We start from the raw sequence: 57,481 nt of genomic DNA on the forward strand, positions 1-57,481 counted from the left end.
ACCGCGGCGACGGAGGGCACCCGTCCACCCGTCAACGCCTGGGTTGCGGCGCGCTTCACCCTGCCGGGAATCGTGGCGCACCAGTCAGCTCTGAAGGGAGGGGAGCGGCTGCCGGTGCGTGACTTCGGAGATGCTCCCGCGGTCGGTGCGAAGAGCGACGGCGAGCGGGAGAGCGTGGCCGCTCGGGACTGAGGTTGCGTTGTCCGGGTGCCGTTGGCACCCGGACAACGTACTTATCCGATGTGGAAGCCATCCTCGGCGAGCCCGGTCATCCCAAGCGGGCGCTGCGTGGTGTGCCGGAGGATCTGCCGGTAGCTGTCGATCCAGATCGGGGTGTCCGGGTGGACGGACTCCATGAACTCGATGAGATCAGCCTTGGTGACGTGCTGGTATCCAGCAGGCAGCTTGTGATTCAACGGCCAGAAGTATTCGACCATGGTTGGGTCCTTTCGGTACAACTCCCGCCCGGCGGGCAGGGTTGGTTCGAAAGCCAGGTCATGCAGCGAGCATAGCGAACGGCAGGCCCTTCCTCATCTAATGTTCAGACGGGGCAGCCAGGCCTCGAGCAGGCGGAACTTAACGGACTGGGCCTCAGGCGCCGATGGCCCCGTCGGGCCTGTACATGTTCTGAAGCGCATTGATCCACCAGAGAACGGTGCCGATCGACACGGCGATGATGAGGTACCCAGTGATCAGTCCGATACGTGCAGCGCCTCCGCCGACGCCGAGTCGCCTTGCTTTCCGCGTACCCATGTGACCGAAAATGATGGCGAGCAAAGCGGGCAGGAACGCCACGGGGATCATGATCGACCCCTGTGGCGAGAGTGGAATCCACATCCCCAGGATCACCGTGATGATGCCGAGCACGAGGACGGTCACCGCCGGCGTGTTCACTGGTTGAATCGCATCGGGCTGGTCGACGACCTGCTGCTCCGTAGAGGGGTCAGGGTTCGAAATACTCACCCGCCTCAGCCTGTCAGCCAGGCCGGAAGAGCGACAGCACCAGTATCGGGCGGGAGGTCGCCCGGTTCTCGTCAGGACGATGGATTCTCCACCAGAGTGTGCTGGGACACAAACTCCCGAATGTCCTCCTCGACCAGGTCCGTCGCCTCGGGCGCCGCGAAGTGCCCTCCAGTCGGCGTCTTGGTGAACCGGCGCAAGTCCAAGCACCGTTCTGGAGGTGATGGGCGTGCGCGACATGGCATGAGCGCGTCGAAGGCGTTCGATCTGAGGACGATCCACCGGCCTTATGCCGAGATGACGCGCGCGGCGCTGACGATGCTCGTGGAGAGGATCCAGGTGCTGCACGATGAGACGGAGCGCGCTGTGGTGCAGGTGGTGCTGGTACAGCGTGGGACGTCGGCATGGCAGGCCGCCGGCGTAGCCCCGGCTCGGAACCTGCGCCGGGCCTCGGACCAGCGGGAACTAAAGCCCATTTTCCGTCGCGACAGGGTGGCGAGGAGAGAGCCAAAGACCGAGCCTCAGAGCATTCATCCCTGAAAGATCAAGCTGCGATCAGTCGCGACCTCTTGTGGGCCTTGCGGACAGCTAACGTCACATCGGTGTGCGAACTCCGGGCGCATTCAAGCCACGCGAACCTTGCGCTGCGACGCGCGCACTGCGATTGACAACTGGTTCTCAGCGATTAAGGCATGGTGGCGCGACAGGAGCGCCACCACCCGCTCCATGTGAGACGGCGTTTTCAGGCCATACACACCGTCGACAAGCCGATCGATTTCGGTGTGCGCGTCGCGAATACTCTTGGGCATCGCGAGTGCGTCGTAGAGAGTGCCGAGGGTTTCGCCCGGGAATTCCGCCCGTGCGTTGGTGAGACGGGTAGCAGCTCTCTCGAAAGCAGCAAGACTTTTTCCACTTGGTTCAACAAAAGGAAAGACGTTGTACGTCATGTCGGGTGATATACGGAAGCGGCTCTCGAGCGCGCCCGAGAATGTTCGGACCCACGCCGTGAATGCAGCCGATTGCAAGTACACGAACACCCAAGCGGGGCAGTTCTCGATGTAATTCAGCGCGTCGCCGGCCACGACTTCCGACCCGAATAACTTCATCGGGATGCAGATGCGATTCTCAGAACTGTGACGTGGAATTCCCAGCCACTCGCTGGTCGGCTGACGACGCTGCGTGAAGAGCCACGGCGTATCCGCGTCACGCTTCACAGAAGGGGTCGGGGACAGGAGCCTCCTGTCCCTTACGGCTTGCAGACGTGCACGTAGCACCGGCGAATTCTTGCGATCGGACGGAGTCGAGTCCACCATCCAGAGGCACCATCGCTTCTCGTCATCCAGCACCGCCCCGGATTGCGCAAATGGCTTTACGTACTTCGCGGCTATCGGGTCCGCCATAACGACCGCGAGGTCCGCCGGTTCAATAATCAACCTCCTGCCGTCAGTCGGCTGGCTGCCCTTTTCCATCGCGGGCAGACTGGGGATCAGGGGCTTCGTTCGTTTGGCCGGGCCGCTCAACTCTGTGTCGAGCAGATAGAAGTTGATACTTTTGGCCACTCGCTCGCTCGGTAGCCCTCGAACGTCCTCGTACTCGAACAGGCGCCTATGCTTGATCGTTCCCGCTCCGGTAAAGCCGACGATCACGCAGTATACGGCCGCTTTTCCGGCCGCTTCGCTATTCCATTTGAAGGTGCTGTGCGCGAAAAAAATCTCGAAGTTCGCGCCCCGAAGGATCGGGTCTAGGGCGCGAGCGCTGTCGCCCTGCACAAGTGAGTTTGTCGAAACGTACGCGACGCGAGCGCGAGATCCTCGCGCATACTCGATCGCCTTCGCATACCAGGAGGCGACATAGTCGAGACGACCGGTCCGCTGACCTTTACTTTCTGGAATCAAGTCAAACGCGTATGTTCGGTCTGCCTGCTGACCAGAAGTCATTTTATGCATCGCCACAAATGGCGGGTTCCCGAAAATGATCGTGTACTCATCAGGATCAGGGAGGTACTCGTTCCAATCCATTCGAAGAGAATTCCCAATGACAAAGGTTGCCGCGACAGTGATCGGAAGGCGGTCAGGAGCGCGACCGAATTCCTGACTGAGTCGCATGTTCGCCTGATGGTCCACCAAGAAGAAAGCCACCTCTGCGAGGCGCGCGGGGTACTCCTCGAGTTCGAAGCCGAAGAACTGTTCTGGCGAAACTGCCAACGTGTCCGCCACATCGAAGTCGGTCAGCATCTGTAGTCCGTGACGGGCTTCCCGTTCGCGGATGTGGATTTCCAGTTCCAGCTGGCGAAGTTCGCGATAGCTCACTACAAGGAAGTTGCCGCAGCCACACGTTGGGTCGAGGAACCGGTACTGGCTGAGGCGCTTTCTTAGCACCTGCAACTTGACTAAGTCGGTGCCAGCTTTCTCGAACTGAGAACGCAATTCGTCAAGGAATAGAGGGCGAATCGTGGCTAAGATTCGTTCTTCGCTTGTGTAATGCTCGCCATGCTCACGTCGATCAAGCTTGTTCTTCACGATTTGGAACATGGAGCCGAAGATTGCCGGGCTGATCGATCCCCAGTCGAAATCACAGCAAGCAATTAACTTCTCCCGCATGGCACTATCAAACGCCGGAATCTCGATCTTTTCTTCGAAGAGGTGCCCGTTGACATGTGGGAATTGTGAAACGAATTCGTTGAGTTTCGAGGATCTCGAAGTTTTTGGGCGGTCCAGATTGTAGAAGAGCGACCCGAGAATACCGGTGAGCGCCTCACCATCCTCGCCGGTGCTTTCGACCACGTCCGAGAACAGCCCTCGCTGCCATAGTCCAGTGTCGTCGCCGAACAACAGGAAAAGCAGACGTGTTATGAACAGTGAGGCATCGTGTTCCGCGTAATTATCTCGCAGTACTTCTTTATACAGGTCTCCGATTAGAGAGACGGCGAGTGCGTTAACCTCTTGCTCCTGTTTGCGGGTGTAATCGCGCTGCACGTACCCAGCAAGGAAGGCGAAGCGATCAATCTCTTTTGCTAGATCGGCGGTTCGGATGATCTGAGTCTCGCCAGCGTTCTTTCCTTCGAACAGCGTCAACTGAATGTTCGCGAAGTCCGACACCACGACCGCTTTAGGAAACTCGGCGTCCGTGAGCGAGTCGAGGTAATCAAATGCTTGCTCCGTGGCCGCGCCGAGATCCTTTCCTGCGGACTTCTGCTCGACAAGTAGCATTCCCCGCCACAACATGTCGATGAAGCCGTGGTTTCCCGTAGACAGTCTCTTCGCGCGTGCTTCGAAAGACGCTACGCGCTTTCGTTCGATACCGAAGATATGGAGAAACTCGCCCCAGAAAGTCTGGCTCTCGCCGCGTTCGTAGGTCTCATGAGCCCATGCAGCCGCAAACGCGGCGGCACGAGTTCGGATTTCAAGCATTGAAAGGGTAGCCACAGGTCGGAGCCTATCGAGGAAATCGTGATGGTCATGTGACGGCTTGCCGATTGGTACCTCTGAAGACTGTTCATAGTCAGCGCCATACATGGTGGCCCGTCACTCTGTCGCGGAGGGGGAGCGATGGGTATCCTCCCGTCATGGGAAGCGATTTGGATACACCCAACTGCCCAAGGTGCCTCATTCGGATGGAAGCCGTAAGCGCCGGGCGAACAGCCGTCTGGAAGTGCCCGCAATGCGGGCTCGTTCAGCTTTGAACTCTCCCGACTCACCAGTCCCGGCAGTTGGCGCCCGCGTATGTCGAACAGCAGCCGTCAGTCGTCCGTTGTTCACGGGTATCAGGGTGTCTTAATGTGTCGGAGGCAACTGGGTTTGGACGGTCCTTCATCGGGCCAGGGCCACAGTGGTTCGGGGAGCAAATTTCGGCGACTGCGTGGTGTAGTCGCCCGTCACCCCAGCCGGAAAGGCCCAACCCCCAATTGGAGGTTCAGCTACTTCATTTCAGGGTCCCAAGGGGCGCGGTATGGAAGGGTGAGTCCTATTGTTCTGGCGGGCGTGAACTCAAGGGGGAATCAATGCAGGACGCTGAACTGCTCATAGGCCTGAATCGCCATCTTGCCGCTTACGCAGTTGTGCCGGCCACTTCGGCGCTAGGGCAGCTGCAATTCGCGGGCAAGTTGTACGAGTTGGCCTTCAGGCTTCGAGGCTCTGGAGTCTCGAAGATAGGCCGGGTGCAGGCCATCGCTGTGGACGCAGGGATGAGCGCCTATGAACTAAAGAATGTCCTGCTACCCATCATGGAAACTCTTGGTTGGGTTTCGTTGACCCGCAGCCCAGCCGGGGACGTGGATGCCGTTGAGGATGTTGTCCCACCCGTGCCTCAACTATTAGCGACCACCTCGAAGGTCCTAGAAATCGTCAATACCACGAACGTCGAACATGCTGCCCTTGATATCCTCAAGGCCACATCTCTGCATCCGCACGAGCGAGACGCCGCGTTGGAAGCAGGGGGTGACTTTGGCCAAGAGGCCGCCGAAGATGCACTTAGGCACCTAGCGAGCATCAACTTGGTGCGCGAACTCGAGGCAGAGGACGGGCGGAGCGCCGTCTTTAACCCGAATATCTGGCTAAATGGCGAAGAGGCGACTACGGCCGCGCTGCGAGTTGAGGACGCACGGATTCGGAAGGAGGTCGGAGCGCTGCTCGAAGAGGTGACGGCGTCGCCCGGCCTACCGCAAGATGCGGTCAAGAGTACCGAGCGAAAGTGGGTCGATTTCGCGGTCAGCCAAGGTCTTGTGCAGAGGTCTGTCGTAACGACAAGCGCCGGAAACCAGAGGGAGTTCCTTTTCTCCCCGCATTTGCAGCGCGACACGTTTGGCGGAACGGGGGTCGATGCGTCTGGTCATGTTCGCCAGTTGGTTGGCTCCATGGTGTACGCGGCAACCTACCCACGGTTCAAGCTCACGGATCCTACCGTCTTCGTCCGGCGGCTGATCCAGAATGGACAAGCAGGTAATGCCTCACCAATCGGAACCGACTATCCCATGCTTGAAACAGCGGGCATTGTGAAGGTTATCCCCGCTGGGCGCAAGAACTTCTATAGCTTGGAACTGCGGCAAGCAGATGTAGCTGAAGAGGCATTAAAAATACTCTCATCTCGGCCCAGTGCACAGGGCACCGCGAAGACGTCTGAAAGTGGGCTTTTTGCTCAGAAGGCGTATCGGCATGTTGAGCGCGAACGGGCTCAACTTGCAATTGCACCGGAGACCCACGATAAGGATATGAAGCGCCTTGTCGCGTCGCTCCGCCAGTCATCGAGAGGCGCAAATGGTTGAGAAGAACGAGCGCAACAAAGACGCTGAGCAGCCCCCACTTATCCAGCTGGACGAGGAATCTAAAGAGCGGCTCGTGCAGCCAACAGTAAAGGCAAATCGCCGAACGTCGCGTGGTGGTCGCAAGGCTGCACCTCGAAGTGCGGAAATCGAGGACGCAGGAGAGGCGCTCGAACGTCGGGTTGGGCGCTTGGAATTCGCCGAAGGTGCGCTCGTACGGCTGCGGACGCCTGTAAGAGCTGCGGGAGGCGGCCCCGGGCGGGACGTGCTCACGGACCTTGACGTTCTGACGTTGGACATTGATTCTCGACTCCGCGTATCGCGCTCGATAATCGAGTGCAAATCCGGCCAGGGGCAGTCAAAAGAGCCCGACCGGCTCTTCTGGCTCGCGGGGCTCAAGGACTATGTGCGAAGCCCGCGAGCGGTTCTGGTACGGCAGACGGTGACCGCTAGAGGCCGAGCGATGGCAAGGCGACTAGCCATAGAAGTCCTCGATGTCCCACAGATCGAGTCATTAGAAAAGACCGCCGCGTGGATCCCGGACAAGTTCGCGCATATTGGGGATCCAAGAACGCAGGCTGCAGAAAAACTCACGGATCAGCAATTGCGGGGAATCGCTCTGCCAAGCGACCTGGTCGCCTATCTACGAGGGGATTCGCTGTTTGCCAGTTCACCCCAGATTTTGGCCGTTCTATCGGATCTCGGTACCGCGTTGGAAGATGTGCCGTCACTCCCTCGGCCTGCGGACGTCGTACTTGCAGGTCACTCACTGATCTCGCTGTTGTGTGCCGCAATTGCGGACGCGCGCACCCTTGACTCCTCGTCGCGCGCCGAGCTCGAAACTCGCCTGGAGCGAACGTCCACCATTGGCAGTGCTACCGACGGTCGGCTTCTCGAGGTTCTGGGTTACGCGGACGCGGTTATGGGGCACGCGCTCGAGAAACTACATGACACGTATGAGTCGACTGGTGTGGCCAGGCAGAAGTTTGAACTCCCCAAACTGAGGGATTTAGTTAGCGAACCGCCGTCATGGATACCTCGGTACGTTGACTTCGTCGAAGCGCTTCGCGCCAATCGCACGGTTGCCAGGGAGCTCCTTCAGACGGCTGAGCTTCTTAGTTTCGACGCGTTACTTGACGGCGACGCTCACGCTTACGCCGCGTTTGATCACCTCTTCACGGTGGAGCACCGGCAACTTATGAGGCTCGGTATCCTTACGCTGATCGAAATTGTCGGCGAGCCGTTGCGTTCCGGGTTCGAACGATTCGACGCCATACCCTTCGATAGGGTCCGCCCGCATTTGCCAGACCGGCATGGTGCGCCGACAAAAACAGGCAGACTGTCCAGTGCGCCGCCTGATGCGACTACTTAGCTAGCCGTTGGTCTCTGGCGCGGTTGAACGACGCGCGGGGCCTTGGGGATGGCGTCGACACATAGGCGGCATGCTCACTCGTCGCGCCCGCAATGAGCCTCGCTGTGCGGCGGATGTACTCACCGAATGAGCGACTGGCGGTAGCTGCAGTTGACAGAACGGGGCGTGCAAGTCGCGCCCTTCGGCCTCGGATCTCCGAGCCCAAAGGGCATATCGGGGACTTGGCCACCCTCGCCGGGTGGCTATTAGGGTTCCTTCACGTGAGCGGTCAGCCTAGGCATGCATGGAACAGTAACATAACATCGCCTCAATGGAATGCTTCTGTTACTATGGTCCAATGGAATAAGAGTGTTCCATTTGCGTCAGGGAATGATATTGTTCCACTGCAGGGAGGACCACGATGCGCGCAACATGGCCGGAGGACGTCGGCAGAATCGCACGCGAGCGACGGCAGGAGTTGGACGTTTCCCAACAAGAACTTGCCGAGCGGGCAGGGGTCACTCGGCAGTGGCTATCGAGATTTGAGCAAGCCAAAGCGGATGTTTCGCTTTCGAAGGCGATGGCTGTGCTGCGCGAATTGGGGCTGATCGTCGACGTCCGCGATCGGGTGGCAAATGGTGCGATCAACTTTTCGTTTCCGGCGATCAAGGTGCCCAACCTAACGGTGCCGCCAATGCCGGCGGTCAAGACGCCTATCCTGAATCCAGCCGTGCTCGCGTCGTTGAGAGAGACGATGAAGCGAGCTGCCGAAACGCGCGCTGATTGGCAAGCTTCGCTAAATTCGAACCTGCGCGACGGGGCATCTGACTCTGACCCCCAGGGGGAGTAATGGAGCGGTTAGACGTCATTCTTTACGGATACCCGGTCGCCACACTGGATCGACGGGGCCCGTCCGACTATCTGCTCACTTACGAACGTGCGTGGCGAGAGATCGAGGGCGCGCCACCTGTCTCGCTGTCATTGCCAATAAGCCAACGAGTTCACGGTGGCCGTGTGGTGTATGACTTCGTGGATAACTTGCTCCCGGACAGCACCGCTCAGAGGGAGGAATGGGCGAGAAAGTCCCTATTGTCAGATGCGGAAGTATTTGGGCTACTCGCCATACACGGACGAGATGTCGCAGGAGCCTTGGAGTTTTACCCCGCCGGCGAGCCTCGCAATAGCGGAGGAAGCCTCGAGCCAGCGAGTGCAGCGAGCATCGCTGACCGCATTCGTGCTGTCCGAGAGAACAGGCCGCTGCCGACGGAGGATGTGGGTCTGGGCCAATTTTCACTCGGCGGGGCGCAAGGGAAGTTTGCACTTGCCCTGCGAGACGCTCAATGGTGGGAGCCGTCGGGAGCAGAACCTTCAACGCACATATTCAAACCGCAGGTGATGAATCACCCGGATGCGGAGATCGTGGAGCACGTAGTCATGAGCGCCGCTGCCTTGCTAGGCATCCCGGTCGCGGCGACACAAATGGTGACGTTCGAGAACGAACATACTCTGCAGGTTCAAAGGTTCGACCGAAATGCTACTGCGGAAGAAGTGGTTCGCATCCACCAAGAGGATGTATCGCAGGCTTTAGGCGTTCCGCGCCTTCGCAAGTACGAGAAGGATGGTGGTCCTGGTTACCGCGATGTTATCAAACTGCTCAAGCGTATTGACGACCTGGAGGCGTCTCGTGATTCGCTCGAAGGATTTGTGAAAGGGCTGATCTACTCCTGGTTGGTGTTGAATACAGATGCACATTCAAAGAACTTCTCGCTGTGGCTCCTGCCTGAGGGCGCCCGCTTGACGCCCCTGTATGACGTCTCTTCTTTTCTTCCCTATTTGAATCCGCACGAGCCCGGGGGCGCAGGGCTCCTGAACGCAATTGGCGAAACGCAATTGGCGATGAAGGTATCTGGTTCGTACTCGGTCGCTTCGATGGGCCGATTTGAATGGGAGGCGGTAACTCGAGACGCAGGTCTGGACGCGACTCGGATGTGGCAGTGGGCAGTGGACCTTTGTGATCTGGCGCCCCGGGCTTTCCGTGATGTCGTGAAGCAGCTCAACGTGGAATTTCAAACCGACATTATTAGTCTGCTTATCGAACGAATGGACCTCCGAAGCGCCCAAGCGAAGAAGGTGCTTCTTCAGGAAGTTCACGTGTGAATATGCAGACGTGGTGGAGCTTCGCGTCGGACTCCGAAAATGTGGTCGGTAGAGCAAAGTTCTATCGGCAGGACGAAAACCCCAGGTTTGTTTGTTCTCGTGGCATCCTGCCAAATGGCGTCCGCTTCACGCCATGAACCCGGTGAATGGGAGAGCTCACAACCGGCAGAACTCACCCCTGTCCCTGCCCCTGCCCCTTTCCGGAGCGCGGTTTGAGCTCACCAGCGGCCCATGCGCCGCGACCATCGCCAGCGTTTTCACCACCCTGGCGCCGTGGTCGAACCGCGTCGTCGACGGCACCTACGGGTTCAAGGGCACCGACTGCCTCCTCGCGGTCAGCGAACCGGAGCGTCACCACGCCCGGCGCCGACTTGGTCGCGCCCGGCACGGACCTGGTCGCATGGCACGACTCCTACGACCGCGTCATGCTCGCCACCAACATCGAAGCGCAGACCGGCTACCCGTTCCGCATTCAGGTGCGCGTCGAATTTATGCTCGACGAGGATGGCCTCCACACCACCGTCGACGACCGCAATACCGGCACCGCACCCGCCCCGTTCGGCACCGACCCGCACCCGTACCTCGTCGCCGGCGAGGCGTCGTCGACGACTGGACCCTGCTCCTCCCGGCCGAACAGGTGCTCACAGCTACAGAAGACCGACTCATCCGGTTTGCGAAAGGTGTTGCCACCGAGTCAGACGGAACTCGCGACTCGTTCGAGGCCGATCATGCCAGGAGCGGGGCCAAGCGGCGCGCGCAGACGTCCAGTTGCGGGAGTATGTCGCCGGGTGCTGCAATGCGTTGAGTTGTAGCCGACAGGCAGAGGGCGCCCACTAGCCGCCCGTCGGCCGCCCGGATCGGCAGCGCGAGGCATCCGTAGCCCGCCGTCAGCTCGCCGGTCTGCGATGCGTAGCCCGACGGCGACGCTCTGCCAGACCGTTCCGCGAGCAACAGCCGGCCCATCGCCGACGCCGACAGGTCGCGCGAGATTCGCGACTCGTCGCTCAGCGGGAAGTCCGGGTCCGCATCCACGATGAGGATCCGGTCGCCCTCGTAGCGGACGAGATGGATACCGCCCCGGATCCGGGAGCGCAGGTCCGCGATCACGTCCCGCACCGCCTGGGGAGGGGGCGCCGGTGCGACCAGGTGCGCGAGCTCGACCACCTTGCGGCCGAGCGCAAAACCGGTGAGGTCCGGCATCCGCACCAGGTACTCGTCCTGCACCAACAGGTTGATCAAGCGGTAGGTGGTCGCGCGCGGCAGGCCCAGGCTCTGTGAGATCTCCTGCGCTGTGACCCCGGCACCGAGCCGGGCGACCTCCTCGAGCACGGTCAGCGCACTGTGGATCGCCTTCGGCTGCCGCGCCCGCACCTCTCCGACCGGAGCCGGTGCAGCCGACGCTGCCGGAGGTCGCCGCACCGCCCGCGGCTCAGTCACGGCGGACATCCGACACGGCCCCTCCAAGCACATCACCGGCACTGGGCTCATCCCACGCGCCGATGGTTTCGCGCAGCCACGGCCGCCGCCGCACCCGCAGCCGGTATGCCGTCACCCCGACGAGCATCACGACTCCGAACATCCACACCCCTGCCGTCCGCGACGACAGCGCCTCGGCGACGAGATACACAACGAGAACACCGGTCAGAAGCACCGAGGTTGCAACGCCGCGCACCCCGGCCCACAGGGTGAACTCCCCGATCCGCTTCAGGAACACCGGCGCCGCCGCACAGACCAGGATGTACGACGTGATGTAGCCGGCCGCCGCCACCACGAGCAGCACCTGCATCGCCGGCCACAGACCGTCACCGACGAGCACCGCAACCATCGGCACAACGGCGATCACCGGCACGGCCGCCATCACGGCGGTGAATGGCGTGCGATACCGGGCGTGCGCCCGCCCGAACGCCTCGGGCAGCAGGCCCTCCCGCCCCATGGTGAACAGCACCCGCGCCAGCGCCGTCGTCGACGCGATCGCACAGGCCAGGAACGACGCCGCAATGCTCACATCGAGCAGCACACCCATCTCCTCCAGCCCGAACGCCGCCGACAGGTCGTTCACCGGCGACTCACTCGCCCGGATGTCCTGCCCCAACGACGCAAACCCGACGAGCTGGCTGAACGACGCCAGCAGGTACAGCCCGCCCGACACCATCACCGTCCAGACAATCGCGCGCGGAATCGCCGCGTACGGCTTGCGGGCCTCCACCCCCAAGGTGGCCGAACTCTCGAAGCCCACAAACGCCGTCAACGCGACAACCGCCCCAACCGACAGCGTCGTCGGTGTTCCCCCGGCCAGCGACAACGCCGACCAGTCGATCGTCGGCCCGACCTGCGCGAGCAGGGTACCGACGAGAATCAAAATGATGGCCACCGAGACCAGCTCCACCAGCAGCGTCACCCGTGTCGACAAACGGATGCCCCGCGCCAGCACCAGCAACACCCCAGCTGCCAGAATGCCCACGATTAATGCGGCCACCGCCGAACTCGAGGCCAGGTAGGGGGAGACCCGGCCGAGCAGGATGACGAGGTAGTAGCTCGCGCCGGCGAGCGCGAACATGGCGATGAAGCCGTAGCCGATCAGCATCCCGACCCCGGTGACCACACCGGCCCCGGCACCGAAGGTCTTCGCGACGAAGGTGTAGAGGGAGCCGGTCGCGGCGATCCGCTTCGCGAATGAGTTGATCGTCGTCGCGATCAGCAGCGCCAAACCCATGGCGAGCGCGAGCGACCCGAATGACGCGCCACCGGCAACGACCGCAATGAGCAACGGCATGGTCGTCGCTGCGGCCGACGGTGCGACCGCCGACACCGACTGGGCGAGCACCGCGGCGAATCCGACACTGCGCCGGTCGAGACCGTGCATGGGGGAGCGACTCCCCAGCCCCTCGACAGGGTCAGGGTGTGAAATCGCCCGATCGAGGGCGGTCATTCGGCAATCTCCGACATGACATCACGTTAGGTGGCCCTCGTTGCGGGGTCGCGACGCGCGTGTTTCCGGTTCGTGACGTCTAAATGAGACGGCCTTGCGGCTCTCGTCTCATTCAGCGTGCTCGGTGTTTTACGCGGGAGGAATCTCAGCGCAACAGCGGCGGGCGAAGCTTGCCGGTATCCGCTCCTCCTCACCTGCATCGTTCGCTCAGCTTGGAGAACTCTCATGACCGTCACCACCAAACCGGCCGCAGACGCCGGTGCCGCGCCGACCGGACGAGCGCTCTCCGGCTCGCTGGGCGTGACGGCGATCGTCTTCATGGTTGTCGCCGCTGCGGCACCACTCACCGTGATCGGCGGTGCGGCACCGCTCGGTATTCTCCTCGGCAACGGGGTCGGCTTCCCGAGCATGTATGCCATCTCGGCGGTCGTGCTGCTGCTGTTCTCGGTCGGCCTCGCCGCGATGACCAAGCACGTGCCGAAGCCCGGCGCGTTCTTCACCTTCGTCGGATACGGGCTTGGCAAGAAGGCGGGGCTTGCGAGCGCGTTCCTCGCGCTGCTGACCTATACGACCATCCAGGTGTCGGTCTACGGCTATATCGGCTACCTGCTCAACGTGACGGTGACGGGCCTCGGCGGGCCCGACATTGCCTGGCCGCTGTATTCGCTGGCGTCGATCGCGCTGGTCGGCATCCTCGGTTACCGGCACATCGACCTCTCGTCGAAGGTGCTCGGCGTGCTGCTGATCGGTGAGGTCGGTATCGTCCTTGCCCTGGTCGCCGCGGTCGTGTTCGCGGGCGGCGCCGACGGCCTCTCACTCGCCCCGTTCGAACCGTCTCACGTCATGAGCGGGTCGCCCGGCATCGGCCTGATGTTCGCCATCGCCGCCTTCATCGGCTTCGAAGCCACGGCAATTTTCCGTGACGAGGCCAAAGACCCGAACCGCACCATCCCGCGCGCCACCTACGTCGCTGTCATCGGCATCGGACTGTTCTACACGCTCGCGTCGTGGGGACTGGTCATGGCCTGGGGCCCCGACAACGTGCTCGGTGTCGCCGCCGAAGATCCCGGTGCGATGATCCTCGTCACGACAGCGCAGTATCTCGGTGTCGTCGGTGAGGTCATCATCAACGTGCTGCTGATCACGAGCATGTTCGCCTGCGTGTTGTCGTTCCACAACGTCATCACCCGCTACCAGCACTCGATGTCAAACGCCGGCGTGCTGCCGGCCCGCATCGGCTCGGTGCACGCGACGCACGTCTCGCCGCACCTGTCGTCCCTCACCCAGAGCATCACCGCTGCTGTGTGCGTCGTGATCTTCGCGGTGCTCGGGCTTGACCCGGTGCTGCAAGTGTTCACCTGGTTCGCCGGCGTCGCCACCCTCGCGATCGCGATTCTGATGGCAATCACGAGCGCCGCGATCATTGTCTACTTCGCCCGTACCAAGAAGGACGGACGGCTCTGGAACACGGTGATCGCACCCGGTCTCGGCTTCGTCGGACTGGTCGGCGCTGCCGTCGTGATCATCGCCAACTTCCCGATGCTCGTCGGCGATGTCGACGCCACCGGGACACCGAGCTTCGGCGCGGTGAGCGCCGTGCTCCTCGGACTGATCGTGCTGTTCCCGCTCATCGGCTGGGTGCAGGCGCTCGTGATCAAGAAGACCCACCCCGCCGTCTACGAGACCCTCACCGACGCCATCAGCGGCTGATCCTCTCTATTCCTCTTAATACCCACCCCGCACCACCAGCAAGGAGACCACCCTCATGACCCTCGTTGACACCCCCACCACAACCTCGGGCGAGAACGAAGCGGGCACGCAGCATCCGCTCGCCAACCTCACCTCCACAGAATTCGTGACCATCCGCGACATCGTCACTTCGTCGGACGAATTCACCGAGACCACCCGGTTCGCCTACGTCGGGCTCGATGAACCGCACAAGCGCGAGGTGCTCGCCTGGCAGGCGGGGCAGGGCGCGCTGCCCGAACGGCGTGCGCGGGTGATGCTGCTCGATATGGCGACCGGCCGCTCGACCGACAATGTCGTGTCAATCGATGCCGGTGCTGTGGTCTCTACCTCGGTGCTCGACGGGTCTGCTGGGCAGTTGCCGATCCTCGTCGAGGAATTCGACGCGGTGGCCGACATCGTCGCCGAGGATCCGCGCTGGGTTGAGGCGCTGACCCGCCGCGGCACCACCGTTGAGGACGTCAAGGTTGTGCCGCTGTCTGCCGGGTACTACGACTTCCCCGAGGAGGAGGGACGACGGATGCTGCGTGTGCTCGCGTTCCGGCAGGACTACCCCGGCGACCACGTCTGGGCGCACCCGGTTGACGGTCTCAGCGCCTACGTCGACACGGCATCCCGCACCATCACGCGGCTGATCGACTCGGCTGACCTGGCGATTCCCGCCGAGAGCGGCAACTTCGACGACCCGGCGGTGCAGGGTTCGCCGTTGACGACGCTCAAGCCGATCGTGATCACCCAGCCTGAGGGACCGAGCTTCACGGTGGACGGCGATGTCGTCAGCTGGGCGAACTGGAAGTTCCAGGTCGGTTTCGACGTGCGCGAGGGTCTCGTTCTGCGTCGGCTGTCATTTACGGATGCCGGCGAGGAGCGCCCGGTCATCTACCGGGCCTCGATCAATGAAATGCTGGTCCCATACGGGGACCCGTCCCCGGTGCGGTTTTGGCAGAACTACTTCGACACCGGCGAGTACCTCTTCGGTCGGTTCACCAACTCGCTCGCGCTCGGCTGCGACTGTGTCGGCGAGATCAAGTACTTCGACGCGGTGATGGCCGACGAGACCGGCAACCCGTTCACCATTTCGAACGGCATCTGCATGCACGAGGAGGACTTCGGCACGCTGTGGAAGCACTCCGACCTCTACACCGGCTCGAACGAGGTGCGCCGCTCGCGCCGGCTCGTCATCTCGTTCTTCACCACGGTCGGCAACTACGACTACGGCTTCTACTGGTACCTCTACCTCGACGGCACCATCGAGTGTGAGGCGAAGCTGACCGGCATCCTGTTCACGTCCGCGTATCCGGGGCTCTCTGAAGATGGTGCGGATTACCCGTATGCGTCGGAGGTCGCGCCCGGACTCGGTGGCCCCTACCATCAGCACCTGTTCTCGGCGCGGCTCGACATGATGGTCGACGGGCTCTCCAACGCCGTCGACGAGGTCGAGGTCGGCCGGGTGCCGGTCGGACCGGGCAACGAGCACGGTAACGCGTTCACCAAGAAGACGACCCGCATCTCAACGGAAGCGGTCTCGGGTCGCGTCGCCGACGCATCCGTTGCCCGCTCCTGGAACGTCGTGAACACCGAGAAGACCAACCGGATGGGGCGGCCGACCGGCTACACGCTCTACCCGCAGGATGCCCCGACATTGTTGGCGGATGCCTCCTCCTCGATCGCTGCGCGCGCGGAGTTCGCGACGAAGCACCTCTTCGTCACTCAGTACGACCCCGCCGAGAAGTATGCGGCTGGCGACTTCGTGCACCAGAACCCGGGTGGTGACGGCGTCTCGAAGTACATTGCCGACGACGCGTCGGTCGACGGTGAGGACATCGTGCTGTGGCACACGTTTGGGCCGACGCACTTTCCGCGGCCGGAGGACTGGCCGGTGATGCCCGTCGACTACGCGAAGTTCACGCTCAAGCCGTATGGGTTCTTCGGCAAGAACCCGGCGCTGAATGTGCCGGCGGCGGTGGCGCACTGTTCGTCGGGGATCGCGTCGCCTGATGCGGCGGCCTCGGACGAGCTCGGTGTCGCTGACGGCGATGGGGTGGCGTCGGCGGATCTGGGGTTGTCGGCCTCCTCGGCTGGTGCTCCTGCTCCTGCTTCTGCTGGTGCCGCGGCGTCGTCGGGCGGGTGCGGCGACAACTGCACCTGTGGGCACTAGCTCCTCGCCATGACGGAGTTGCTCCACCTCTCGGCTCTCCTGCCAGCCGCCTTCGGTGCGTGTTGCACCGTCGGTGGTCGGCGGGGGAGCCGGGTGCTGTCCGGGTTCGAGGGCTTCGCCGCCGTTGCGATGTTGGTGGCGATGGCGGATGTCGCGCTCGGCCTCGGTCTCGTCGCCCCGATTCTGTGGGTGGCTGGCCTGGTCGCGCTCGCGCTGGTGGGGCTGCCGCTGGGGCGAGTGTCGATCGCGGGCAACGCAGGAGCGGCGACTCCCGCTCTCGCGCGGGTGCCGAGGGCAGGCGGGACCGCAGTAACGTCGCTATTCGACCGTGCCACCCCGGTGGCCGCCACTGCCCCGCTGCCTGACAGACCTGCTCGATCTTCCGCCAATGCGGCACTTCGGGATTCACCCACCGGGCCAGCCGCCCACGCCCCGCTCCTGGACCGACCTGCCGGGCCTGCCGCCCACGCTCTACTGCTGGACAGACCTCCCGGGTCAGCCGCCCACACTCCGCTGCTGCACTCGAGTCTCGGGCTCATCGTGATGGCCGGGCTCCTGGCGCTGATGGCCGCTGGCCACACGGCATCCGTCGCATCGCACCACTCCGCCGCCGGTCTGCTCCCCACCCTCGTGCTCGGCGGATCAGCGGTCTATGTCGGCTACTCGGCCTGGCGTGCGGCAGCGCTGTACCGTCTGCCGAGGCGCGACGTTCTCGGATGCCTCGAGGCCGCGAGCATGGCGGCATCCGTAGCGCTGATGGCGGGTGCCCTCGCAGTCTGACGCCCTGCCCGCGTCTTTTGCCCGTCTACGTCGCCGACCGCTGTACTTCCTGTGTCGCGCTACAGATGCTTCTGCAGCGCGACGGTGGGATCTGCAGCGCTCGAAGGAATAGCGGGCTCGTTGGCGGACCGTGACGCTCGCTAGCCCGACCAACTCTTCATATCTCGAAGGGAGCAACGAGCATCCGGTCATCGACGTCACGGATGATTCTGGTTCCGGCGCAGTGCGGGCACGTCCGTTCGCCATTGAAGGCGGATGATTCCGCGCTGGACGACGGGAATGCGATGCCACAGAACGGGCAGGTGAGGTCGAGCAAATCATCGAGGAGCCTCGGGCGAATGGGGCAGCCAACACGGCGGGTTCGGTCGCAGTCTCGTCCAATTAGTAAAGAAAGCTTGCAAACAAGACGGAGGGTTCGCTTCACTAGGTGTACCCGCGAGCCGAACCAGAGACGGTTTCGAGCTATCCCCGCGCGCCGACAACGTCGGCCGAAAGGAAACCATGATTACTCTCGTCCCACGCCCGCAGCACGTCGAAATCGGCTTCGGCGTTTTCGAGCTCACCTCCGACACACGAATCATCGCGGACGATGATCTTCGTGGCGCCGCGTCGTTCCTCCGGGACGTCCTCGCGACCTCAACCGGATATCCGTTTGCATCGGGCGTGCCCGGCGATGCGGAGTCTGGTGCCATCCATTTCGAGATCGACTCCGAGCTCGACGACGAGGCATACCGGCTGGCGGTGGACACGTCAGGCGTCGTGATCACAGCGGCCACTGACCGGGGCGGATACTGGGGCGTGCAGTCATTCCTGCAGTTGCTTCCTGAGGCCGTCTATCGACGTGCCGCCGTCGCGAATGTCTCTTGGACGGCTCCGGCCGTGCTGGTTGTTGACGCGCCAGCGTTTGGCTGGCGCGGAGTCATGCTTGACGTCGCCCGGCATTTCTTGCCAACGCACGAGGTCCTGCGGTTCATCGACTTGTTGGCCATGCACCGCCTTAACATCCTGCATTTTCATCTCACTGACGATCAAGGATGGCGGCTCGAGATCCGTCGCTACCCGCTACTCACCGAAGTGGGCGGGTGGCGCCCGGAATCTCAGGTGGGTGCCGGTCCCACTGCGGTGATGGATGGACGGCCCCACGGTGGTTTTTACACGCAGGACGACATCAGGGAGATCGTGTCCTACGCGGCAGCGCGCGGCGTCACGGTGGTCCCCGAGATCGAGTTGCCCGGCCATGCGCAGGCCGCGATTTCCGCCTACCCGGAGCTCGGAGTGACCGGTGCACAATTGCAGCCGTGGACTCAGTGGGGCATTAACACGAACGTCTTCAACGTCGAGGAGAGCACGATTGAGTTCTTCCGGAACGTCTTCGATGAGGTCGTCGAACTATTCCCCTCCCCTTTCATCCACGTGGGTGGTGACGAGTGCCCCAAGGATCAGTGGCGCGCTGATCCACGAACCCAGGAGCGCATGCGCGAACTCGGAGTCGAAGACGAGCACGCCCTGCAGAGTTGGTTTATCGGACAGATCGACGAACACTTGAGCTCGCACGGACGCCGCCTTCTCGGTTGGGACGAGATCCTCGAGGGTGGCCTCGCCGCCGGTGCGACAGTATTATCCTGGAGGGGTCGTGCCGGTGCGATCGCGGCAGCCCGGGCTGGCCATGATGTGATCATGTGCCCGGAGGACACCGTGTATCTCGACTACCGCCAGTCTGACCACCCGGACGAACCGATTCCCGTCGCCACCGTGACGACAGTAGCCGACGTCTATGCCTTCGACCCCGTGCCCGCGGAGCTCACCCGGGAACAGTCACGGCATGTTCTCGGTGGTCAGGGAAACCTGTGGAGCGAGCATGCCGACTCGCCCCGAACGCTCGACTATCTGGCCTTCCCCCGGCTGTGTGCTCTCGCCGAGGCTCTGTGGTCGGCCGGAACCCGGGATTACGCTGAATTTGAGCCGCGGCTAACGGCGCACCTTGGGCGCCTCGACGCTCGTGGCGTCGAGTACCGACGCCACGACGGCCCGCGCCCGTGGCAGCTGCGCCCGGGTGTCCCTGGTCGGCCGTCGGAGCGAGCGGAAGTTGCGGCTTACGTAGCGGCGATCACCGCGAATATCGCGTAATCATCCCTGCTGTAGGGGCCCGCCACACCGTTCGCGTCTCTTCCGTGCCCGGGCTCTCCTCCGTTTCGTCGACCGCGGCACTTCCATGCTTGCGCTACAGATACTTCTGCAGCGCGGGCATGGATCTGTAGCGCTCGCTGGCGAACCGCTCCTGCGTGACCTGATCGGATGCCTCTTGGCAGCGAGCCTGGCGGCATCCGTTGCGCTGATGGCGGGCGCGCTCGCCGTCTGAGGCTTCCGTGCCCGCTCGTTACATCCACCGCGGCACTTCCATGCTCGCGCTACAGATACTTCTGCAGCGCGAGCATGGATCTGCAGCGCTCGACGAACCACAAGCGCACGGCGCGGCACGGAGCAACCCCAACACCCGGCAGAATTGACCCATGACCCTTCCTCTTTCCGGAACGCAGTTCGAGCTCACCAGCGGCCCATACACCGCGACCATCGCCAGCGTCGGCGCCTCGCTGCGCGAGCTGAAGCACAACGGCCGCGACCTCGTCGTCCCCTATGACGCCGACCAGGTGCGCCCGGCCTACCGGGGCGCCACCCTCGCGCCGTGGCCGAACCGCGTCGTCGACGGCACCTACAGCTTCGAAGGCACCGAGTACCTCCTCGCGCTCAGCGAACCGGAGCGTCACCACGCCCTGCACGGACTGGTCGCCTGGCACGACTTCATCGCCCTCGACGAGGCCGACGACCGCGTCATGCTCGCCACCACCATCGAGGCGCAGACCGGCTACCCGTTCCGCATCCAGGTCCGCGTCGAGTTCATGCTCGACGCCGACGGCCTCCACACCACCGTCGCCGCGCGCAACACCGGCAACGCCCCAGCCCCGTTCGGCACCGGCCCGCACCCGTACCTCGTCGCCGGCGAGGGTACCGTCGACGACTGGACCCTGCTCCTCCCCGCCGAGCAGGTCCTCACCGTCACCGATGACCGCCTCATCCCGATCGGCAAAGCGGATGTCGCCACCGAGTCAGGCGGAATCTTCGATTTCCGCGAACCCCGCGTCATCGGCGACACCTTCATCGACCACGCGTTCACGTCCATCGTTCGCGACGAGAACCGCACGGCCGAAGTTCGCGTCATGGCGCCGTCGGGCACCGGCGTGAAGATGCGCTGGGACTCGTCGTGCAAGTGGGTCCAGGTGCACACCGCCGACCGGCCCGCACCGGAACCCAGCCGCATCGGCCTCGCGGTCGAGCCGATGACCTGCCCGCCCGACGCGTTCAACTCCGGCGAGGACCTGCTCGTGCTCCAGCCCGGCGGCGTCACCTTCGCGTCGTGGAGCATCGCCGCAATCTAGTCTTGCGATTTTGCGGATGCCGGCCAGCGGCATCCGTGTATCGCGCCCTGCCCACGCCCCATCCCTAAGGAACTCTCTTGGAAACGACTCTGACCCGCAGACTGGGCGTGCCCGGCATCGTCTTCATGGTGATCGCGGCGGCCGCGCCGATCACCGTGGTGGCGGCGAACTTCCCGCTCGTGCTCACCGTGTCGGGGTCGATCGGCGCGCCGCTGATGGTGCTCGCCGCGACGGTCATCCTGCTGCTGTTCTCGGTCGGATACGCCTGGATGACCCCGCGGGTGCCGGATGCCGGCGCGTTTTACTCTTATGTGGATCGCGGCCTGGGGCGGCGGGCCGGGCTCGGAACCGCGGCGATCGCTCTCCTGTCGTACGTTCTGCTGACGGTGTCGATGACCGCGTACCTCGGCGTGCAGGCCGGCAACCTGCTCGAACTCTGGACGGGACTGCAGCTGCCGTGGTGGCTCATCTCGGCGGTGATGCTCGTGATCGTCGGGCTGCTCGGCTACCGCAGCATCGACCTCTCGGCGAAGGTGCTGGGCATCGTGCTCGTGCTCGAAGTCGTTGCGGTGATCGCGATCGACCTCGGCGTGCTGTTCTCGGGGCGGGAGCTGACCACCACCGCGTTCAGCCCGGCCGAAGCGCTCTCGGGCGCACCCGGCCTCGGGCTGCTCTTCGTGTTCCTCGGGTTCTTCGGCTTCGAGGCCACCGCCGTGTTCCGCAACGAAGCCCGCGACCCCGAACGGACCGTGCCGCGGGCAACCTACATCGCGGTGGCCGCCGTTGGCGTGCTCTACTTCGTCTCCTCGTGGCTGGTGATCTCCGGGCTCGGCGGGACGGATGCCATTGCCGCCTCCGAGGCGAACCCCGACAGCGTCATCGTCGGCCTGGCCGGCGAAGTCGTCGCGCCGGTCTTCGCCGACCTCGTCCAGGTGCTTGTCGTGACGAGCATGTTCGCGTGCATGCTGGCCTTCCACAACATCGTCACGCGCTACCTCTTCACCCTCGGACAGCGCGGTGTGCTTCCCCGCACGCTCGCCGCGGTGCACACGAAGCACCGCGCACCGTCGCGGGCGTCCCTCTGGGTCAGTGCGATCACATCCGTCGTCATTGTGGTGTCGGCTCTCGCCCAGCTCGACCCGGTGGTGCAGATCTACACCTGGTACTCGGGAGCGGGCGCGGTCGGCGTGATCTGGATGATGGCGCTCACGAGCTTCGCCGTGCTCGCCTTCGGGGCGAAGCGGCGCCGCACACCCGGTGAGGCGCCGTCGACGTGGGTGGTCACCGCGTCGGTTCTCGGTGGCATTGGCCTGCTGGGAGTGCTCGCCATCTCGCTGTGGAATTTCCCGTTCCTCGTCGGCGGCACTGTCGCGGCCATCGTCTGGGGACTGGTTCTCGCTGGTGTCTTTGTCGGCGGGTTGTTCGTGCCGCACCGGGGGAGTGCCCCTGCCTCGACGCCGCCGGTGCTTGAGGATGTCGCTCGCTGACGCGTCGCGCAGGTGGCGGCATCCGTCGCCCGAGGCGCTTTCGCCGACCGCTGACGGCATCCGTTGCCCGGGGCTCTTTCGCCGACCGCTCCACTTCCATGCCCGCGCTGCAGATACTTCTGCAGCGCGGACATGGATGTGCCGCGCTCGCGCAAGTGACCCCTGGCATCCGCAAAAACAATTTCCATGGACAAACCAGACCTTTCGTCCTAGCCTGATGCTGCATTCACTTCGCGAAAAGCTTTCAACGATGTAAACGGCGGAAGACCGCGCGTTTTTCCGGCGTCAGGCTGTTGTAGTGGGCCCGATTCCGGCGATCCAGCGGCGTGAAATGGGTGCATTTTCTCTCGCAGCAACAGTGGCACCCCGGTGCCCGACAACGGTGTCTTTGCACCGCGAAAGGACCAGCAATCCCATGATCAAGAGAAAAGCCCTGCTCGCAGCAGGCATGACGACGGCGCTCGCAGCAGCGCTCGTCGGATGCACCAATAACAACGGGGGCAGCGGAGGCGGTGGCGGCTCCGGTGCCAGCAAATCCAACTGCACCAACGACATCAAGGTGAAGGATGTTCCGGTCGTCACGTACTGGGGATGGCTCCCAGATACCGCCGAGACCGTCGACAACTTCAACGAATCGAACGACGACGTTCAGATCTGCTGGTCGAACGCCGGCCAGGGCGGTGACGAGTACACCAAACTCTCCACCTCGCTCGAGTCGAAGTCGGGCGCACCCGACATCGTCCAGATCGAGTACGACTGGCTGAACAGCTTCCTGATCCAGGGCGGACTCGTCGACATGACCGAGCACGGCATCGAGGATTACAAGGACAACTTCACCGAGGGTGCCTGGCGCGATGTCTCCAGCGGTGACGGCGTCTACGCGGTGCCCGTCGACCTCGGACCGGTGGGCATGTGGTACCGGGCCGACATCTTCGAAGAGAACGGCATCACCATTCCGACGACGTGGGATGAGTATGCGGCAGCGGCCGAGCAGCTGAACACCGCAACCGGCGGAGCGGTCAAGATCGGCAACTTTGCCCCCAACGGTGCCGGACAGCACTACGCCTTCCTCGACCAGGCCGGCGCCGTTCCGTTCGAGTTCGACAACGGCAACCCCACCGAAATCACCATCAACCACAACGATGACGCGACCAAGACGGTCTACGAATACTGGCTCGACCTGGTCGACCGCGGACTCGTCGGCACCGACCAGGCGTGGACTCCTGAGTTCAGCACGGCCCTCGCCAGCGGCAAGTACGCGACCGCCGTGTACCCGGTCTGGTACAACGCGCACATCCCCGACTTCGAGGACCCGGAAGCGGGCGCCATCTGGCGTGCAGCTCCGATCCCGCAGTGGGATGCCGCCAACCCGGTGCAGGTGAACTGGGGCGGCAGCACGCTCGCCGTCACGACGCAGGCCAGCGATGCAGCACTCGCGACGAAGGTTGCCGCTGAGCTGTACAACACGGAAGAGCGGCAGAAGCTCGGCGTTGAGAAGGGTGGCCTCTTCCTGGCCATGCCCGACATGATCGAGTCTGACTACTTCAAGGACCTCGAGTACGAGTTCTTCGGCGGTCAGAAGTTCAACGGAGAGTTCTTCGCCCAGGCAGCGCTCGACTACGAGGGTGTGATGTTCTCGCCGTTCTCGCAGTACTACTACGACGAGTCGCAGCGCCTTCTGTCTGAGGCGATCGAGGGCAACATGACCGCGGCCGAAGCGGCGGACGAGTTGCAGAAATCGCTGGAGACCTACGCCACCGAACAGGGCTTCACCCTGAACTGAGTTCGGTCCTGTGCGGGCGGGGCAGTGCCTCGCCCGCACAGGAGTTCTCCACAATGCGTCCCAAGGAAGTGACCCATGTCTACCACCCCTCAGCTTCAGCATCCCGTCCGCCCACCAACGGTGAAGCGCGGCGCCAGTCTTGAGCGGAAGCACGCGCGATTCGGCTGGGTGTTTCTCGCGCCGTTCGCCATCGTGTTTCTCGTTTTCCTCGTCCTCCCACTGGTCTATGCCTTCTGGATGAGCCTGCACACCAACACCCTCGCCGGCGGCGAACAGTTCGCTGGCCTCGCCAACTACGTCAAAGCGTTCACCGACGAACGCTTCCTGTCTGGAATGGTGCGCGTCGCGGCGTTCGCCGTTGTGTTCGTTCCCCTCCAGATCGGGCTGGCCCTGGTCTTCGCGCTCATCCTCGACGACATCCGCACGAGGCTGTCCCGGTTTACGCGGCTGCTCATCTTCGTGCCGTACGCGATCCCCGGTGTGATCGGCGCACTGATGTGGGGATTCCTGTACAGCCCGTCGTTCGGCCCGCTCGTGACGGTCTTCGAATTCCTGAACACCCAGGCGCCCGACCTGCTCAACCGCGATTCGATCTTCTGGTCCCTGACCAACATCGTCACGTGGCAGTGGACGGGCTACTACATGATCATCATCTACGCCTCACTGCAATCGATCGACCCGGCGATCTACGAAGCCGCCCGGATCGATGGGGCGACGAAGCTCCAAACGGCACTGCACATCAAGGTGCCGATCGTTGCGTCGTCACTCGTGCTGACCGTCGTGTTCTCCCTGATCGGCACACTGCAGTTCTTCACCGAACCGCAGGTCCTCGCGCCGCTCGCCGGTAACGCTATCGATGCGGCGTACACGCCAAACCTGTACGCGTACAACCTGGCGTTCTCGTACCAGCAGTTCAACTACGCGTCGGCGATCTCCTTCGCGCTTGGACTGATGGTCTTCCTCGCCTCGATCATTTTCCTCATCGCCACACGCAAGAAGAGCGGACTCCGCTGATGACTACCTCACCTCTGCCACTCATCGACGATGCGATCACCGAGTCCGGCCCGCGCAAAAAGCGGCCAGACGTGCTGCCGGGGGAGCGCAAACAGGTCGGCATGCACATCCTCCTCACCATCGCCGCCCTCTACTTCCTGCTCCCGATCTGGTGGCTGGTCGTCGCGGGCACCAAGAGCACCCAGGGCCTGTTCAACGGCACCGGCGGGCCGCTGTGGTTCGACCAGAACTTCGCGCTGTTCGACAACATCGCGCAGCTGGCGACGTACAACAGCGGCATCTACGTGCGCTGGCTGGGCAACTCGTTCCTCTACGCCTTCGCTGGCGGCGTCGGCGCGACGATCCTGGCCGTGCTCGCCGGTTACGCGTTCGCGAAGTACCGGTTCCGGGGACGTTCGGTCAGCTTTATGGTGCTGCTGGCATCCGTTATGGTTCCCGCAACGGCCCTCGTCATCCCGACGTACGTGTTGTTCAACAACCTCGGCCTCACCAACACCGTGTGGGCCGTGATCCTGCCGTCGTTGCTCAGCCCGTTCGGGGTGTACCTGATGCGCGTTTACATTCAGGATGCCATTCCCGACGAACTGCTCGACGCCGCGCGGGTCGACGGCTCCGGTGAGTTCCGGACCTTCGCCACGATCGCGCTGCCGTTGATGCGGCCGGCGATTGTGACGGTGCTGCTTCTCTCTGTTGTCGGTGGCTGGAACAACTACTTCCTGCCACTGGCCATGCTGTCGGACCAGACACTGTTGCCGGTCACTGTCGGCCTCAACACGTGGCAGGTGCAGTCGAACTCCGCCACGGCCGGAGGCCTCGTCTGGAACCTGGTGACCAGCGGTTCGCTCGTCTCCGTCATCCCGCTCATCATCGCGTTCCTGCTGCTGCAGAAGTACTGGCAGGGCGGGCTCTCGATGGGAAGCATCAAGTAACAGCGGCCCGTTCGGCTCTCGTGTTGTGCAGAACCGAACATGCAGAGCCGAACGGATGCCGTCGGCACGTCTTAAGGAGAAGTATGTCCAGTGCCAGCGTGGTCGTCGATCCGCGTTTCGTCGTCGGTCCGATCAACCGGCGGCTCTTCGGCTCGTTCATCGAGCACATGGGTCGCGCCGTGTACACGGGGATCTACGAACCGGGCCACCCGAGCGCCGACGATGAGGGCTTCCGGCAGGACGTCATCGAGCTCGTGCGGGAGATGGGGGTGTCGGCGATCCGGTACCCGGGCGGGAACTTCGTCTCGGGATTCCGGTGGCGGGATAGCATCGGGCCCCGCGAGGAACGCCCGCGCCGGCTCAGCCTGCCGTGGCGATCCACCGAAACGAACGAGGTCGGGCTGCACGAGTTCGCTTCCTGGGTCGAGAAGGTCGGTGGAGAACTCATGTACGCGGTCAACCTCGGCACGGCAGACACGATGGACGCGCTCGATGTGGTGGAGTACTCGAACATCGCCGGCGGGACAGCGCTGGCCGAGGAGCGCATCACGAACGGCCGCAGGGAGCCGTTCGGAATCTCGATGTGGTACCTCGGCAACGAGATGGACGGTCCCTGGCAGCTCGGCCACTCACCGGCGGACGACTACGGAAAGAAGGCGTCACAGACGGCCAAAGCGCTGCGTCAGCTTGACCCGAAAGTGGAGCTCGTGGCATCCGGATCATCGCATCCGACCATGCCGACCTTCCCGCAGTGGGACCGCGTGGTGCTCGAGCACACCTACGACGATGTCGACTACATCTCCTGCCACGGCTACTACCAGGAGAAGAACGGTGACCTCGGCTCGTTCCTCGCCTCGCCGGTCAAGATGGACCGCTACCTCGATACGGTGATCGCGACAGCGGACCACGTCAAAGCGCTCAAACGGAGCGACAAGACGCTCAACATCTCGTTTGACGAGTGGAACGTCTGGTACCTCGGCGAGAACCTCCGGAGCTTCCCGCGCCAGAAGGACCGCTTCTATCGCACCGACGAGATCGAGGGAGACGACTGGCCCGAAGCGCCCCGCCTGGCCGAAGACGTCTACTCGGTGGCCGACGCCGTCGTCGTCGGCGGGCTGCTCATCTCGTTGCTGCGGCACGCCGACCGGGTCACCTCAGCGTCGATGTCGATGCTGGTGAACGTGATCGCCCCGATCACCACCGAACCCGGTGGGCCCGCCTGGCGGCAGACGACGTACTTTCCGTTCGCGGTTACCTCCCGCCTCGCCGCCGGTGTGTCTCTCGACGTCCGGGTCGAGAGCGTGCACTACGAGTCTGAGGAACTCGGGGAGGTACCCGTGGTGGATGCCGGCGCCACGTACGACGCGGAGTCCGGCCGTGCCGCTGTCTTCCTCGTCAACCGGTCGCTCACCGATGAAGTCACGGTGTCGGTGAGCCTTGCCGCGCTCGGAGACCTGTCGGTCCTGGAGACCCAGATGATTGCCGATCCCGACGTCTATGCCACGAACACGAGGGAGGACCCGGAGCGGGTGTCACTGATACCGAACACGTCTGCGGCGGTGGATGACGGCATCCTCATGGTGACTCTGCCTGCGGTGTCGTGGACGGCGGTGTCCCTCGGCTGAATTACGCCGGGACGGAGCCGGATGACTCGCGCGTGACGATGTGGAAGTCCGGTTTGGCGAGCCGGGGCGGCCGGCGCTCGCCGGTTTCGCGGATGCGTTCGACGAGCATCTCCACAGCCATCTCGGCGATGGACTCGCGGCCGGGATCGACGCTCGAGAGTGACGGCACAGAGAAGCGGGTCTCGTCGATGTTGTCGAACCCGATCACCGCGACCTCGTCGGGGACTCGAGTGCCGGCTTCGCCGAGGGCGCGGAGGGCGCCGAGACCGAGAGTGTCGTTGAGGGCGAAGACCGCGTCGAAGGGAACCCGCTCGGCGATCAGGCGGCGCACGGCGGCTGCCCCCGCCTCCCGACCCCACGGGCGGGCCGCGCAAATGAGTTCCGGAGCCTCGGGGATGCCAGCGTCCTCGAGAGCCTGCCGGTACCCGCGCAGGCGCAAGCTCGCCGAGCTCGGTTCATGCCCACCCTGCTTCCCGTCGGACTGCTGTGGGACGCCGATGAGAGCGATACGGGTGCGGCCCCGCGCGATGAGGTGTTCGACCGCAGCGCGGGCCGACGACACGTTGTGCATGGTGACGTGGTCGGTGGGACCGCCGAAGATGCGTTCTCCGAGCAGTACGAGCGGCAGCGGGACATTGAGTTCGTCGACGTCGTCCTGGCCGAGCCGCACCGGACTCAGCAGCACCCCGTCGGTGCCCTGCAGCAGCGTGCCCTTGACCACGTCCAGTTCCTTGAGTCGATCGCCGTTGGTCTGCCCAACCAGGACGCTGAGCCGCCGTTTCTCTGCAGCGCGGATCACGGCATCCGCGAGCTCGGCGAAGTAGTTCTCGCGGAGGGCGGGCACGGCAAGTCCGATGACGCCTGTCCGGCCGGAGCGGAGGCCCCGCGCGGAGAGATTCGGCCGGTACCCCACCTCGACGATCGCGCTGCGCACCCGATCGCGCACCTCGGTGCGCACGTGCGGATGGTCGTTGATGACATTCGAGACCGTCTTCGCAGAAACTCCCGCGACCCGCGCCACGTCGCGAATGGTCGACCTCATCGATGACTCCGTCCTTGTGGCGCTCTGGTCAATATATCCGACCTCACCGGGCATAGAGCGCAGTCGCTGGGCACCCGTTGCGGGCCGGCGGCATCCGTCGCCCGCGGCGCTTTCGCCGACCGCTCCACTTCCATGCTCGCGCTGCAGATACTTCTGCAGCGCGGACATGGATGTGCCGCGCTCGCGGGCGTGACCGCTGGCATCCGTTAGCCGACGCTCCTTCACGCTCGGGGCAGGGGCCGGCATCGCCAGGCACGCGATATCGGGGGGTCTCGGCGGTTCTCGCGGCATGATTGCTTCATGACATCTCAGAACGTTTTACACATGGTGCTCGTCCGCTGGAACTCGCCGCTACAGCAGGGCGACCTCGACCAGTTGACCCGCGCGGTTGGCGTGTTGCCCGAACGGATCCCGGGGATCCTGAGCATCTCCTCGGGGCCGAGCTCCAGCCCCGAGGGAATGGAACGCGGATTCGAGTGGGCGCTCGCGATCACCTTCGCGAGCGAGACGGCGCGCGACGAGTACCTGCCGCATCCGGATCATGAACCGGTGAAGGACCTGATCGGCAAGTGGGCGGCCGAGGTCCTGGTCTACGACCTGAACGTGTGAGGCATCCGTTCCGGTCCGCATGAGCGCGTCAACCGTTGGTGAACGCCAGGCGCGCTACGGCATCGCGCTCCGGGCCTGGTCACGCGAGGCGACCTCACGGCGAACCTCGTCACGGAGCCTGCCCTGCCTGCTCGGGTCGGGCGCGGCCGCGAGAAGCAGCTTGGTGTAGTCGTGCTGGGGGTTGAGGATGACCTCGTCCGATGGGCCGCGTTCAACGATGTTGCCGCGAAGCATCACAATGATCTCGTCGCTGAAGTGCCGCGCCGTCGCCAGGTCGTGTGTGATGTAGAGAACCCCGAGGTTGTCTTCACGCTGCAAGCGGGCGAGAAGGTTCAGGACGGACAGGCGGATCGAGACATCCAGCATCGAGACGGGCTCGTCCGCGATGAGGAACCGCGCGCCCGGCGCCAGCGCGCGGGCAATCGCAACCCGTTGACGCTGGCCTCCCGACATTTCGTGTGGTTTCTTGGCGGCGAAGACATCCGCCGGAGTGAGGTTCACCCGCTCGAGCAACTCGTAGACGCGTCGTTTCGTCTCGCGCGCATCGGTGGTCGCGCCATGGAGACGGAGCGGTCGGTCGAGGTGGTGCTCGACGGTGTGGAAGGGGTTCAGCGAAGCGAACGGATCCTGGAACACCATCTGTACCTGGTGGCGATAGTTGACGAGAGCGCGACCGCGGGTTGCGCTCGGGGCACCATCGAGGAGAATTTCGCCGGATGTCGGTTGCTCAAGCTTCGCGATCATCCGCGCGACCGTTGATTTGCCGGAACCCGATTCACCGACGATCGCGATCGTCTTGCCCGGTTCGAGCACGAAGCTGATGTCGTTCGCCGCGCGCAGCTTCGAGCGCTTGAGACCGTTACGGATCGTGAAGTCCTTGGTCAGGTTCCGTACCTCGAGCGAGTCCATGCTCAGCCCCTTCCTTTTGCCGAATCACCGGTGCGTACGAAATCTCCCCGTTCCCCGGTCAAGCTGGGGAAGGACGCCAGAAGCCTCTGCGTGTATGGATGTTGAGGGTCCTCATAGATCGATTCGGCGGTGTCGAGCTCAACAATCTCACCGCGCAACATGACGGCGATCCGATCACTGATCTCCAACAGCAACGGCAGGTCGTGGGTGATGAAGATCACCGCGAAATTGAACTCCTCCCGGAGTCGCATAACCTCGCGGAGGATTTCGCGCTGAACGACAACATCGAGAGCTGTGGTTGGTTCGTCCATGATCATGACCTGCGGTTGCAGCGCGAGAGCCATAGCGATCATCACCCGCTGGCGCATACCCCCGGATAGCTCGTGCGCGTAACTGTTCAGGCGGTCCGGGTCTACGCCAACGAGGCTCAGGAGTTCGCGGCTGCGGGCGAGCTTCTGCTCCCTCGACATTCCGGGGCGGTGCGTCGTCAACACGTCGAACAGTTGCGCGCGGATGCTGATCACCGGGTTCAGGGAGTTCATGGCGCCCTGGAAGACCATCGAGATCTTGTCCCAGCGGAAGGAACGAAGACCGTCGCCCGAGAGGGAGACCACGTCGATGTCCTGACCGGACTCGTCATGGAAGATCACTTCGCCTGCGCTCATGAGCGCTGGTGGCTTCAGGAGTTTATTCAGCCCGTACGCGAATGTGGTCTTACCGCAGCCGGATTCGCCGGCGAGCCCGAGGATCTCTCCCCGGTACAGCGTGAGTGAAACGTTCTTCACCGCTTGCACGGGAGGGTCAACCTCGTACTCGATCGAGACGCCGCTGGCGGTGAGAACCGGAGTGAGGTTTTCGATGTAACGCTCGTGCGCAGCGCTCCCGAGTGGGGCGGTGCCGGGGTCGTGAGTTGCACTCATGCCGACGTTCCCTTCTTGTGGTCAATGATGATTCCGTCGTCAGTGACCGCGTGGTTCGACGTGACCTGACGGCCCGCCTTCCGGGCTTTGCGCACGCTGCGCTGTGCAGCGGGGGCGAGGCGGAGCCTCGGGTTGATGTATTCGTCGATGCTGAAGTTGATCAGTGAGAGTCCACACCCGAGCAATGCGATGAGCGCGCCCGGTGGGATGAACCACCACCAGGCCCCACTGGAGAGCGCTGTTCCGAGCTGCGCCTCGTTGAGCATCGTTCCCCAGGTAATCGATCCGACCGGACCGAGACCGAGATAGGAGAGCCCGGCTTCACCGAGGATGCCCATGATGACGGCGAACAGGAACTGTGCGGAGAGCAGGGGAAGCAGGTTGGGGAGAATCTCAACGAGGATGATGCGCCATGGCTTCTCACCGGCCACGCGGGCAGCCGCGACGTAGTCACGATTTCGCAGCGACTTGGCCTGGGATCGGAGCACCACCGCGGACCCTGCCCAGCCCGTCAACCCGAGCACGAGCGCGACGAGGAGGAGCGTGCGGGATGGCACGTAGCTCGCAATCACGATGATCAGCGGCAATCCGGGAATCACCAGCATGATGTTGGTGATGAGCGAGAGGACTTCGTCCGTCCAGCCCCCGACGTAGCCGGCGATGATGCCGAAGGCGAGCGAAAGAATGACCGCGATGACGCCGGCGATCAGCCCGACCATGAGTGATCCGCGGGCGCCATAGGCGAGTTGGGCGAGCACGTCGTATCCGAGCTGCGTCGTTCCGAGCAGGTGTTCCGGGTTCGGCGCGAGGTTCGACGGGTTTCCCGAGAACTTCGGGTCCTGCACGAAGAAGGGCGCAATGAGTCCGAACAGGACGATGCCGAAGGTGAGCAGGAGGCCGACGATCAGCTTGGGCGAACGGGGCACGGCGACCGCGAGGCGTCGGCGTGTCTTGGTACGTGAACGGATGGCGACCGAGGCGGTGTGCGGGAAGGCTGTCGTTGCGGGTATCTCGTCGAGCGGGATCCCGTCTGCGGCGATATCCTCTCGCGGAGATGCCGAGTCAACTGATTTGGCGAGTTCGTGCTCGCGGATACTCTCATCCATTGTGACGCGTCCTTGGGTCGATGAAGCCGTAGACCATATCCATGATGAAGTTGGCCATGAGCACCGTGACGGTGATGATCAGGAAGATTCCCTGCATCAGGGCGTAGTCGTTGTTCTGCACCGCCTGGATGAGGAGCTTTCCAATCCCGGGATATGAGAAGACCTGTTCCATGACGATCGACCCCGCGACGACGAATCCGAGCGAGATGCCGAAACCAGCGATCGACGGGAGGATTGCGTTGCGGGCCGCGTAGGTGAGAAGAACGCGGGAGTTGCGCAGGCCCTTCGCCTCAGCGGTGGTGACGTAGTCGTCTGACAGCGTCGAAACCATCATGTTCCGCATGCCGAGGAGCCAGCCTCCGAACGACGAAAGCACGATGGTCAGCGCGGGAAGCGTGCCGTAATAGATCACCGAGCCCACGAACGCCCACGACCACTCCGGCCCGCTCGTAAATTCCAGGCCATAGGCGTGAATCCGTGGGAACCACGTGTTCTGCACCGAGAAAAAGTAGACGAGCAGCAGGGCGAGCCAGAAGTACGGCACCGACTGCAGCAACGTTGACGCCGGGATAACGCCGTCAAGCGCGGTGCCTCGCTTTGCCCCGATCCAGATCCCGCCCGAGATGCCGACGATGAAGGAAAGGATCGTCGCAAGACCGACCAGCCCGATGGTCCACGGCAGTGATTCACTGATCAGCGTTGCTACCGGAACCGGGTACTGAGTGACCGATACGCCCAGATCACCGCTGAAAATGCGACCGAGGTACGTGACGTATTGGGACCAGAGTGGTTCTCCGGTGTCGGACCCGAGGAGGAGCCTGATCGATTGCTCCACTCCCGGCGGGATGTCTCGGCCGACCCGTGCCAACTTCGCAAGAAGTATGTCGGCTGGGTCGCCAGGCATCATCCGGGGGATGAAGAAATTGAGGGTTAATGCCGCCCACAGGGTGGCCGCGTAGAACGCGATCCGCCGGGCGAAGTACTTCATCGACTATCCCTCGAGATCATCAGAACTCCTCCTCGTGTCCTCATTCGCTGTTACTTCTTGGCCGGCTCGAGATTCTGCACGATGTACGCCATTTCGAGAGGCGACCCTGACTGCATGAAGGCGTAGAGGTTGTCCTCTGTCGGCCATCCGGTGAAGTCGGTGTCGTTGTAGAACGACTGTGAAGCGTTCATGTTCACCGGGATGTACGGCAGGTCCCGAACGATTTCCGTCTGGATCCGGTCGTATGCCTCAGCCTTTATCGCCTCGTCGTCCGTCGCTGACGCGGCCAGAACTGCCTCGTCGACGATGGGGTTGGAGTATCGGGTGAAGTTCATGTGGCTCGGCGCGAGTTGCTCGCCGACCGGTGCGGTCTTCTCCGTCGTGAGGAAGTCGCTGTAGATCCGCCACGGGTCGGCGATCGAGGTTGTCTGCAGGAAGCCGAGGATCAGCTCGAACTGTCCCGTCTGGCGTCCGTCGGAGAACTCCTGCCAGGAGAAGGTTCCTGCAGTGATTTTAATGCCGGCTGCAAGCGCCTGTTCCTCGATCAGCTTTGCCGCGTTGTTGTAGTCGTTCCAGCCGTCGATGGAGTTCAGTGTCAGTTCGAGCGGTACGCCGTCCTTCTCGTAGATGTCGTCGCTGTTCTTGGTGTAGCCGGCGGCTTCGAGTACCTTGCCGGCCGCGCTCGCGTCTGCGGTCTGCGGAGCCTCACGCGGTTGGTCCTCGCCGATCCACATGTCATCACGGCCGAGAAGCGCGAGCGTGGGTGACATCGGTGTGGTCAGGCCTACGAAAGCCTTGTCCGTGATGGTCTGGCGGTCGATGGCCAGGTTGATCGCCGTGCGGACGGCCGGGTCAGTCTGCGGGCCCTCACAGCCGAGGTCGACGTTGGCGCAGGTGTAGAGAACGGTGGGGTCGGACGGGAGCACCATGTAACCCATCCCGGCGTCCACCATCGACTGGTAATTGGCGCTGAAGATCGAGGTGAAGTCGATCTCGCCCGATGCGACGAGGTCCTCCGCGGCCTGGTTCCCGTCGATGGCGAGGAAGCGGACGTCCTTGAGCTTCGGCTGATCCCAGTACTCCTCGTTCGCGGTAAATGTGTACGCGCCACCGGAGATCTCATCAACGACATACGGACCGCTGCCGACCGGGTTCTCGTTAGTGCCGCCGGTGGGGTCGTCGTTGTCCGCCCAGATGTGCTCGGGAAGTATGACGGCCGATCCCAGCAGACTGACAACATTGACAAATTGCGGGTCGCTGAAGACGAGCTTCACGGTGTTCTCGTCGACCGCGATCGCCTCGGTCATGGTTTCCGGCTTGGAGACGTCATAGGTGAAGCTGAAGACGACATCGTCTACAGTTAGCTGCTCTCCGTCGTTCCATTTCGCGTCGTCGCGGATGTTGATGGTGAGCTCGCGCCCGTCCTCATTGAACTCGTAGTCAGTGCCGATGAGCGGCTTGGCGTCCTCCGAGGTCATCCGGTTGAAGTGGAACAACGGCTGGTACACCATGCCGGTCGTTCCGGCGAGCGGGGTGGGAGAGAACGGATTGAAGTTCGCAACCACCGGCGTCTGCGCGCCGGAGAAGATCGTGAACGTCTGCGGTTTTGCATCGTCGGAGGAGGACGGTGCACACCCGGAGGCGAGTAAGGCCAGTCCGGAGGCGAAACCGACAGCCATGAGCCGGAATCGATGTTTGTTGCTGGTCATCTTCGGTCCTTTCGTAGTTTGTCTTGCGAGGGAGACTCAGTGTTGGATCGGCGGAACAATCTCAAGGTGCGGTCCGCTGCGCCGCTCGCCGGGGAGGAGCGCGGCGCGGACCCGCGATTCCACGGCCGATCGGGTCGGCGGGTCGAATGGAAGTTCGTCCAGAGTGAGCAGAATCGAACCGACGAGCGGTGACAACTCCGGGACGATGACCTTCGCGCGGGGGTGGCTGATGGCAATGCCCTCCCGAACCGCGTTGTTGAGTATCGGGTAGTCAGCGGCGAGTACGCCCCCGCCGAGCACGACGTCGGCCTCAGCGTCGTTCAGCCCGACTTCGTCCAGAGCGATTCTCGCCATGGAGATGACCTCGAGTGCCTGACGTTCGACGATGTCCCGGGCGATCTGGTCGCCGAGAGCGGCGGCGTCAAACAGTAGGGGCACGATCTCATGGAGGAGTGACTGATCGATGTCACCCAGGTGCATGGCCTCAGAGACGGCAAGGGCAGTCGGTCTCCCGAAGTGGCGGGCAATCATTTCGTTGAGCAGGGTGTGCGGACCGCGGCCGTCCTCTCCCCTGGCAGCGTGGAACATAGCGGAAAGCGAGAGGTCAAGGCCGCCACCCCAGTCGCCCGTGATCGTCCCGATTGCCGGAAACCGTGCCACTTCACCGTCTCTGCCCAGGCCGACGCAGTTGATTCCCGCACCACAGACCACGGCGACACCGACGCGATGGTCAACTCCCGAGCGCAGTAGGGCCAGGGTGTCGTTGCCGACCTGAGCCTCCGGTGCAAAATCCCAGGCCAGGATCCGCTCGCGAAGCTGGTTCTCCTCGACGGCGAAGTCGGCGTTGGCGACATACGCACCGATGGTGAAGATGTCGGGATGTCCGGCCGCCGCGATGGCCGCGGTGACGGCATCCTTCAGTTCCTTTTCCGCAGCAGCCGTACCAATCGTGTGTGGCCGATGCCCTCCGGAGCGGGTGACGTTCAGCACCTCTCCGTCGATGCCGACGACGGCGATATCGGTCTTTGAGTTTCCGCCGTCGATTGCGATGACCGCAGTGCGGCGCGGAGGAGTCATCGTGCCCACGGGAGGAATGCGGTGTTTTCCGCGAGGAGTCGGTCGGTCAGGTCGTTCGCCAGGTCCCACTGTCCAACGAGCGGATGGGCGAGAAGAGCGTCGGCGACGCGCTCGCGACCGCCGTGGATGGCCGCGTCCAGAGCCAGCTGCTCATAGGCAGCGACATGCCCGATCAACCCGGCGAAGCGAGGCTCGACCGGCGCTTGCGGAAGCGGATGCGCACCATCTGCGCCGATGATCGCCGGTGTCTCGATGACGAAGTCGTCGGGCAGGAAGGGCAGGGTGCCCCGGTTAAGCGTGTTTACAACCTGCACGTCCTGACGGTCGGAGACGAGCGAGGCGACAAGCTGCACTGCGGCTTCGGAATAGAACTCCCCGCCGCGGTTGGAGAGAAGAGCTGGTTTCTCATCAACTCTCGGGTCGGCATAGAGCTCGAGCAGCTTCGCCTCCATTTCGGCGACCTGTTCGGCGCGGGTGGGGCTGTTCAGCTGCTCCTCTACGACGGTGTCGTGCTGGTAAAAGTAGCGCAGGTAATAAGAAGGGATCGCCTGCAGGCGTTGGAGCAATTCGACCGGCTGGTGCATGCGGTTTGCGAGGAGTTCGCCCTGAGTCTCGAGCAGGGAGGGCAGGAGGTCTTTCCCGGGGCGGTCGGTCGCGGATGTCGGGATGCCGGACTCACCGGCGTCGAGCAGTCGAACGCCGCGCTCCCAGGTGAGGTGGTTCAATCCGAGGTGGTCGAGAGCGATGCGCTCGGGCTGGACGTTGAGGAGGCCGGCGAAAAAACGCTGCAGTCCGATGGCAACGTTGCACAGGCCGATTGCCCTGTGTCCGTGGGAAAGGAGCGCGCGACTGACGATCCCGACGGGATTGGTGAAGTCGATGATCCACGCGTCCGGGTTCACGGCGCGCACGCGTTCGGCGATGTCGAGCACGACCGGGACCGTCCGCAGCGCCTTGGCCAGCCCGCCTGCACCGGTGGTCTCCTGGCCGAGGCATCCGCATTCCAGCGGCCATGTCTCGTCGCGCTGACGAGTTTCCTGCCCACCGACCCGCAGCTGCAGCAGCACTGCCACCGCGCCGTCAGCGGCGTGCGACACATCGTCGGTCTCGGTGACGGTAGCGGGATGGCCCTGCTTCGCCAGCATGCGCCGTGCGACACCCGCGAGGAGTTCGCGTCGTTCGCGGTTCGGGTCAACGAGGGCGATCTCGGTGATCGGCAGCGTGCTTCGCAGCCGAGCGAAGCCATCGATGAGTTCAGGGGTGTAGGTTGAGCCACCGCCGACGACGACAATTTTCATGTGGTGACTCCAAGGTTGCGCGCTGCTCAACAGATGCACTGGCTGTCTGCGGCGAGGTGATCCTCGGTAGCGCCAGTGCTTTCTGATGAGCGTAGAGGATTCAGGGGATCCTGTAAAGACTCTTTCCGAGTTTGGACTCGAAGATCTCGAGACGGGTGCCGCTTACCGCGAGTGAGCGCGCGCCCTGCACTGCACCCGCGCGTCCGAGGGTGCTGGGAATGACCGCAATCGGCCACGGGACGAGTTCGGCCAGGTGGCTTTCGAGGGTGGTGCGACCGGGCTGGATGGCATCGCCTACGCCCCCGACAAGCACGATTGTCTCCACGTCGACGACCGCAACAACGCTTGCGCACAGCGCCGCAATGCGGCTGGCGGTTTCGTCCACAACGGCCTGCGCGAAGGAATCGCCGGCTTCCGCTGCAGCGAAGATCGCTGGCAGGTCGGCGGCGCTCGTCACCCGTGTTGCCTCGACGAGGGGGCCACCGGCCTTGAGGAGGGAATCTGCGAAAGCCGTCATCGCCCGGCTGCTCGGATCGGCCAGGATCGCCCCCCGGGAGGAGCTGCGGAACAAGAGGTCCAGCTCTCCGGCGCTGCCGCGCCCACCACGGTGCACCTCGCCGCCGAGGACCAGCGCGGCACCAACGCCGGCGCCCACCGATATCATCGCGAAGTCATCCTGATCGACGCAGGCGCCGTATCGCCGTTCGGCGAGTGCCGCAGCATTGACGTCGTTCTCCACAAACACCCGCGTGCCCAGCAAATCTCCCAGCTCATCAGCCAAAGTAGAGCCATTGAGGCCCTTGAAGCCACCGGCCATCTCGATTCGCCCGGTGTGCGGATGGACAACGCCGGGGATCCCGACACCGATGGCCTGGATATCACGAACGTCGATCCCTGCCTGGCGGCAGACTTCCTTGCGGAGGCGGAGAATCGTGACGATAATGCCAGCGAGGGACAGGTCATCGACCGGTTCCTCTGCGTCCGCCAGGAGGCGGTCATCCAAGCCGGCGAGCTGCGCACGGATGTAACGGGTGCCGACATCCAGGCCGAGAACCGGCAGCGTCCGTCCGGCGGCCTGGAACAGCTCGGCCCCGTACTTCGAAACAGTGGGGCTCGATTCCACCTGCTCCACAAGTCCCGCGTCGACGAGCGAGGTGAGCGCGGCCGATACAGTTGGTTTCGTCAGGCCGATGGACTTGGCGAGCGCGGTGCGCGTGGAGGGGGATTCCCGATACAGCTCGTCCAACACCAGGCGCTCGTTCGATCGCCGCATGTCCTTCAGCCCGGTCGGCCGTGTTGTCCTGTTCTCCACGCGTCCATCCTTACAGAGCGCCGTGTGGCTCGATATAGCTCTGGGGAGCATAGGGGATCCGGGGCGTGAACAGTATGCTACGCAACTGCATCCTGTTAAGACTCTTTACCGGATTTATTTCTTCGTGTCACCGGTGACTCTGGTGCGCCTTCCGCCGCAACAGGGGAGCAGGGCGCCGACTGGTCCGCACGTCAAGGCTCCGGACCAGATCGGACCTGCGCTGTAGCGTTAAGGTCGGCCGCGTAGACGCGGTTCACACCTACACCCCGGAGGTCTCTATGCCCACCACCGTGCCCGCCCTCGTCACAGCATCCGCTGGAGCATCCTTCGAGCGTTCCACGATCGAACGCCGGGATGTCGGCCCTCACGATGTCGAGATCGACATCGCCTTCGCGGGGATCTGCCACTCCGACATCCACCAGGCGCGCGCCGAGTGGGGTGCAGGCATCTTCCCGATGGTGCCGGGTCACGAGATCGCCGGGATCGTCACGGCGGTCGGCGATGACGTGACGAAGCACAAGGTCGGCGACCGCGTCGGCATCGGCTGCTTCGTTGACTCCTGCCGCGAGTGTGAGAACTGCCTCGCCGGCGAAGAGCAGTTCTGCCTCAAGGGCAACGTCGGCACCTACAACGGCCGCGAATACACCGGCGAGCCCACCTACGGCGGGTACTCCACCTCGATCGTCGCCGACGAAAACTACGTGCTGAGCATTCCCGAGGGCATCGACCTCGACGTCGCGGCGCCGCTGCTCTGCGCGGGCATCACCACATACTCGCCGCTCAAGCACTGGGGCGCAGGCCCCGGCAAGAAGGTAGCGATCGTCGGCATGGGCGGACTCGGGCACATGGGTGTCAAGATCGCTGCGGCGCTCGGTGCCGAAGTGACCGTGCTCAGCCAGACCCTCTCGAAGAAGGACGACGGGCTGCGACTCGGCGCGACGGACTACTTCGCGACCTCCGACCCGGAGACGTTCAAGAAGAATCGCAAGCGCTTCGACCTGATCATCAACACGGTGTCCGCCGACCTGCCGGTCGACGACTACCTGTCGATGTTGACCCTCGACGGCGCGATGGTGTTCGTCGGGCTGCCCGAGAACCCGCAGTCGTTCCGCGTCTTCTCGCTGACCGGCGGGCGCCGCAGCCTCGCCGGATCGAACATCGGTGGCATCCGCGAAACCCAGGAGATGCTCGACTTCTGTGCCGAGCACGGCCTCGGCGCCGACATCGAGCTCATCGGCGCCGACGAGGTCGACGAAGCCTACGAGCGCGTCATCAAGAGCGACGTGCGCTACCGGTTCGTGATCGACACGGCGACGATCCCGGCGCCCGCCGCGTAACTCGCCCCGCGGCATCCGCTCTGCTCGGCCACAAACGGTCGCTGATTCCCAGAATCAGCGACCGTTTTTGTCGTTGCAAGCGGGCGGATGCCGCCGAAGCGACCGTTTCTGTCGTCGCAAGCGAGCGGATGCCGCGGAACGCGCACGCCCGGAGGGTTACCGGGCACTGGTCGTGTGGGGTGCCCGTTCCGCCTCCGCTGGTTCGACCGGCGCTGGGCGGAGGGGGATCGCGCACGCCCAGGCCTGCACGGCGAGGAGGGAGAAGAACAACACAAGCACCCATGCGAAGCGCGCGGTCACCGGGATGCCAAGGGTCACCACCGCGACGACCGACAACGGCAGGAGTGACAGCGAGAGGACGCCGCAGACGATGCGTGCCCAGCGCCGAGATCCCGCCAGGGCGTATCCGCAGGCCATTCCGAGGAGCGGCGTCGCGAGCGCACCGCTGCCCAGCCCGGTTGTGAGGAGCGTCCACAGCTGGCCCGGCAGCGACAGCGTCGCCAGCGGGAACAGGAGCGGCGCCAGAATCAGGGCGCGAATCGGGCGCCCGGCCCGGCGCCGCACTTCGGCCCACCCCAGCAGCCCGCCCGCGAGAACGCCGGGCAGCAGGATGCCGACGAACGTTTCGAGCCACGCAAACTGCGACTCCACCCCGGCGAGTTCGACCATGAACGCGCGCAGGCTCGCCGCCCACGCCAGCCCGCCGACCGCGCCAATCAGGACCGGGTTGACCCATCTCCCGTTCATGGCTCGACTGTAGAACGGGCGGGCCGGGCGCGCGAGGGGTCTGGCGGCCTCTGCTCGGCCGGGCGAGCCTAGAGCGTCGTCATCCCGCCGTCGACACGGAAGGTCGCGCCCGTAGCGAAGCTCGACTCATCACTGGCCAGGAACACCGCGATGCCCTCGACATCCGACGCCTGCCCGGCCCTGCCGAGCGGAATGCGGGAGACGATGGCCGCCCGATCCTCCGGATCGTTCGCGATGGCTGCGACGAGTGGCGTCTCGGTGTAGCCGGGCACAATCGTGTTCACCCGGATGCCGTCGCCGGCGTAGGCCGCCGCGACCGCACGCCCCAGCCCGTGCATGCCGGCCTTCGACGAACTGTATGCGGTGAAATCCTGGCCCTCGCCGTTGAGCGCCGTCGGGCTGCCGATGAGAATGATCGACCCGCCGCGACCGAGCATCGAACGCACGCCGTGCTTGACCGTGAGGAAGGCCCCGGTGAGGTTGATGTCGAGAGTGCGCTTCCACACGTCGAGATCGAGATCGGCGACGGGAGCATCCTGGCCGAACAGCTGCACCCCGGCGCTCGCCACAACGACGTCCGGCGCGAAGCCCTCGGCGGCCATGCGCTCGAACGCCGCCGTCACGCTGGACTCGTCGGACACGTCCATCTGCACCGCGAGTGCGTTCTCAACCTGCCCCGCAGCATCCGTCGCCGCTTCAACATTGATATCGGTGAACACGACGCGGGCCCCCTCGCGGGCAAAGCGCTGGGCGATGGCCCGACCGATTCCCGAACCGGCGCCGGTCACGACGATGGCTTTTTCCTGCAGGCGAGAGGTCATGGAGTTCCGTTCCGTTCGGTGGTTGAGCGTGGGTCGGTGAATTTATGGCTGACGGCATCCGTCACGTTCGAGAGGCGAAGCACGGTGTACGGGTCGAGCGAAATGAGATGGTGCGAGCCCTCAATCCGAACCTCAGTTGCGATCGTCGCCGTGCCGATGTTCGTCAGCACCACCTGCCACGACCCATCGGCTTGTCGCGAGCCAACACACCACAGGCCGGGCACCGGCGGGCGGGCGGGGACCAGAAGCTCCCCACCCGCGAGGCTCGCCAGCGCAGAAATGGCGCTTTCGACGGGGTACGGACCGTGCTGATCCCCAAGACCTCGGGGGCCGGATGCCTCGAAGTAGCTCACGCTCGCAACCCGGGCATCGTCGGAGGCAGAGGCGATCGCGGCAAAACTGGCGATGGTCCACGCCTCGAGGCCCTCCGACCGTTGCCGCTCATCGGTGGCGCCTTCGGTCAGTTCGCCGCCGTAACCCTGACCGAGGTCCGAGGGCGCCTGGCCGGTCGCGTCGCTGGTTGCGACGGCGTTGAACCGTGGCCGGAGCGTGATCGGACCGACGTGCAACGGTCGCCCGTGGGCGATTGCGCCCGCGCTTGCCACGACGACCGCCTGCATCCGAATCGACTCGATGACCTGGGCCCGCTCCGTGGCGTGCATCTGCGGCGTGAGCGAAAAGGTGAGTTCCGGGATGCCGTCCGGCAGGCGCTGATGCTCGCGGTTCAGCTCCGTGAAATATGACCGCGCGCCACCGACGAGCGTGACGTCCGGCAGGTCTCTGGCAGCGCTGGTGAGCGCATCCCAGAGTTCCGCTTCGGTGACGTGACTGGTTGCCGAGAAGACCCCGACTCTCAGGACCCGCGTACCGCTCTCAACGAGGCGATTGACCGCCTGCCGCACCCCATCCGGCCCCTCGGGGACGATGCGAACGTCGAGGGGGAGGTCGCCCGCCTCCGAGGTGGCTCGGGCCAGCGCGTGCCGCCAACTCGGTGTTCTCGTGTCCAGTTCGACGAGCAGCGCGGCGACTCCGGGCGGCAGGTCCGCCGGGCTCCCGGGCATCGAGGCATCCGGGATCGTCGACGCGCCAACCGTGACCTCGGGAACCGGACGGCCGGTCCTGACCAGCTCGACGGCATCCGTTCGATCAGCGTGCGCTCGCGGCTGCACGCGCGTGGCAGTGAACGACACCGACTGCTCGACCGTCTCACCCGGTTCGATCGGGTAGGGGAAGGGCAGGCTGAGCGGGCGGCTGTATGTTTTGTAGCTCGCGTCGGTCCAGTTGCGCTGGTCTTCCATCTCGAACGTGTCGCCCGAGAACTCGGCGTGCGTCGTGACACCGTCATGCGTCCAGGTCAGCGAGCGGATGTCGACGGCCGGCTGGTGCGGTGAAACAGCCAGCGGGAACGTGGTGCGGACCTCGCCCGTTTCTGTTCCGACTGTCAGGTGTTCACCCGCCAGAGTCGGGGGATGCAGGACGACGAGGCCGAGCCTGTTCGTGAGGAATTCGGAGTGGGATGTCGCGACCAACACGACGGTGAGCGACTGGGCATCAGCGACAACGTCGACCGTCGCACTGATGTCAGCGCCGAACCCACGCAGATCGAGTCGGAGCCGGGTCCCGCCGCTGGGAGACTCGACGGCGGTGACCGTCGTCGGCACCGTGTTCCAGTCCCGATCCCGCGCGACGGCCCGCACGCTGCGCGCCACCGGACTGCCGTCGAAGCTGAGATCGGCGATCTCGTCGCCACGCAGTTCGAACCGCCAGGGTCCCCGTTCGACAGGGATCGGTGTCGGCTCGGCAGACCACAAACGGTCCAGTCGCTGAGCGTCGGTTTCGGTCATGGGGTCGCTCCTCGCCTGCGCACCCCTAACCCTTCACGGCTCCGGCGAGTGCGCCCTGAATGAAGTATCGCTGAAACAGCAAGTAGACGATAAGAACCGGGATCGCCGACATGAAGATGAAGGCGTTCATCGGCCCGTAGTCCGTGCCGTGCTGCGTCGAGAAGCTCTGGACCGCCAGCGGGATGGTCCAGTTGCTTTGCGTGCGCAGCAGCGTCGTTGCCATCGCGTACTCGTTCCACGTCGCCACAAAGTCCAGCACAAAGAGTGCGGCAAGAGCGGGTTTCGCGAGCGGCAGGACGATCTGCCAGAAGATGCGGAAGGAGGAGGCGCCGTCGAGTCGCGCCGATTCCTCAAGCTCATCCGGTATCCCGCGGAAGAACCCGTACAGCACAAAGATTTGGTACGGGATGCCGAAGGCGAGATACGGCAGGATCAGGCCGAAGAGCGAGTCCAGGATGTCGAGCTCCAGCATGGTGCTGAACAGCGGACCGAGCCCGATCTGCACCGGCACCATGGAGCCGATGGCGATGACCATCATCAGTGCACGGCCTCCCCGGAACCGGATGCGGGCCAGTGCGTATGCTGCAGCGGCCGCGATCGCGAGCCCCAGCGGGACCTTGATTGCCGCGACGAGGAGGCTGTTGCCCGCCGTCACCCACAGGTCGCCGGTCTCCATAGCTGCGGTGTAGTTGCCCCATTCCCAGGTGGACGGCAACGACCACATCGGCAGGCTGTTGAGGTCCGGCTTGCTCTTCACCGAGGTTGTGAACATCAGGTAGAGCGGAAGGAACCACAGCACGGCGGTGACACCGAGCGCGGCCCAGAGGCCGATGCCGACATAGTCCCGCGGAGCGCGTCGGCGCGGTTCGTCCGTCAGTATCTCCTGCGCGATGGCCGGGGTAGCGAGTGCGCTGCTCATCGGTCTTCTCCCTTCATCGACCAGGCCATATATGGAATGACGAGGGCAAGTGTCACAACGAGGAGCACGGTGGCTACGGCGCCACCCATTCCGAAGTTGTGGTTGGTGAATGATTGTGTGTACGACCAGAGGGCCAGTACCTGGGTGGACTGTGCCGGACCACCGCCAGTCATTCCGACGACGAGGTCGAAGACCTTCAGTGCGTTGATGATCGCCAGAATGACGACCACGACGGTTGTGGGCCTGAGCGCGGGAACCGTCACCGCGAGGAAGCGCTGCCACGCGTTGGCGCCGTCGAGCTTCGCTGCTTCGACCAGCTCGCCTGGGACAGTCTGAAGGCCAGCGAGAAACAGAACCATGCTGAATCCGACGCCCTGCCATACGCTCGCGACGAAGATCGACCCGAGCGCGAACTGTGGATCGCCGAGCCACGACTGTCCCCATGCGCCGAGGCCGACCGTTTCGAGGAGCTGGTTGACGAATCCGAGGGTCGGGTTGTAGATCCACCGCCACATCGCAGCGACGGTGATGGATGCGAACACTGCCGGAATGTAGAAGACCGCTCGCATGAGATTGCGGCCCCTCATCTTCCGGTTCAGGCCGAGAGCGAGGAGAAGGGCGATGCCGGTCGGAACGAGCAACGACAGGACCACCCAGATTACTGAGTTGCGAAGTGCGGTCCAGAACACGGCGTCCTGGGTGAAGAGCCTGACGTAGTTGTCGATCCCGACGAAAACCGGCTCCTCGGTACGGAAACCGGACCACTGGAAGAACGACAGGCGCACCGCGTCGGCCATCGGGTAAAGCAGAAACCAGCCATACAGGACGAGAGCCGGGATGAGGTACGGCAGCGCCAACACAAACCGGTGGTGCTTCGGGGTACGTGTCTTAACTCGACCCCTGGCGACAGATGTTGCGGCGGTCATGGCAGTCCTCTTTTCGGAGGGTCGGACAGCGTCCGGCAGAGTGAGGGAAGGGAGGGTTCCGAGGGGACACGAGGACGAGGTTCAGCCCCCGTGTCCCCGAACGGCTACTGGGAGTCGCGGAACTTCTGGAACTCGGCACCCGCGTCGGCGGGGTCAAGTGAGCCGGTAAGAACCGAGTTCTGTACGCGCCAGTACTCGGTGGTTTCCGCAGTGGAGAAGTTCTGGTCGTTGTTTGTGTAAACGCCATCTGCCGATGCGGCCAGGTCTGCCCAAACCTGATTAAGCGGGTTCTCCGTGGCGACGGGCACGTTCTTGTTCGCGGAGAGAGCCGCCCAGGCGTCGCCGGCGATTGCTTGACCGGCTTCTGAGGTCAGGAAGTCGAGGAATTTGGCGGATTCATCGGCCTTCTCGCTCGCCGAGTTGATGTAGAACGCTTCGCCGAAACCATACAGGCGACCGGTGCCCGTCGGGAAAGCGAAGATCCCGATCTCTTCCGGGTTCATGCCGTTATCGACGATCTGGCCGTTGTACCACGTGCCTTCCAGCGACATCGCGGCCTCACCGGAGAAGAAAAGTAGGGCGGAGTCATCGTTGTTGATGCCCAGGTATCCCTCGTTGAAGTAGTCATCGCCCCACGTCTTCAGCTCTGTGAACGCATCGGTGACGCACTGTTCGGAACCCCAGTCGCCGTCACCGGTGTTGAGCTCATCAGCGACGTCCGCGCCGCACGTGGTCTCGATCAGCGAATCCAGAAGGCGCATCACGTCCCAGTTCACAGTGCCGCCGAATTCGATCGGCGTGATTCCAGCGGTCTTCAGCTTCTCAGCGGCTTCCACCAGGCCGTCGTAGTCCGTGGGCGGCTCGGTGATGCCTGCTTCCGCGAACAACGTCTTGTTGTAGTAAATGCCTTCACTCTGCTGTGACCACGGGACACCGTGATAACCGCCGTACTGGGTGATGCCGCCGAGTGACGCTGCGGTGAATCGATCGTCCCACGCGTATTCGTCGTAATAGTCAGACAGGTCCATGCTCATGCCGACGTCGACGAGCTCACCGCCGAGGCCCGAACCCTCCCAGTACCAGTAAATGTCGGGACCGGCGTCGGTTCCGGCGACCTGGCGGAGCGCATTCTTGTGCTCGTCTACCGAACGCTGTTCAAGTTCGATGGTTACGTCGGGATTTGCTTCCGTGTAGGCGTCGATCAGTGCTTCGATGTTCGTGCCCTGCGAATCCTCCTGTGTTGGCATCCACACAGAGAGAGTTTGTCCGTCGCTGGCCTCTTCGGCGCCGCCACCGGAGCACCCTGCCAGGACGGTGATTGCTGCGGCTCCAAGGGCGACCGCGCGCCACGAGCGATTAATGTGCATCATTGCTTCCATTTCGGTTTCGTATTGGTTGGGGTTTGATGGGTCAGTACGGGATCAGCGCGTTTCCGCTGAATCCTGCCAGCTGTGGAACTCCTGGAGCTTCAGGTAGAAGTCCTCGAACATGAGCCGCGTGTCGACGTGCGTGTACACCCTCATCGGCCGGCTATCGGGCGATGGAACGTAGCTGCCGTCGTCCGCCAGCGTCGGTGTCGGCATCCCGACGTACGTGCTCGACGATGGGTCCGCTTCAAACAGCGACTGAAGCGCGGTGAGGAGTACCAGGGGGGAATCACCCATGGCGTACGTTTCGGAAGGCCCGCGGCCTTGCTCCGTCGCGCGGACGATCACTTCGGCGATTTCGGCATAGAGATAGCGGCCGAGCGGCCCGGCCGTCGCGACGCGAAGGCGCAGCTCGGCGTCAGACATCAGGCACTGGCGGTAGACATCCCGCGGCACCTGCCAGATGTGCAGGTCAGAGTCGTTGAAAACCACCTGCGCGGCGAGAACGTCGATGAGCAGGTTGTACTCGACCGGCATCGCATCCGGTGGCGGAACGGCGAGCCCTTCGTGCTCGTTGCCGCCGATCCAGACCACGGTCATCCGTTCTGCGATCCGGGGCTCCTGCAGGTAAGCGGAGGCCAGGTCCGTGAGTCCGCCGCCAGCCAGGAAGAACAGTGGAGACTCGTCGGCTCGCATTGCTTCGGCGACGATGGCGTCCGCCGCCGCCGAAGGCTGCGGGGTCGCGCGATCAGCGAGAGGTGAGTTCGATCCGGTTGCGATGACGTCTGTCGAGTCGAGACCCATGCGGGCGAAAACGTCTTTCGCAACGGCGACCGCGTTCTCAGCGGACCGGGGGCCTGGATCGAATGGGTCGCCGTCGCGAAGGTGCGAGCCGACGACCGCACGGATGTCGACATTGGGCGACAACAGGTGGTGGACGAGTTGGAACAGGTCGTCCGGATCCCCGGAAAAGTCGTTGTCGATGATTACTCGCGCACGCGGCCCGGCCAGCGGAGGGATGGCTTGCCAGGGGCTGCTGCCCAGTGTCCATCGTTTAGCAGGGGATGGCCGGGAGGCCTCGGGGTGAGGGATCGACGTCATTGGTGACCTTTGTTTGCTCGAAGTGCCGAGATTGATTAACCGGTTGACCGATTAGGTTATCGATAACCTATAACGTAGGTGATCGATAACCTAAATGCTTATCGAAGGCGTTACCTTTTCGTTATAAAGGGTGACCGAGTTGACAGGGGTAGAGCTTTGACGGAATCGAGCGCAGCGACTCGAGCGAGCATGGCGGATGTGGCGCGACTGGCCGAGGTGTCGACCCAGACTGTTTCCCGGTACTTCACCGGTACCGGGTACGTTCGGGCCGAGACGCGCAAGCGCATTGCGGATGCCATCCGAGAACTCGGTTACATCCCCAACCAGGCCGCCCGCAACCTCCGCGCGCGGAGGACGAATACCATCGGCGTGCTGTCGATGGGTGCGTTGAACTTCGGCAGTGCGGCCATCCTCACCGGCCTGGGGCTCGCCGCACGCGAGGCCGATGTGACGCTGATCATCGCCCAGCTCGATCTCGACCTCGAGGCAAAAAACTGGGAGTCAGAAGCTCGACGAGCGTTGGATCATTTCGTTGCCGTGCAGGTCGAAGGCATCATCCTGTCGACGCCCATCGCGGACGCAGACCGGCTTCTCGCCCGGGTGGGCAAGGAGATCCCCGTCTTCACAGTTTCCGAGCTCCCGCGGTCGCAGGAGGCCTCAGCGGGTGCGCACTCGTATTCGGCCGCATTCGAGGCCACGAGGTACCTCATCAGCCTTGGTCACCGCGACATCGTCCACGTTGCCGGCCCCGCTACACGGAACGAGGCTGCCGAACGCGTGCGCGGATACCGCGAGGCCATGGCGAACGAGCATCTCCCGTCCCGCGTAATCGGTGGGGCTACCGACTGGTCGGCGGCGTCGGGATTCAGGGCGGGGGAGTCGGCGGGTGTGTCCGGTTTCACGGCGGTGGTTGCGAGCAACGACGAGATTGCCCTGGGCTTCATGAGTTCACTGCAGAACCGGGGCCGCCGGGCACCCGAGGACTTCTCGATCGTCGGCGTCGATGACATGCCGACGGCCGCATATTTCTCTCCACCACTCACAACCATGCGGCTCGATTTCCGGGCGCTCGGCGTCGCCACGTTCCGGATGCTGCACCAGCAGATCCGGTCAGGCGAGCACGCGAACCACTTCGTACTCGAGCCGGAACTCATCATCCGCGGTTCGACCGCCGCTCTCATCGAGGGGTGACCCAGGGCATCCGCGCTGCTCGGACGAAAACGGTTGCTGATTTTCGGAAACAGCAACCGTTTTCGTCGGAGCAAGCGAGCGGATGCCGCGGGGCGCGCGGCTCGTCGACCTACCGCTCGATCTTGTCGAGGTGCAGCATTGCGGCGAGGTTCTTGTCGAGCTCATCGTCGCGGAAGACCTTCTTCCAGTCGTCCTTGATGATGTTCGACCGGCCGTAGTCCATGGCGATCAGGCAGGCGTCGCTGAACGGGTTGTCACCACGGAGTCCGTTGGCGAGTGCGACCTGGGTGTGGCCGAGGAGGATCGACCGAGCAGCCGGCTCCGGCACGCCCATGGTGTTGACGGCCTCGTCCAGCGCTTCCTTGAGCAGGGCACCGATCATGCAAGCGATGGTCTCGACGAGGGTCGGCTCGAGCTGCGCGAGCTGCTTGATGGTGACCCAGTGCACGTCGATGACGGGCGCGTAGATCGCCCGGACGGTGGCCTCAACGATGGCCTTCTTCTCGGGGTCGTCCGATTCGATCGCCGCAATGGCATCCTGGGGTGCCGCAATCCCGCCGAAGGTGTCCGCGTACTCCTCCGGTGTGGTGCGCTGGAGGAAGATCGACGGGTGGCACGGGTGCGCAACGGCCTGAATGACGTCGTCGCGGGTGGTCAGCAGACCGGCGTACGCGGCGGCGGGGTCAAGCGTGAGCACGATGGCACCCGACTTGAGCTGCGGAACGATCTCGGCCGTGACCGGGCCAAGTGCGAGGTCAGGAACAGCCAGAACGACGATGTCAGCGTCAGCGATGGCATCCGCTGTCTCGGTGAGTTCGCGACCCGCCGCGCGGACGCGGTCCTGCCCGACGGGGGAGTTCTCGCTGTAGAAGACCTTGTGGTCGGTCTTCGACAGGTTATCGGAGACGCGGGTCCCCATCTTTCCTCCGGCACCGATCACGGCGATGGTGGGGTTGAAGTCGGTGGTGCTCATCGGTTTCTCCTCAGGTAATCCAGTGTGGTGGCTGTCCAGGCAATCTCCGCCTGGACGGTGGTTTCGGGGTCGCCCTGCCAGGGCAACCAGTGTTCGACGATCTCGTTGATCCCGCGGGCTTCTGGCTCGACGGTGTCGAGCAGGTGCCGGTAGTCGTGCAGCCCTTCACCCATCGGCGCGCCGCTGTAGGTGAAACCGACCCAGCCGTCCTGCCGGGCGAAGGCGAAGTCCTTCACGTGCACGTTGCGGGTGAGGGCGGCGCACCGCTCGACGGCGTCCTTCGGCAGTTCCAGACCGGCAACGACGTTGGCGGGGTCAAGGCAAATGCCGAGCCGGTCGCTGCCGACCCGCTCGACCAGCCCGACGAGGTCTGTCGTTGACACCTGCTCGTAGGTCTCGAGCGCGAGCGTCACACCGGCCGCGTCGAACGACGGCAGTATGTCGATGAGGATCTGCTCCGCCTCAGTCATGCTCGGGCGGTGGTCCGGCCCGTAGAGCATGCTGCGAACGAGCTTCGCGTCGAAAATCTCCGCCAGGCGCAGGAACGACGTCAGGTGACCGGGCTCAATGCCCTTGGTCCCCAGCTCGATCGTGAGCCCGAGGTTCCGGGATTCCGCGGCCGCTGCCGTGAGTTCGGCGTGGGACATCGACAGGAGCGGCGCGTAGTCGCAGATCTGGAACAGGTCGACACCGAGTTCGCGCGTGCGCTCGAACGCCCCGACCAGACTGAGCGGCTCTGGCACCCGTGACGAATGCTGCCAGAGGAACGCGTAGGTGCCGAGTCCGATCACGCCCGTGCCGCCGATCGTGCGAGTGTCGCTGCTTCGTCGAGAACGGATGCCAGCGCTGCGGGGTCGTGCGCGAAACGGCCGAGGAACAACCCGTCGACGTCGGAACCGAGGGCGGTCAACAGGCCGGGGCCGGCGCTTCCGCCGTAGATCACGGCGCTGCCGTCGCGACCGTCCATCGAATTGATCGCACTGCGCAGCTCGGCGCACACGGTACGGATGTGCTCAGCGCTGGCAGGTTCAGCTGCGCCGATCGCCCAGACGGGTTCGTAGGCGACGATGACCCGGCCCGCTGGAGCGTCGGTGAGAGCGGAACGCAACTGACGAACTGCCTCGCTCGCCGCGGCATCCGCTTCTCCCTGAACAGTCTCGCCGATACAGAGAACGGGAGCGAGGCCGTTGCGGAGGGCCGCCGCGGTCTTGGCGGCCACGATCTCCTCGGTCTCGCCGAACAGTCGTCGTCGTTCTGCATGCCCGACCTCGACAACGCCGGCACCGATCTCGGCGAGCTCGGTGCCGCTGACCTCGCCGGTGTAGGCGCCGTTGTCCTCCCAGAACAGGTCCTGGGCGCCGACGACAACGCCGGTATCACCGAGTGTGTGGATCGCGGCGGGGATCGAGACGAAACTCGGGATGACGAAGAGTTCGACGTCCCCGTTCTTCAGCGACTCCTTGTCGCGACTCAGCTGAGCGACCTCCGAGAACCATTCGCGCGCGCGGGCGTGCCCGAAGTACATCTTCAGGCTCACCCCAACGACGACGGGAGACATCAGCAGCTGCCGGTGGTCTCGTAGGTGTCGAGGACGGCAACCTTCTCAGCGCTCGCCGAGGTCTCGTCGAACCGGTAGGTCAGCCACTCGCGCACGAGACGGCGGGCCAGTTCTGCGCCGATCACGCGCTGCCCGAGGGCAAGCACCTGGGCGTTGTTCGAGAGCACGAGCCGCTCGACCGAGAAGCTGTCGTGCGCCACAGACGCACGGATGCCCTTGACCTTGCCCGCCGCCATCGCGACGCCCATGCCGGTTCCGCAGACGAGGAGGCCCCGGTCAGCGTCACCCGCGGCGATGGCCTCACCGACCGCGACTCCCACGCGCGGGTACGGCGTGTGGCCGTCGGCGTCGACGCCGACATCGGTGACGCTCTCGACCAGGTCGCTGGCGAGCAGGTCCTTCTTGAGCAGTTCCTTGTAGTCGTATCCGGCGTCGTCCGAGCCGATCACGATTCGCAGTTTGTCCATGATGTTCCTCTTCCTAGTGCTGTTGGGTGTCGATGAGGCGCGACAGTCGCTGCGCGATGAGCGCGAACGAGTGTGCGCCGGCATCCGGTGTGCCGAGGCTCTTCTCGGCGTGCGGGCGAGCGCGGCCCATGCGGGGCAGCAGGTCGGCGGTAGCGGCGGCAGCGTCGGTGGCGGCGTCCGCAGCCCTCGACACCGCGGCGGTAAACGGGGCGCCGTTGGCGAGCTCGAGTGTGAGGGTGTCGCTGAACGGCACGATCGCATCGACCATCGTCTTGTCACCGAGCTCCGCTTTTCCGAATTCACGGATGCCGCGGCTCGCGGCATCGACGCCAGCAGCGATCGATGCGCCGGTCGCGCCCGCATCGTCGCCGAGCTGCCCGGCGATGGCACGGAGTGACAAGCCCCACAGTGCCCCCGAGGTTCCGCCGGCGCGGTCGGCCCACGCGTCGCCGGAGCGTTCGAGCAGGGTGCGGATGCCGGCACCCGCGTCCCGCAGGTCGGCCGCGGCCGCTGCCGCAGCGCGAGCCCCGCGCTGCATGCCGATGCCGTGATCGCCGTCGCCGGCGACCGCATCGATGCGACCGAGTTCATCGACGTTCTCATCGATGACGTCGGCGAGGGCCTGCAATGCGGCGGCAGCGAACCGGGCCGACGCGCGTGACGCGGGCGAAGCATCCGGAATTTCGTCGATTTCAGTGATGATGTCGACGAGAACGGACTGCTCGGTCGCGGCGACGGTGCCCTTGCGGTAGGCCGGGGTGTTCGCCGGGGCGCGCCAGAATGTTTCGAGTTCGTCGTCGAGCCAGAACAGGGTGAGCGATGCGCCGGCCATGTCGAAGCTCGTGACGAGTTCGCCGACCTCGGGGTCGACGATGGTGATGCCCGCATCGCTAAGCAGCTCGGCGACGCGGCGGTAGACCACGAAGAGTTCCTCGTATTTGACCGAGCCGAGGCCGTTGAGGATCACGCCGACGCGCTGGCCGTCGGCTGAATCGATGCCGTCGGGCAGCTCGGTGAGGAGTGTGGAGACGAAGAGCTCGGCGAGGCCTGCGGCGGTGGGGATGTCGGTTTCACCGATCCCCGGTTCGCCGTGGATGCCGATTCCCACGCCCATCCGGCCCTCGGGAACGGTGAAGAGCGGGGCCGTCGCGCCTGGCAGTGTGCAGCCGGTGAATGCGACGCCGAAGGAGCGGGTTCGTTCGTTGGCGTGGGTGGTGATGCGCTCGACGTCATCGAGTGAGTAACCGGCCTCGGATGCCGCAGCGGCGGTCTTGAGCACCGTCAGGTCGCCGGCGATGCCACGGCGTTTGTGCTTCTCGCCCACCGGCGCGCTCGCGATGTCATCGGTGACGACGACGGTGCGGCAGTCGACTCCTGCCGCGCGCAGTCGTTCCTGGGCCTGGCTGAAGTGGAGCACGTCGCCCGCGTAATTGCCGTAGCTGAGCAGGATGCCTCCGCCGAGGTCGGCGGCCGAGGCCACCGAGTGAACCTGCTGGGCTGACGGCGAGGCGAAGAGGTTGCCGAGCGCGGCGCCGTGGGCGAGGCCCTGGCCGACGAGCCCGCCGAACGCCGGGTAGTGGCCGGAGCCACCACCGGTGACGACGGCGACCGAGCCCGGCTCAGACACGGTGCTCCTGATGACGCCACCGGGGACGCGCCGCACCTGCCCGGCATTCGCGGCGACGAAACCGTCGATCATCTCGTCGGCGAATGTGGAGGGATCGTTGAAGAGGCGGGTCATGGGGAATGTGCTCCGAAGTGCTCGAGGGTGGGGTGGGGATGTGGGGCGGTCGGGGAGTCGACCGCCCCGCCCTGGTTACTGCGCCAGCGCCTGTGCGTCGGTCTCGTCGACGACGGGAGGCGTGGTGCGGCGTGCTCTCGAGAGCAGAAGCATGATCACGCCGGAGAGGGCCATGAAGCCACCGACGATGAACATGGGAACCTCGTAGTTGCCGGTCAGGTCGGCGACCGCACCGGTGATGTACGGCGCCGAGAAGCCCGCGAGGTTTCCGACGGTGTTGATCAGGGCGATGCCCGCTGCCGCTGCTGCACCGGTCAGGAACTGCGTCGGCAGGGTCCAGAAGTTGGGCAGGGCGGAGAAGATCGCCATGGCGGTGATCGCGATGATGGCGATCGTGGCGAACGGAGATCCCGCAAACAGCGCGAACGGAATGCTCAGTGCTCCGACGAACGCGGGAATCGCGATGTGCCACGTCTTCAAGCCGCGCTTCGTGGCATCCCGAGCCCAGAAGTGCAGTGCGATGGCTGCCGGAATATACGGGACTGCCGTGATGAGCCCCTTCTGGAACGTGTCGAACTCGGTGCCGAACTGTGCCTGGAAGCCCTCGATGATCGTCGGCAGGAAGAAACCGAGCGCGTAGAGGCCGTAGATGAAGCCGAAGTAGATGAACGAGAGTGCCCAGACGCGGCCGCTCTTGAACGCGTCACGGATGCGACCGTGTCCGCCGGTCTTCTGGGTGTGTGCGCGCTCGGACTCGAGGGCGTTGGTGAGCCAGACCTGCTCTTCCTTGGTCAGCCACTTCGCGTCAGCCGGGCGGTCCTTGAGGTAGAACCAGGCGACGAATCCAATGATGATCGCGGGGATCGCGACGCCCGCGAACATGAACCGCCAGCCTTCGAGGCCGAAGATGCCGTCCTGCTCGATGAGGATCGCGGCGAGGGGAGCACCGATGACCGTGGTGAGCGGCTGTGCCAGGTAGAAGAGGGCGAGGATCTTGGAGCGGTGGGCCGCCGGGACCCAGAGGCTCAGGAACAGGATGGCACCGGGGAAGAATCCCGCTTCGGCGACACCGAGGGCGAAGCGCAGAATGGCGAGGTGCTCAAAGCTGCCGACCCAGGTGAAGAGGAGGGCGACGATTCCCCAGCTCACCATGATGCGTGCGAGCCACTTGCGGGCGCCGAAGCGGTGCAGGGCGAGGTTCGACGGAACTTCGAGCAGGATGTAGCCGATGAAGAAGACGCCGGAGGCGAAACCGAACTGGGCTGCAGAGAGCCCGAGGTCTTCGTTCATACCGTTCGGGGCGGCGAAGCCGATGGCCGTACGGTCGAGGTAGTTGATGAAGAACATCAACGCCACGAACGGGACGAGCCGAACGGCGACCTTCTTAATGGCGGATTTTTCCACGGCGCTTTGCGGCGTGGGTTTGCGTGTGTTGGTGTCCACGTTGACTCCTTGGTGAGGAAGGGGGAGCGCGAGAGCGGCAGGGTCGCATTATTCGCTCCCATGAGTATTCTGCGAAATTAGCTTTCTGTCAACCGGTTGACCAATACCGGTCAACCGGTGATCCATTGTGGGGGCAGTTTTGCTAGCTTTGACCCATGCCGGCCTATCCGAATGACACCTCCGCTGAGATCGCGGCATCTATGGGCACACTGAGCGGGGGAACGCCGGTGTCTGCGGTCGCCAAGCGGCTGCTCGAGATCTTCACTCGGGGCGACATCGAGCCCGGCACCCGCCTGCCGCCCGAGCGCCAGTTGTCGACCAGCCTCGGTGTCGGTCGCTCCGCGGTTCGCGAGGCCCTCGCCGCGCTCGAGCTGCTCGGGATCGTCGACGTGCGCCCCGGATCCGGCACCTATCTGCGCGGAACGGCCAGTGAGATGCTGCCGCAAACCCTGAGCTGGGGCCTCATGCTCGACGAGCCCCGCACCAGGGAGCTCATCGAGGTGCGCGGGGCGTTGGAGATTTACGCGGCGCGACTGGCGGCATCCCGAATCTCAGACGAAGCGCTCGGTCGGCTCGCCGATCACCTGGAAGACATGCGCAAGAACGTCGACAACCTCGGTGGCTTTGTCGAGGCGGACCTGCAGTTCCATCTCGAGCTGGCGCGAAGCATCGACAACATGGTGCTGCTCGACCTGTTGCAGAGCATCCGCTCGCTGTTGCGCGTGTGGGTCGATCGCGCGGTGCAGCAGCCCGAGCAGGCGCGGGTCGCCATCGATGAGCACGCCGCTGTGTACGCGGCGATAGCGACGCGCGATCCGGATGCCGCGGCATCCGCCATGGCCGTGCACATGAGCACAGCGGGTGACCGGCTCGCGAAGACCGTGGCGCCGTGACCGGCTGATGGCGGGTCAGCGCGCAGATCGCGGGCCAGCGTTGCTCGGCCACAAGCGGTCGTTGGCGGGTTGCTCGGCCACAAATGGTCGCTGATTCTCGGAAAAGGCGACCGTTTCTGTCGTCGCAAGAGAGCGGATGCCGCCGAGCGACCGTTTGTGTCGTCGCAAAAGAGCGGATGCCGCCGAGCGACCGTTTGTGTCGGAGCAAGTGAACGGATGCGCCGCGAGCGCCAGCTTGCTAGCTTGGGGCCATGCCAACGACGCCACAGAACGCCCCAACCGATGAGACCGGCCTGATCGCGGGCGAGCTCGAGAAGCTCTGGACCGGTGGCGAATGGCTCGAGGGGCCGCTCTGGTTGCCGGGCAGCGAGTCGGTGCGGTTCAGCGACATCCCGAACAACCGCATCCTCGAGTTCGACCGTGCCACCGGTGAAACGCGCGTGCACCGCGACGACGTCGAGTACACCAACGGCCGCACCCTCGACCGCGAGGGCCGCGTCGTTCAGTGCAGCCACGGCCGTCGTGCTGTTGAGCGCGAGGTCGACGGTGAGGTCGAGGTGCTCGTCGATCGCTGGGCAGGTGGACGCTTCAACTCCCCGAACGACGTTGTGGTGGCATCCGACGGCACGATCTGGTTTACCGATCCGCCCTACGGGATTCAGGAGAGCGGGCGTGAGGGGCACCCGGGTGTCGAGGAGTACGGCGGATGCTTCGTGTTCCGTTTCGATCCCGCCACGGGTGTCGCTACGCCGGTGATCACCGACATGGTGCACCCGAACGGCCTCGCGTTCTCGCTCGACGAGAACCTGCTTTACGTGGCCGACACCGGGGGAGAATCGGTGCGGCACATCCGTGTGTATGACGTGGCGACGGGAGACGGGCGCGTCTTCGTGAATCCCTCGGGGACCCCTGACGGATTCCGTGTGGATGCCGTGGGCCGTGTGTGGACCTCGTCGTCGGATGCCGTTCAAGTGTTCTCGTCGGACGGCGAACTGGAGTTGAATATCGCCGTACCCGAGGTCGCATCGAACCTGTGTTTTGGTGGACCGGAGGGCTCCGAGCTCTACATCACGGCATCGACGAGCCTGTACCGCATCCGCACGACGGTGACGCCGGCGGTCGGATAGCAAACCCTTCGTTACGTTACGGCCATGTCAATTTCCTAACCGATCTCGGGTTTCCGGAGGTAGGGTGAGCGGATCGCAAAGGCCCAAACCCGAAGGGACGCTGATGCAACGCACAACGCTCACAATCGATGGTCATTCGCACGTGCTCGCGCAGGGAACGCAGTTGGGGGCGCTCAAAGCGGCGGCTGAAGAAGCGGTGCGCGCGGGAGGAAGGTTCATCGACCTCACGGTTGTGGGCAACGTCGCGGTCAGCGTACTGGTCAGCCCTGGCGTTGCTATTCACTTCACGACCCGTGAGGTTGCGGAAGACGAACGCGACACCGGCGAGCTCGCCGAGCCTTTCGACGACAGTCTTCACTGGGACATCGCCGACCTGTTCTGAGTCGGCCCTCTTCGGTTGTGTCAGAGGCGCATGCTGAGGACGTGGCGGACCGCGAGGTTCCCAC

Annotated in this window: 51 protein-coding genes (2 of these 51 cut by a window edge); 23 read left to right on the forward strand and 28 right to left on the reverse strand. The window is 64.1% G+C overall.

What is annotated here, in order from left to right; genetic code table 11:
• Nucleotides 1-192 carry the 3' end of a Gfo/Idh/MocA family protein gene (locus AC1C2M_RS13370; protein ID WP_495437021.1) on the forward strand. Its footprint begins 1,056 nt before the window's first position, so the window shows 192 of its 1,248 coding nt (coding positions 1,057-1,248); the start codon falls outside the window, past its left edge; the stop codon is at nt 190-192.
• Nucleotides 193-233: 41 nt separating this feature from the next.
• Here the strand turns inward: AC1C2M_RS13370 and AC1C2M_RS13375 are convergent, their stop codons facing one another.
• Both AC1C2M_RS13375 and AC1C2M_RS13380 read right to left on the reverse strand, forming a co-directional pair.
• Nucleotides 234-437 (reverse strand): hypothetical protein, encoded by a 204-nt coding sequence (locus AC1C2M_RS13375; protein WP_495437022.1) that lies wholly within the window; start codon nt 435-437, stop codon nt 234-236.
• A 154-nt stretch (nt 438-591) separates the two neighbouring features.
• Complete coding sequence (locus tag AC1C2M_RS13380) at nt 592-963, reverse strand: hypothetical protein (RefSeq protein WP_495437024.1); 372 nt, start codon at nt 961-963, stop codon at nt 592-594.
• Between the two features lie 240 nt (nt 964-1,203).
• Here AC1C2M_RS13380 and AC1C2M_RS13385 point away from each other — a divergent pair, with 240 nt between their 5' ends.
• Nucleotides 1,204-1,500, forward strand: a complete 297-nt coding sequence (locus tag AC1C2M_RS13385; RefSeq protein WP_495437026.1) for a hypothetical protein — start codon at nt 1,204-1,206, stop codon at nt 1,498-1,500.
• An 83-nt stretch (nt 1,501-1,583) separates the two neighbouring features.
• Here AC1C2M_RS13385 and AC1C2M_RS13390 read toward each other — a convergent pair whose 3' ends face one another.
• Complete coding sequence (locus AC1C2M_RS13390; protein WP_495437027.1) at nt 1,584-4,385, reverse strand: DNA methyltransferase; 2,802 nt, start codon at nt 4,383-4,385, stop codon at nt 1,584-1,586.
• Nucleotides 4,386-4,960: 575 nt separating this feature from the next.
• On the opposite strand from AC1C2M_RS13390, the gene AC1C2M_RS13395 reads away from it, so the two are divergent.
• The 4 genes from AC1C2M_RS13395 (at nt 4,961) to AC1C2M_RS13410 (ending at nt 9,725) form a co-directional block, all read left to right on the forward strand.
• Nucleotides 4,961-6,220 (forward strand): hypothetical protein, encoded by a 1,260-nt coding sequence (locus AC1C2M_RS13395; protein ID WP_495437029.1) that lies wholly within the window; start codon nt 4,961-4,963, stop codon nt 6,218-6,220.
• Nucleotides 6,213-7,589, forward strand: a complete 1,377-nt coding sequence (locus AC1C2M_RS13400; protein WP_495437031.1) for a hypothetical protein — start codon at nt 6,213-6,215, stop codon at nt 7,587-7,589. The genes AC1C2M_RS13395 and AC1C2M_RS13400 overlap by 8 nt, the downstream gene beginning before the upstream one ends.
• Before the next feature lie 400 nt (nt 7,590-7,989).
• On the forward strand, nt 7,990-8,418 hold the full coding sequence (locus tag AC1C2M_RS13405; protein ID WP_495437033.1) for a helix-turn-helix domain-containing protein: 429 nt from the start codon (nt 7,990-7,992) through the stop codon (nt 8,416-8,418).
• Entirely contained in the window at nt 8,418-9,725 is a 1,308-nt protein-coding gene (locus AC1C2M_RS13410) for a HipA domain-containing protein (RefSeq protein ID WP_495437035.1), read from the forward strand. The genes AC1C2M_RS13405 and AC1C2M_RS13410 overlap by 1 nt, the downstream gene beginning before the upstream one ends.
• A 726-nt stretch (nt 9,726-10,451) precedes the next feature.
• On the opposite strand, the gene AC1C2M_RS13415 is transcribed toward AC1C2M_RS13410, so the two are convergent.
• Together AC1C2M_RS13415 and AC1C2M_RS13420 are read right to left on the reverse strand one after the other, a co-directional pair.
• Nucleotides 10,452-11,162 carry an IclR family transcriptional regulator gene (locus AC1C2M_RS13415; RefSeq protein ID WP_495437037.1) on the reverse strand — a complete coding sequence of 237 codons (711 nt, stop codon included), beginning with the start codon at nt 11,160-11,162 and terminating at the stop codon, nt 10,452-10,454.
• Nucleotides 11,155-12,654, reverse strand: a complete 1,500-nt coding sequence (locus AC1C2M_RS13420) for an APC family permease (RefSeq protein ID WP_495437038.1) — start codon at nt 12,652-12,654, stop codon at nt 11,155-11,157. The genes AC1C2M_RS13415 and AC1C2M_RS13420 overlap by 8 nt, the downstream gene beginning before the upstream one ends.
• 225 nt (nt 12,655-12,879) lie before the next feature.
• On the opposite strand from AC1C2M_RS13420, the gene AC1C2M_RS13425 reads away from it, so the two are divergent.
• From AC1C2M_RS13425 to arfA, 11 genes are all read left to right on the forward strand, one after another.
• Nucleotides 12,880-14,364, forward strand: coding sequence for an APC family permease (locus tag AC1C2M_RS13425; protein ID WP_495437040.1), 1,485 nt, complete (start codon nt 12,880-12,882; stop codon nt 14,362-14,364).
• 55 nt (nt 14,365-14,419) lie between these two features.
• On the forward strand, nt 14,420-16,558 hold the full coding sequence (locus AC1C2M_RS13430; protein WP_495437042.1) for a primary-amine oxidase: 2,139 nt from the start codon (nt 14,420-14,422) through the stop codon (nt 16,556-16,558).
• Nucleotides 16,559-16,567: 9 nt separating this feature from the next.
• Entirely contained in the window at nt 16,568-17,338 is a 771-nt protein-coding gene (locus tag AC1C2M_RS13435; protein ID WP_495437043.1) for a hypothetical protein, read from the forward strand.
• Between the two features lie 501 nt (nt 17,339-17,839).
• Nucleotides 17,840-19,465: a beta-N-acetylhexosaminidase gene (locus AC1C2M_RS13440; RefSeq protein WP_495437045.1), complete on the forward strand. Its 1,626-nt coding sequence runs from the start codon at nt 17,840-17,842 to the stop codon at nt 19,463-19,465.
• An 85-nt stretch (nt 19,466-19,550) separates the two neighbouring features.
• On the forward strand, nt 19,551-19,697 hold the full coding sequence (locus tag AC1C2M_RS13445; protein ID WP_495437047.1) for a hypothetical protein: 147 nt from the start codon (nt 19,551-19,553) through the stop codon (nt 19,695-19,697).
• A 151-nt stretch (nt 19,698-19,848) separates the two neighbouring features.
• Nucleotides 19,849-20,772, forward strand: a complete 924-nt coding sequence (locus tag AC1C2M_RS13450; protein ID WP_495437048.1) for an aldose 1-epimerase family protein — start codon at nt 19,849-19,851, stop codon at nt 20,770-20,772.
• Between the two features lie 77 nt (nt 20,773-20,849).
• Complete coding sequence (locus AC1C2M_RS13455; protein ID WP_495437050.1) at nt 20,850-22,259, forward strand: APC family permease; 1,410 nt, start codon at nt 20,850-20,852, stop codon at nt 22,257-22,259.
• A gap of 415 nt (nt 22,260-22,674) precedes the next feature.
• Nucleotides 22,675-24,042 (forward strand): ABC transporter substrate-binding protein, encoded by a 1,368-nt coding sequence (locus AC1C2M_RS13460; protein ID WP_495437052.1) that lies wholly within the window; start codon nt 22,675-22,677, stop codon nt 24,040-24,042.
• A 75-nt stretch (nt 24,043-24,117) separates the two neighbouring features.
• Nucleotides 24,118-25,056, forward strand: a complete 939-nt coding sequence (locus AC1C2M_RS13465; protein ID WP_483406322.1) for a carbohydrate ABC transporter permease — start codon at nt 24,118-24,120, stop codon at nt 25,054-25,056.
• Entirely contained in the window at nt 25,056-25,985 is a 930-nt protein-coding gene (locus AC1C2M_RS13470) for a carbohydrate ABC transporter permease (protein ID WP_495437054.1), read from the forward strand. The genes AC1C2M_RS13465 and AC1C2M_RS13470 overlap by 1 nt, the downstream gene beginning before the upstream one ends.
• Nucleotides 25,986-26,068: 83 nt before the next feature.
• A complete protein-coding gene (arfA, locus tag AC1C2M_RS13475; protein WP_495437055.1) occupies nt 26,069-27,610 on the forward strand; it encodes an arabinosylfuranosidase ArfA in 1,542 nt (513 codons plus the stop codon).
• A 1-nt stretch (nt 27,611) separates the two neighbouring features.
• On the opposite strand, the gene AC1C2M_RS13480 is transcribed toward arfA, so the two are convergent.
• A complete protein-coding gene (locus tag AC1C2M_RS13480; protein ID WP_495437056.1) occupies nt 27,612-28,652 on the reverse strand; it encodes a LacI family DNA-binding transcriptional regulator in 1,041 nt (346 codons plus the stop codon).
• A 300-nt stretch (nt 28,653-28,952) separates the two neighbouring features.
• Between AC1C2M_RS13480 and AC1C2M_RS13485 the strand changes: the two genes are divergently transcribed.
• Complete coding sequence (locus tag AC1C2M_RS13485) at nt 28,953-29,261, forward strand: Dabb family protein (protein WP_495437058.1); 309 nt, start codon at nt 28,953-28,955, stop codon at nt 29,259-29,261.
• Nucleotides 29,262-29,315: 54 nt separating this feature from the next.
• Here AC1C2M_RS13485 and AC1C2M_RS13490 read toward each other — a convergent pair whose 3' ends face one another.
• From AC1C2M_RS13490 to AC1C2M_RS13525, 8 genes are all read right to left on the reverse strand, one after another.
• Entirely contained in the window at nt 29,316-30,170 is an 855-nt protein-coding gene (locus tag AC1C2M_RS13490; protein ID WP_495437060.1) for an ABC transporter ATP-binding protein, read from the reverse strand.
• A gap of 2 nt (nt 30,171-30,172) precedes the next feature.
• Entirely contained in the window at nt 30,173-31,090 is a 918-nt protein-coding gene (locus tag AC1C2M_RS13495) for an ABC transporter ATP-binding protein (RefSeq protein ID WP_495437062.1), read from the reverse strand.
• Nucleotides 31,087-32,196 carry an ABC transporter permease gene (locus AC1C2M_RS13500; RefSeq protein WP_495437063.1) on the reverse strand — a complete coding sequence of 370 codons (1,110 nt, stop codon included), beginning with the start codon at nt 32,194-32,196 and terminating at the stop codon, nt 31,087-31,089. The genes AC1C2M_RS13495 and AC1C2M_RS13500 overlap by 4 nt, the downstream gene beginning before the upstream one ends.
• On the reverse strand, nt 32,189-33,184 hold the full coding sequence (locus tag AC1C2M_RS13505) for an ABC transporter permease (protein ID WP_495437065.1): 996 nt from the start codon (nt 33,182-33,184) through the stop codon (nt 32,189-32,191). Before AC1C2M_RS13505 ends, AC1C2M_RS13500 begins: the two co-directional genes overlap by 8 nt.
• A gap of 50 nt (nt 33,185-33,234) precedes the next feature.
• The gene (locus AC1C2M_RS13510) at nt 33,235-34,893 is read right to left on the reverse strand and encodes an ABC transporter substrate-binding protein (RefSeq protein ID WP_495437067.1); all 1,659 of its coding nucleotides are present in this window, start codon (nt 34,891-34,893) and stop codon (nt 33,235-33,237) included.
• Nucleotides 34,894-34,929: 36 nt separating this feature from the next.
• Nucleotides 34,930-35,970 (reverse strand): N-acetylglucosamine kinase, encoded by a 1,041-nt coding sequence (locus AC1C2M_RS13515; protein WP_495437069.1) that lies wholly within the window; start codon nt 35,968-35,970, stop codon nt 34,930-34,932.
• On the reverse strand, nt 35,967-37,268 hold the full coding sequence (locus AC1C2M_RS13520) for a 6-phospho-beta-glucosidase (RefSeq protein ID WP_495437071.1): 1,302 nt from the start codon (nt 37,266-37,268) through the stop codon (nt 35,967-35,969). The genes AC1C2M_RS13515 and AC1C2M_RS13520 overlap by 4 nt, the downstream gene beginning before the upstream one ends.
• A gap of 100 nt (nt 37,269-37,368) precedes the next feature.
• A complete protein-coding gene (locus AC1C2M_RS13525; RefSeq protein ID WP_495437073.1) occupies nt 37,369-38,580 on the reverse strand; it encodes an ROK family protein in 1,212 nt (403 codons plus the stop codon).
• 278 nt (nt 38,581-38,858) lie between these two features.
• Between AC1C2M_RS13525 and AC1C2M_RS13530 the strand changes: the two genes are divergently transcribed.
• A complete protein-coding gene (locus tag AC1C2M_RS13530) occupies nt 38,859-39,917 on the forward strand; it encodes an NAD(P)-dependent alcohol dehydrogenase (protein WP_495437075.1) in 1,059 nt (352 codons plus the stop codon).
• 156 nt (nt 39,918-40,073) lie between these two features.
• On the opposite strand, the gene AC1C2M_RS13535 is transcribed toward AC1C2M_RS13530, so the two are convergent.
• From AC1C2M_RS13535 to AC1C2M_RS13565, 7 genes are all read right to left on the reverse strand, one after another.
• Complete coding sequence (locus AC1C2M_RS13535; protein WP_495437077.1) at nt 40,074-40,664, reverse strand: hypothetical protein; 591 nt, start codon at nt 40,662-40,664, stop codon at nt 40,074-40,076.
• Nucleotides 40,665-40,732: 68 nt separating this feature from the next.
• Nucleotides 40,733-41,485 carry an SDR family NAD(P)-dependent oxidoreductase gene (locus tag AC1C2M_RS13540; protein ID WP_483406311.1) on the reverse strand — a complete coding sequence of 251 codons (753 nt, stop codon included), beginning with the start codon at nt 41,483-41,485 and terminating at the stop codon, nt 40,733-40,735.
• Nucleotides 41,482-43,329, reverse strand: a complete 1,848-nt coding sequence (locus AC1C2M_RS13545) for a D-apionate lactonase family protein (protein WP_495437079.1) — start codon at nt 43,327-43,329, stop codon at nt 41,482-41,484. The genes AC1C2M_RS13540 and AC1C2M_RS13545 overlap by 4 nt, the downstream gene beginning before the upstream one ends.
• A 25-nt stretch (nt 43,330-43,354) precedes the next feature.
• Nucleotides 43,355-44,248 (reverse strand): carbohydrate ABC transporter permease, encoded by an 894-nt coding sequence (locus tag AC1C2M_RS13550; RefSeq protein ID WP_495437080.1) that lies wholly within the window; start codon nt 44,246-44,248, stop codon nt 43,355-43,357.
• The gene (locus tag AC1C2M_RS13555; protein WP_495437082.1) at nt 44,245-45,174 is read right to left on the reverse strand and encodes a carbohydrate ABC transporter permease; all 930 of its coding nucleotides are present in this window, start codon (nt 45,172-45,174) and stop codon (nt 44,245-44,247) included. The genes AC1C2M_RS13550 and AC1C2M_RS13555 overlap by 4 nt, the downstream gene beginning before the upstream one ends.
• A 104-nt stretch (nt 45,175-45,278) precedes the next feature.
• Nucleotides 45,279-46,544, reverse strand: coding sequence for an ABC transporter substrate-binding protein (locus AC1C2M_RS13560; protein WP_495437083.1), 1,266 nt, complete (start codon nt 46,542-46,544; stop codon nt 45,279-45,281).
• Between the two features lie 51 nt (nt 46,545-46,595).
• The gene (locus AC1C2M_RS13565) at nt 46,596-47,642 is read right to left on the reverse strand and encodes a nucleoside hydrolase (protein ID WP_495437085.1); all 1,047 of its coding nucleotides are present in this window, start codon (nt 47,640-47,642) and stop codon (nt 46,596-46,598) included.
• Nucleotides 47,643-47,798: 156 nt separating this feature from the next.
• On the opposite strand from AC1C2M_RS13565, the gene AC1C2M_RS13570 reads away from it, so the two are divergent.
• The gene (locus AC1C2M_RS13570; RefSeq protein WP_495437087.1) at nt 47,799-48,833 is read left to right on the forward strand and encodes a LacI family DNA-binding transcriptional regulator; all 1,035 of its coding nucleotides are present in this window, start codon (nt 47,799-47,801) and stop codon (nt 48,831-48,833) included.
• Between the two features lie 109 nt (nt 48,834-48,942).
• Here AC1C2M_RS13570 and AC1C2M_RS13575 read toward each other — a convergent pair whose 3' ends face one another.
• From AC1C2M_RS13575 to AC1C2M_RS13600, 6 genes are all read right to left on the reverse strand, one after another.
• On the reverse strand, nt 48,943-49,806 hold the full coding sequence (locus AC1C2M_RS13575) for a phosphogluconate dehydrogenase C-terminal domain-containing protein (protein WP_483406304.1): 864 nt from the start codon (nt 49,804-49,806) through the stop codon (nt 48,943-48,945).
• A complete protein-coding gene (locus AC1C2M_RS13580) occupies nt 49,803-50,597 on the reverse strand; it encodes a sugar phosphate isomerase/epimerase family protein (RefSeq protein ID WP_495437088.1) in 795 nt (264 codons plus the stop codon). Before AC1C2M_RS13580 ends, AC1C2M_RS13575 begins: the two co-directional genes overlap by 4 nt.
• Nucleotides 50,594-51,364: a triose-phosphate isomerase family protein gene (locus AC1C2M_RS13585; RefSeq protein WP_495437090.1), complete on the reverse strand. Its 771-nt coding sequence runs from the start codon at nt 51,362-51,364 to the stop codon at nt 50,594-50,596. Before AC1C2M_RS13585 ends, AC1C2M_RS13580 begins: the two co-directional genes overlap by 4 nt.
• Nucleotides 51,364-51,834, reverse strand: a complete 471-nt coding sequence (locus AC1C2M_RS13590) for a ribose-5-phosphate isomerase (RefSeq protein WP_483406714.1) — start codon at nt 51,832-51,834, stop codon at nt 51,364-51,366. The genes AC1C2M_RS13585 and AC1C2M_RS13590 overlap by 1 nt, the downstream gene beginning before the upstream one ends.
• A gap of 10 nt (nt 51,835-51,844) precedes the next feature.
• Complete coding sequence (locus AC1C2M_RS13595; protein ID WP_495437092.1) at nt 51,845-53,572, reverse strand: dihydroxyacetone kinase family protein; 1,728 nt, start codon at nt 53,570-53,572, stop codon at nt 51,845-51,847.
• Between the two features lie 75 nt (nt 53,573-53,647).
• On the reverse strand, nt 53,648-55,015 hold the full coding sequence (locus tag AC1C2M_RS13600; protein ID WP_495437093.1) for an MFS transporter: 1,368 nt from the start codon (nt 55,013-55,015) through the stop codon (nt 53,648-53,650).
• A gap of 155 nt (nt 55,016-55,170) precedes the next feature.
• On the opposite strand from AC1C2M_RS13600, the gene AC1C2M_RS13605 reads away from it, so the two are divergent.
• The 3 genes from AC1C2M_RS13605 (at nt 55,171) to AC1C2M_RS13615 (ending at nt 57,417) form a co-directional block, all read left to right on the forward strand.
• Complete coding sequence (locus AC1C2M_RS13605; protein WP_495437094.1) at nt 55,171-55,908, forward strand: FadR/GntR family transcriptional regulator; 738 nt, start codon at nt 55,171-55,173, stop codon at nt 55,906-55,908.
• A 251-nt stretch (nt 55,909-56,159) separates the two neighbouring features.
• Nucleotides 56,160-57,035, forward strand: a complete 876-nt coding sequence (locus AC1C2M_RS13610) for an SMP-30/gluconolactonase/LRE family protein (protein ID WP_495437095.1) — start codon at nt 56,160-56,162, stop codon at nt 57,033-57,035.
• 103 nt (nt 57,036-57,138) lie between these two features.
• The gene (locus tag AC1C2M_RS13615) at nt 57,139-57,417 is read left to right on the forward strand and encodes a hypothetical protein (RefSeq protein WP_483406297.1); all 279 of its coding nucleotides are present in this window, start codon (nt 57,139-57,141) and stop codon (nt 57,415-57,417) included.
• 20 nt (nt 57,418-57,437) lie between these two features.
• Here AC1C2M_RS13615 and AC1C2M_RS13620 read toward each other — a convergent pair whose 3' ends face one another.
• On the reverse strand, nt 57,438-57,481 hold the 3' portion of the coding sequence (locus AC1C2M_RS13620; RefSeq protein ID WP_495437096.1) for a GNAT family N-acetyltransferase. It continues 457 nt past the right edge of the window; only the last 44 of its 501 coding nucleotides appear in the window; the start codon falls outside the window, past its right edge — the gene reads right to left on this strand; it ends in the stop codon at nt 57,438-57,440.

Source organism: Mycetocola sp. Y444, from assembly GCF_059445295.1.

What these genes read in the sequence shown, in the direction of transcription:
- AC1C2M_RS13405 (WP_495437033.1), top strand. Translation starts at nt 7,990, where the DNA reads ATGCGCGCAACATGGCCGGAGGACGTCGGCAGAATCGCACGCGAGCGA.
- AC1C2M_RS13535 (WP_495437077.1), bottom strand. Translation starts at nt 40,664, where the DNA reads ATGAACGGGAGATGGGTCAACCCGGTCCTGATTGGCGCGGTCGGCGGG.
- AC1C2M_RS13430 (WP_495437042.1), top strand. Translation starts at nt 14,420, where the DNA reads ATGACCCTCGTTGACACCCCCACCACAACCTCGGGCGAGAACGAAGCG.
- AC1C2M_RS13595 (WP_495437092.1), bottom strand. Translation starts at nt 53,572, where the DNA reads ATGACCCGCCTCTTCAACGATCCCTCCACATTCGCCGACGAGATGATC.
- AC1C2M_RS13615 (WP_483406297.1), top strand. Translation starts at nt 57,139, where the DNA reads ATGCAACGCACAACGCTCACAATCGATGGTCATTCGCACGTGCTCGCG.
- AC1C2M_RS13375 (WP_495437022.1), bottom strand. Translation starts at nt 437, where the DNA reads ATGGTCGAATACTTCTGGCCGTTGAATCACAAGCTGCCTGCTGGATAC.
- AC1C2M_RS13470 (WP_495437054.1), top strand. Translation starts at nt 25,056, where the DNA reads ATGACTACCTCACCTCTGCCACTCATCGACGATGCGATCACCGAGTCC.
- AC1C2M_RS13385 (WP_495437026.1), top strand. Translation starts at nt 1,204, where the DNA reads ATGAGCGCGTCGAAGGCGTTCGATCTGAGGACGATCCACCGGCCTTAT.
- AC1C2M_RS13425 (WP_495437040.1), top strand. Translation starts at nt 12,880, where the DNA reads ATGACCGTCACCACCAAACCGGCCGCAGACGCCGGTGCCGCGCCGACC.
- AC1C2M_RS13530 (WP_495437075.1), top strand. Translation starts at nt 38,859, where the DNA reads ATGCCCACCACCGTGCCCGCCCTCGTCACAGCATCCGCTGGAGCATCC.
- AC1C2M_RS13500 (WP_495437063.1), bottom strand. Translation starts at nt 32,196, where the DNA reads ATGGATGAGAGTATCCGCGAGCACGAACTCGCCAAATCAGTTGACTCG.
- AC1C2M_RS13555 (WP_495437082.1), bottom strand. Translation starts at nt 45,174, where the DNA reads ATGACCGCCGCAACATCTGTCGCCAGGGGTCGAGTTAAGACACGTACC.
- AC1C2M_RS13400 (WP_495437031.1), top strand. Translation starts at nt 6,213, where the DNA reads ATGGTTGAGAAGAACGAGCGCAACAAAGACGCTGAGCAGCCCCCACTT.
- AC1C2M_RS13585 (WP_495437090.1), bottom strand. Translation starts at nt 51,364, where the DNA reads ATGTCTCCCGTCGTCGTTGGGGTGAGCCTGAAGATGTACTTCGGGCAC.
- AC1C2M_RS13445 (WP_495437047.1), top strand. Translation starts at nt 19,551, where the DNA reads ATGCTTGCGCTACAGATACTTCTGCAGCGCGGGCATGGATCTGTAGCG.
- AC1C2M_RS13495 (WP_495437062.1), bottom strand. Translation starts at nt 31,090, where the DNA reads ATGAGTGCAACTCACGACCCCGGCACCGCCCCACTCGGGAGCGCTGCG.
- AC1C2M_RS13450 (WP_495437048.1), top strand. Translation starts at nt 19,849, where the DNA reads ATGACCCTTCCTCTTTCCGGAACGCAGTTCGAGCTCACCAGCGGCCCA.
- AC1C2M_RS13395 (WP_495437029.1), top strand. Translation starts at nt 4,961, where the DNA reads ATGCAGGACGCTGAACTGCTCATAGGCCTGAATCGCCATCTTGCCGCT.
- AC1C2M_RS13485 (WP_495437058.1), top strand. Translation starts at nt 28,953, where the DNA reads ATGACATCTCAGAACGTTTTACACATGGTGCTCGTCCGCTGGAACTCG.
- AC1C2M_RS13505 (WP_495437065.1), bottom strand. Translation starts at nt 33,184, where the DNA reads ATGAAGTACTTCGCCCGGCGGATCGCGTTCTACGCGGCCACCCTGTGG.
- AC1C2M_RS13410 (WP_495437035.1), top strand. Translation starts at nt 8,418, where the DNA reads ATGGAGCGGTTAGACGTCATTCTTTACGGATACCCGGTCGCCACACTG.
- AC1C2M_RS13510 (WP_495437067.1), bottom strand. Translation starts at nt 34,893, where the DNA reads ATGACCAGCAACAAACATCGATTCCGGCTCATGGCTGTCGGTTTCGCC.
- AC1C2M_RS13460 (WP_495437052.1), top strand. Translation starts at nt 22,675, where the DNA reads ATGATCAAGAGAAAAGCCCTGCTCGCAGCAGGCATGACGACGGCGCTC.
- AC1C2M_RS13435 (WP_495437043.1), top strand. Translation starts at nt 16,568, where the DNA reads ATGACGGAGTTGCTCCACCTCTCGGCTCTCCTGCCAGCCGCCTTCGGT.
- AC1C2M_RS13540 (WP_483406311.1), bottom strand. Translation starts at nt 41,485, where the DNA reads ATGACCTCTCGCCTGCAGGAAAAAGCCATCGTCGTGACCGGCGCCGGT.
- arfA (WP_495437055.1), top strand. Translation starts at nt 26,069, where the DNA reads ATGTCCAGTGCCAGCGTGGTCGTCGATCCGCGTTTCGTCGTCGGTCCG.
- AC1C2M_RS13480 (WP_495437056.1), bottom strand. Translation starts at nt 28,652, where the DNA reads ATGAGGTCGACCATTCGCGACGTGGCGCGGGTCGCGGGAGTTTCTGCG.
- AC1C2M_RS13560 (WP_495437083.1), bottom strand. Translation starts at nt 46,544, where the DNA reads ATGATGCACATTAATCGCTCGTGGCGCGCGGTCGCCCTTGGAGCCGCA.
- AC1C2M_RS13550 (WP_495437080.1), bottom strand. Translation starts at nt 44,248, where the DNA reads ATGAGCAGCGCACTCGCTACCCCGGCCATCGCGCAGGAGATACTGACG.
- AC1C2M_RS13520 (WP_495437071.1), bottom strand. Translation starts at nt 37,268, where the DNA reads ATGAAAATTGTCGTCGTCGGCGGTGGCTCAACCTACACCCCTGAACTC.
- AC1C2M_RS13420 (WP_495437038.1), bottom strand. Translation starts at nt 12,654, where the DNA reads ATGACCGCCCTCGATCGGGCGATTTCACACCCTGACCCTGTCGAGGGG.
- AC1C2M_RS13465 (WP_483406322.1), top strand. Translation starts at nt 24,118, where the DNA reads ATGTCTACCACCCCTCAGCTTCAGCATCCCGTCCGCCCACCAACGGTG.
- AC1C2M_RS13575 (WP_483406304.1), bottom strand. Translation starts at nt 49,806, where the DNA reads ATGAGCACCACCGACTTCAACCCCACCATCGCCGTGATCGGTGCCGGA.
- AC1C2M_RS13515 (WP_495437069.1), bottom strand. Translation starts at nt 35,970, where the DNA reads ATGACTCCTCCGCGCCGCACTGCGGTCATCGCAATCGACGGCGGAAAC.
- AC1C2M_RS13440 (WP_495437045.1), top strand. Translation starts at nt 17,840, where the DNA reads ATGATTACTCTCGTCCCACGCCCGCAGCACGTCGAAATCGGCTTCGGC.
- AC1C2M_RS13565 (WP_495437085.1), bottom strand. Translation starts at nt 47,642, where the DNA reads ATGACGTCGATCCCTCACCCCGAGGCCTCCCGGCCATCCCCTGCTAAA.
- AC1C2M_RS13605 (WP_495437094.1), top strand. Translation starts at nt 55,171, where the DNA reads ATGCCGGCCTATCCGAATGACACCTCCGCTGAGATCGCGGCATCTATG.
- AC1C2M_RS13545 (WP_495437079.1), bottom strand. Translation starts at nt 43,329, where the DNA reads ATGACCGAAACCGACGCTCAGCGACTGGACCGTTTGTGGTCTGCCGAG.
- AC1C2M_RS13610 (WP_495437095.1), top strand. Translation starts at nt 56,160, where the DNA reads ATGCCAACGACGCCACAGAACGCCCCAACCGATGAGACCGGCCTGATC.
- AC1C2M_RS13490 (WP_495437060.1), bottom strand. Translation starts at nt 30,170, where the DNA reads ATGGACTCGCTCGAGGTACGGAACCTGACCAAGGACTTCACGATCCGT.